36 protein-coding genes are annotated in these 43,044 nt (G+C 74.1%); 30 read left to right on the top strand and 6 right to left on the bottom strand.

The window, feature by feature from the left end:
- Both SH587_RS22980 and SH587_RS22975 read left to right on the top strand, forming a co-directional pair.
- Window positions 1-1,617: neutral/alkaline non-lysosomal ceramidase N-terminal domain-containing protein (locus SH587_RS22980; RefSeq protein ID WP_320672998.1), on the top strand; the 1,617-nt coding region annotated here is incomplete at its 5' end.
- Window positions 1,614-3,041 carry an SMP-30/gluconolactonase/LRE family protein gene (locus tag SH587_RS22975; RefSeq protein ID WP_320672997.1) on the top strand — a complete coding sequence of 476 codons (1,428 nt, stop codon included), beginning with the start codon at window positions 1,614-1,616 and terminating at the stop codon, window positions 3,039-3,041. The genes SH587_RS22980 and SH587_RS22975, both read left to right, overlap by 4 nt.
- A 73-nt stretch (window positions 3,042-3,114) precedes the next feature.
- On the opposite strand, the gene SH587_RS22970 is transcribed toward SH587_RS22975, so the two are convergent.
- The 3 genes from SH587_RS22970 to SH587_RS22960 form a co-directional block, all read right to left on the bottom strand.
- Window positions 3,115-4,524: a dihydrolipoyl dehydrogenase family protein gene (locus tag SH587_RS22970; RefSeq protein WP_320672996.1), complete on the bottom strand. Its 1,410-nt coding sequence runs from the start codon at window positions 4,522-4,524 to the stop codon at window positions 3,115-3,117.
- 139 nt (window positions 4,525-4,663) lie between these two features.
- Complete coding sequence (locus SH587_RS22965) at window positions 4,664-5,782, bottom strand: hypothetical protein (RefSeq protein WP_320672995.1); 1,119 nt, start codon at window positions 5,780-5,782, stop codon at window positions 4,664-4,666.
- A 102-nt stretch (window positions 5,783-5,884) separates the two neighbouring features.
- The gene (locus tag SH587_RS22960) at window positions 5,885-7,006 is read right to left on the bottom strand and encodes a hypothetical protein (protein ID WP_320672994.1); all 1,122 of its coding nucleotides are present in this window, start codon (window positions 7,004-7,006) and stop codon (window positions 5,885-5,887) included.
- Window positions 7,007-7,267: 261 nt separating this feature from the next.
- On the opposite strand from SH587_RS22960, the gene SH587_RS22955 reads away from it, so the two are divergent.
- Together SH587_RS22955 and SH587_RS22950 are read left to right on the top strand one after the other, a co-directional pair.
- Window positions 7,268-8,440, top strand: a complete 1,173-nt coding sequence (locus SH587_RS22955; protein WP_320672993.1) for a sensor histidine kinase — start codon at window positions 7,268-7,270, stop codon at window positions 8,438-8,440.
- Window positions 8,437-9,045 carry a response regulator transcription factor gene (locus SH587_RS22950; protein ID WP_320672992.1) on the top strand — a complete coding sequence of 203 codons (609 nt, stop codon included), beginning with the start codon at window positions 8,437-8,439 and terminating at the stop codon, window positions 9,043-9,045. Before SH587_RS22955 ends, SH587_RS22950 begins: the two co-directional genes overlap by 4 nt.
- On the opposite strand, the gene SH587_RS22945 is transcribed toward SH587_RS22950, so the two are convergent.
- A complete protein-coding gene (locus SH587_RS22945) occupies window positions 9,042-9,767 on the bottom strand; it encodes a 4'-phosphopantetheinyl transferase family protein (protein WP_320672991.1) in 726 nt (241 codons plus the stop codon). The genes SH587_RS22950 and SH587_RS22945 overlap by 4 nt on opposite strands.
- 214 nt (window positions 9,768-9,981) lie before the next feature.
- Here SH587_RS22945 and SH587_RS22940 point away from each other — a divergent pair, with 214 nt between their 5' ends.
- The 24 genes from SH587_RS22940 to SH587_RS22825 all read left to right on the top strand — a co-directional run bounded on the left by SH587_RS22940 (window position 9,982) and on the right by SH587_RS22825 (window position 39,727).
- Window positions 9,982-10,872, top strand: a complete 891-nt coding sequence (locus tag SH587_RS22940; RefSeq protein ID WP_320672990.1) for an ACP S-malonyltransferase — start codon at window positions 9,982-9,984, stop codon at window positions 10,870-10,872.
- Complete coding sequence (locus tag SH587_RS22935; RefSeq protein ID WP_320672989.1) at window positions 10,865-11,902, top strand: 3-oxoacyl-ACP synthase III family protein; 1,038 nt, start codon at window positions 10,865-10,867, stop codon at window positions 11,900-11,902. The genes SH587_RS22940 and SH587_RS22935 overlap by 8 nt, the downstream gene beginning before the upstream one ends.
- 107 nt (window positions 11,903-12,009) lie before the next feature.
- Window positions 12,010-12,717, top strand: a complete 708-nt coding sequence (gene fabG / locus SH587_RS22930) for a 3-oxoacyl-ACP reductase FabG (RefSeq protein WP_320672988.1) — start codon at window positions 12,010-12,012, stop codon at window positions 12,715-12,717.
- Between the two features lie 155 nt (window positions 12,718-12,872).
- Window positions 12,873-13,121, top strand: coding sequence for a phosphopantetheine-binding protein (locus SH587_RS22925; RefSeq protein WP_007578610.1), 249 nt, complete (start codon window positions 12,873-12,875; stop codon window positions 13,119-13,121).
- Window positions 13,118-14,320, top strand: coding sequence for a beta-ketoacyl-[acyl-carrier-protein] synthase family protein (locus SH587_RS22920; protein WP_320672987.1), 1,203 nt, complete (start codon window positions 13,118-13,120; stop codon window positions 14,318-14,320). Before SH587_RS22925 ends, SH587_RS22920 begins: the two co-directional genes overlap by 4 nt.
- A gap of 2 nt (window positions 14,321-14,322) precedes the next feature.
- Window positions 14,323-15,828, top strand: coding sequence for an acyl-CoA carboxylase subunit beta (locus tag SH587_RS22915; protein ID WP_320672986.1), 1,506 nt, complete (start codon window positions 14,323-14,325; stop codon window positions 15,826-15,828).
- Between the two features lie 67 nt (window positions 15,829-15,895).
- Window positions 15,896-16,729, top strand: coding sequence for an enoyl-ACP reductase FabI (gene fabI / locus SH587_RS22910; protein WP_320672985.1), 834 nt, complete (start codon window positions 15,896-15,898; stop codon window positions 16,727-16,729).
- 30 nt (window positions 16,730-16,759) lie between these two features.
- Complete coding sequence (locus SH587_RS22905; protein WP_320672984.1) at window positions 16,760-17,620, top strand: SOS response-associated peptidase; 861 nt, start codon at window positions 16,760-16,762, stop codon at window positions 17,618-17,620.
- Window positions 17,613-19,178, top strand: a complete 1,566-nt coding sequence (locus tag SH587_RS22900) for an adenylate/guanylate cyclase domain-containing protein (protein ID WP_320672983.1) — start codon at window positions 17,613-17,615, stop codon at window positions 19,176-19,178. Before SH587_RS22905 ends, SH587_RS22900 begins: the two co-directional genes overlap by 8 nt.
- 589 nt (window positions 19,179-19,767) lie before the next feature.
- Entirely contained in the window at window positions 19,768-21,357 is a 1,590-nt protein-coding gene (locus SH587_RS22895; RefSeq protein WP_320672982.1) for an adenylate/guanylate cyclase domain-containing protein, read from the top strand.
- Window positions 21,354-22,943 carry an adenylate/guanylate cyclase domain-containing protein gene (locus SH587_RS22890; protein ID WP_320672981.1) on the top strand — a complete coding sequence of 530 codons (1,590 nt, stop codon included), beginning with the start codon at window positions 21,354-21,356 and terminating at the stop codon, window positions 22,941-22,943. Before SH587_RS22895 ends, SH587_RS22890 begins: the two co-directional genes overlap by 4 nt.
- A gap of 128 nt (window positions 22,944-23,071) precedes the next feature.
- A complete protein-coding gene (locus SH587_RS22885) occupies window positions 23,072-24,676 on the top strand; it encodes a circularly permuted type 2 ATP-grasp protein (protein ID WP_320672980.1) in 1,605 nt (534 codons plus the stop codon).
- On the top strand, window positions 24,676-25,638 hold the full coding sequence (locus SH587_RS22880) for an alpha-E domain-containing protein (RefSeq protein WP_320672979.1): 963 nt from the start codon (window positions 24,676-24,678) through the stop codon (window positions 25,636-25,638). The genes SH587_RS22885 and SH587_RS22880 overlap by 1 nt, the downstream gene beginning before the upstream one ends.
- A 16-nt stretch (window positions 25,639-25,654) precedes the next feature.
- Window positions 25,655-26,530: a transglutaminase family protein gene (locus tag SH587_RS22875; RefSeq protein WP_320672978.1), complete on the top strand. Its 876-nt coding sequence runs from the start codon at window positions 25,655-25,657 to the stop codon at window positions 26,528-26,530.
- A 144-nt stretch (window positions 26,531-26,674) separates the two neighbouring features.
- Window positions 26,675-26,839, top strand: a complete 165-nt coding sequence (rpmG, locus tag SH587_RS22870) for a 50S ribosomal protein L33 (RefSeq protein ID WP_081488611.1) — start codon at window positions 26,675-26,677, stop codon at window positions 26,837-26,839.
- A gap of 33 nt (window positions 26,840-26,872) precedes the next feature.
- Window positions 26,873-27,166, top strand: coding sequence for a preprotein translocase subunit SecE (gene secE / locus SH587_RS22865; RefSeq protein ID WP_320672977.1), 294 nt, complete (start codon window positions 26,873-26,875; stop codon window positions 27,164-27,166).
- Between the two features lie 43 nt (window positions 27,167-27,209).
- On the top strand, window positions 27,210-27,734 hold the full coding sequence (gene nusG / locus SH587_RS22860; RefSeq protein WP_320672976.1) for a transcription termination/antitermination protein NusG: 525 nt from the start codon (window positions 27,210-27,212) through the stop codon (window positions 27,732-27,734).
- A gap of 1 nt (window position 27,735) precedes the next feature.
- On the top strand, window positions 27,736-28,161 hold the full coding sequence (rplK, locus tag SH587_RS22855) for a 50S ribosomal protein L11 (protein WP_320672975.1): 426 nt from the start codon (window positions 27,736-27,738) through the stop codon (window positions 28,159-28,161).
- Window positions 28,161-28,889: a 50S ribosomal protein L1 gene (gene rplA / locus SH587_RS22850; RefSeq protein ID WP_320672974.1), complete on the top strand. Its 729-nt coding sequence runs from the start codon at window positions 28,161-28,163 to the stop codon at window positions 28,887-28,889. The genes rplK and rplA overlap by 1 nt, the downstream gene beginning before the upstream one ends.
- An 83-nt stretch (window positions 28,890-28,972) precedes the next feature.
- Window positions 28,973-29,686 (top strand): 50S ribosomal protein L10, encoded by a 714-nt coding sequence (gene rplJ, locus SH587_RS22845; protein ID WP_320672973.1) that lies wholly within the window; start codon window positions 28,973-28,975, stop codon window positions 29,684-29,686.
- Between the two features lie 51 nt (window positions 29,687-29,737).
- Entirely contained in the window at window positions 29,738-30,118 is a 381-nt protein-coding gene (gene rplL, locus SH587_RS22840) for a 50S ribosomal protein L7/L12 (RefSeq protein WP_320672972.1), read from the top strand.
- A 366-nt stretch (window positions 30,119-30,484) separates the two neighbouring features.
- Complete coding sequence (gene rpoB, locus SH587_RS22835) at window positions 30,485-34,117, top strand: DNA-directed RNA polymerase subunit beta (RefSeq protein ID WP_320672971.1); 3,633 nt, start codon at window positions 30,485-30,487, stop codon at window positions 34,115-34,117.
- A 72-nt stretch (window positions 34,118-34,189) separates the two neighbouring features.
- A complete protein-coding gene (gene rpoC / locus SH587_RS22830) occupies window positions 34,190-38,452 on the top strand; it encodes a DNA-directed RNA polymerase subunit beta' (RefSeq protein WP_320672970.1) in 4,263 nt (1,420 codons plus the stop codon).
- Window positions 38,453-38,848: 396 nt separating this feature from the next.
- Entirely contained in the window at window positions 38,849-39,727 is an 879-nt protein-coding gene (locus SH587_RS22825) for a DMT family transporter (protein ID WP_320672969.1), read from the top strand.
- A gap of 28 nt (window positions 39,728-39,755) precedes the next feature.
- Here SH587_RS22825 and SH587_RS22820 read toward each other — a convergent pair whose 3' ends face one another.
- Window positions 39,756-40,529, bottom strand: coding sequence for an alpha/beta fold hydrolase (locus SH587_RS22820; RefSeq protein ID WP_320672968.1), 774 nt, complete (start codon window positions 40,527-40,529; stop codon window positions 39,756-39,758).
- Between the two features lie 128 nt (window positions 40,530-40,657).
- Between SH587_RS22820 and rpsL the strand changes: the two genes are divergently transcribed.
- Together rpsL and rpsG are read left to right on the top strand one after the other, a co-directional pair.
- Entirely contained in the window at window positions 40,658-41,056 is a 399-nt protein-coding gene (rpsL, locus tag SH587_RS22815) for a 30S ribosomal protein S12 (RefSeq protein ID WP_320672967.1), read from the top strand.
- Between the two features lie 3 nt (window positions 41,057-41,059).
- Window positions 41,060-41,530, top strand: coding sequence for a 30S ribosomal protein S7 (gene rpsG / locus SH587_RS22810; RefSeq protein ID WP_320672966.1), 471 nt, complete (start codon window positions 41,060-41,062; stop codon window positions 41,528-41,530).
- Window positions 41,531-41,761: 231 nt separating this feature from the next.
- Here rpsG and SH587_RS22805 read toward each other — a convergent pair whose 3' ends face one another.
- Complete coding sequence (locus SH587_RS22805; protein WP_320672965.1) at window positions 41,762-42,943, bottom strand: FAD-dependent monooxygenase; 1,182 nt, start codon at window positions 42,941-42,943, stop codon at window positions 41,762-41,764.
- Window positions 42,944-43,044 lie beyond the last annotated feature (101 nt).

Genomic DNA, 43,044 nt, shown 5'->3' with positions numbered 1-43,044 from the left:
GCCGTCGCCGAGCGCCGCGCCCGCGCCGCCCGCCGGACCGCCGCCAAGCGCCGCCGCAGCGCCCGCGCCTGGGCCGGCCGGCCCTGCGCCCGCGACGGCCGCCAGCCGCTCGGCGCCTGGACGAGCTTCGCCAACCACGGCACGGTCGTGAAGTCGGAGTACGGGCTCTACAGCGCCGACCACGGCGGCGTCGCCGCCCAGCAGCTGGAGGCGCGGATCCGCGCCGCCGCCGGCGTCCCCGCCGACCAGACCGTGATCGCCGTCTACGGCAGCGCCGACCAGGGCGACCAGTCGGCCGGGCTCGACCACAGCGGGCCGGCCGGCGCCGACTTCGTCGGTCGCGCCGAGGGCGACGCGATGTTCCGCGCCTGGCAGCAGGCGGGGGCGGGGCTCTCGCCGACGCCCGAGCTGACCACCCGCTGGACCCGCTTCTGCTTCTGCGGCCGGGCCACCAGCGACGGCGGCCGGGTGGCGACCAAGCCGGTCATCGGGCTGCCCTTCCTGACCGGTTCCGAGGAGGGACGCGGGCCGCTCTACGACGCGCTCGGCGTGCCCTTCGAGGGCGTCCGCGCGCCGTCGTTCGACGGCGTCCAGGGCAACAAGGTCGGGGTCCCGATCGGCGAGTGGTCGAGCGCCTGGCCGATGGCGCTGGTGCGGGTCGGCGACGGCGCGATCGTGACCGTCCCCGGCGAGCCCACCGTCGGCGTCGGCGAGCTGCTGAAGGACGCGGTCCTGACCACCACCCGCCCGGCCGGCGTCCGCCGCGCGGTCGTCGCCGGGCTGGTCAACGACTACTTCAACTACGTCACGACCCCGGCCGAGTACGACCTCCAGCAGTACGAGGGCGGCTCGACCGTCTTCGGCCGCCACCAGGGGATCTTCCTCAAGGACCGCGCGACCGAGCTCGGCCAGGCGCTGGCCGGGCGGCCGGTGACGCTGGAGCAGGTGGCCTACGACGCCTCGAACGGGGTCCGGCCGAACGGCCCGGCCTACGCGGCGGGCGCGGCCAGCGGGCGGATCGTCGCCCAGCCGTCCGCGATCCGCCGGCTCGGCCACGCGACGCTGGAGTGGGAGGGCGGCCCGCGCGGCGCCGACCTGCCCGTCGACCGCGCGTTCCTGACCGCCGAGCGCCAGGACGGCGACCGCTGGATCGCGGTCGACAACGACCTCGGCAGCTCGTTCGCCTGGACCGTCGACGACGGCGGCCGCTACCGGGCCACCTGGGAGCCGCCGGTCAACGCGGTCACCGGCCGCTACCGGCTGGTGGTCAGCGCGGCCCGCTACCGGCTGGTCTCGGCGCCGTTCGCGGTCTCGGTCAGCGACGCGCTCGAGGCCCGGCCGCACGCGGCGCCGGCGGGCAAGGTCGCCGTCCAGGTCGGCTTCCCCGTCGCGCGGGTCAACGTCGACCTGACGGCGCGGCCGTCGATCCTGAGCGGCGGCAGCGTCCGCTTCCGGGTCGGCGGGCGCGACGTCGAGGCCCCGATCGGCCGCGACGGCGTGGCCGCGGTGACGGTCCCGGCCGGCGGCCGCGCGACGATCCCGGCGGGCGCGATCCGCGACGCCGACGGCAACGTCAACGGCCGCGAGGCCGGCTTCAACGAGGGAGCGACCCGATGACCCGTCCGATCCGCCCCGGCCGGCGGGCGGCCGCCGTCGCCGGGGCCTGCGCCGCCCTCGCCGCCGGGGCCGGCCCGGCCGCGGCCGCCGCTCCCGGGACGACCAGCGTCTTCGCGCCGATCCCGGCCCCCGGCTTCCCGGCCCACGCCTACGTCCATCCCGACGGCCGCGTCTACGAGGGCACCTACGTCAACCACGGCGCCGCCGGCGTCCCCTCGAAGGTCTTCGAGTTCTCGTCCGCGGGCGGCGCGCCGACCCGCAGCTGGACGATGACCGGGCAGGAGACGGGCGAGGGCGAGCACGGCGTCCAGGTGGCCACCAGCGACGCCCAGGGACGGCTGCTGCTGCTCGACCGGCGGCCGGCGCGGGCGCTGCTGCTGGACCGCGCCAGTGGCCGCACCAGCGAGTACGCCCGCTTCCCCGACCTGCGGCCCTGCGGCACGGTGGCGCTGGGCGAGGACTGCGAGCCGGGCGGCGACGAGCGGCCGATGCCGAACTACGCCGCCTGGCTGCCGGACGGCTCGCTGCTGGTCACCGACTACCTGCAGGACGTGATCTGGCGGGTGCCGCCCGGCGGCGGCACGCCGCACGTCTGGCTCGGCGTCGGCGCCCGCTCGTCCGAGGAGTACGGCTACGCCGGGATCGTGCTCTCCGCCGACCGCCGCACCGTCTACGTCACCCAGGCGTCGAACTTCGGCAGCACCGCGGCGCCCGACCCGACCCAGGGCAAGCTCTACGCGATCCCGCTGCTGCCCGACCTCGAGCCGGGCACCCTGCGGACGGTCTGGACCTCGACCGGGATCCTCGATCTGCCCGACGGCTTCGCGATCTCGCGCGCCGGCAACTTCTACGTCGCGCTGGTCGGGCTGACCGCGCAGGTGGTGAAGCTGGGGCCGCAGGGCCAGGAGCTGGCCCGCTTCGGGGCCCCGATCCTCGGCCTCAACGACTCGCCGATCGCCTTCGACTCGCCCTCGAACGCGCGCTTCCTCGGCACCCGGATCCTGGTCGCCAACCAGAGCGCGATCTTCGGCAACGCCGGCAACCAGGCGATCCTCGCCGTGGAGACGGGGGAGAGCGGCCAGCCGGAGTTCGTCCCCGCCGGCGCCGGCAGCCGCCCGGCGCCGCCGGCCCCGCCCGCGCCCCCGGCGCCCGCCGCCGTGCCGCGGCTGCGGGTGACCGCCAGCCCCGCCGCCCTCCGCGCCGGCCGCCGCAGCGTCGTCCGGCTGCGGGTGACGGCGGTCGTCGACGGCGCCCGCCGCGGCGTCGCGCGGGCGACCGTCCGGATCCAGGGCCGGCGGCTGCGCAGCGACCGCCACGGCCGGCTGCGGCTGACCCTGGCGCCGCGTCGCGCCGGGCGGATCCGGATCGTCGTCACGGCCCCCGCTCACCGCAGCGGCCGGGCCGTCCTCCACGTCCGCGGCTGACAGCTCTCCCGGCGAGCCGCGACGGCCGCCCCGCCCGCTCTGCTGACACACCGGAGCGGGCGGGGACGGCAGCTCAGCCGGGACGCCGCTCCGTCAGCCGCAGCCAGACCTCGGTGCGGGTCGGGAAGGCCGGCACCGCCTGGTCGAGCACGGTCAGCGGCACCCGCCCGGCGACCGCGACCGTGGCCGCGTGCAGCTGCTCGGCGACGCCGGCGCCGACGAAGGTCGCACCGACCAGGATCCCCGCCGCTCGGTCGACCACGAAGCGGGTGGTGCCGCCGGCGCCCTTGCCGACGAAGCTGGCACCGGCGTTGCCGTCGGAGGGGACGTCGATCGCCTCGGCGTCGATCCCCGCCTCGCGCGCCGAGTCGAGGGTGTGGCCGACCGCCGCCACCTGCGGCTCGGTGAAGGTCACCCGCGGGCTGCGGAGGCCGTCCGGCTCGTGCTCGCCGAGCGCGGCCGCCTCGTCGCCGAGGATCCGGGCGCTGACGATCCGCGCCTGGCGCTTGCCCTGGTGGGTCAGCAGCGCGCGGCCGTTGAGGTCGCCGACGGCGTAGAGCCAGTCGCGGCCGCCGACCCGCAGCGCCTGGTCGGCGGCGACGAAGCCGTGGTCGTCGGGCGCCACGCCGACCCGCTCCAGCCCGAGGCCGTCGCTGTTCGGCCGCCGCCCGGCCGCGACCAGCAGCTCGTCGCCGGTGACCGCCTCGCCGCCCTCCAGGGTCACCGTGACCCCGTCGGCGTCGCGCGAGGCCGACGCGATCCGGACCCCGACCCGCACGTCGACGCCGTGGGCGCGGAGCCCGTCGGCGACCTGGGCCGCGGCGTACGGCTCCTCCTTGGCCAGCAGCCGCGGGCCGCCCTCGAGCAGCGTCACCTTCGCGCCCAGCGACGACCAGGCCAGCGCCAGCTCGGCGCCGATCGGCCCGCCGCCGATCACGACCAGCGTCCCGGGGACGGTCTCGGCCGTGGTCGCCTCGCGGTTGGTCCAGCCGCAGGCGTCGGCCAGGCCCGGCACCGGCGGGATCGAGGGGGCGCTGCCGGTAGCCAGGATCACGGCCCGGCGGGCGACGATCCGCTCGACCGGCCGCTCGTCGTCGGCGTCGTCCAGGATCTCGACGATCCGCTCGCCGGCCAGCCGCCCGTGGCCGCGGATCAGCCGCACGTCGCGCTCCTCCAGCCACGGCAGCTGGGCGCTGTCGTCGAGCTCGTGGATCACCTCGTCGCGGCGGTCGAGCACCACCTGCGGGTCGATCGTGCCGCTGAGCAGCTCGCGGACGCCGGGCACGCGGCCGACCTCGTCGAGCAGCTCGATCGGGCGGACGAGCGCCTTCGACGGCATGCAGCCGTAGTACGAGCACTCGCCGCCGACCAGCCGCGGCTCGACCAGGACCACGTCGAGCCCGGCCTCGCCCAGCTGCCCGGCGGCGACCTCGCCGGCCGGACCGGCGCCCAGCACCACCACGTCGGCGTCGCTCTCGTGCACGGGTTGCTCCTCTGCGGTCGGGGGCGCCGGGCGCGGGGCCCGGCGGGACGGCGACCGGCCGCCCGCGCCCATCCTTGCGCGTCGGCCGCCGCGGGGCGAGGGGACGGGCGATCGGCCCGTCCCGCCCGTCGCTCGCGGGCTACTTCAGGCCGCGGAACGTGGTCCAGGTCCGGCGCGAGCCGCCGGTCGCGGTCTGCAGCCCCGACTTCCACATCTCGCCGGCCGAGGTGGGGTCGCGCAGCTGGTACCAGAGGAAGCTCCGGACCTTCTGCTTCTTGGCGATCGTCCAGGCCCGCTTCAGGTAGGTCGACGCCTTCGAGGTCGACAGCTTGTCGCTGCCGGCGGTCTTGTACGCGAACTCGGTCAGGAAGATCCGCCCGGCCGCCTTCGACGAGATCCGCTTGCTCTTGGCGGCCTTCTTCAGGTCGGCCTTGGCGTAGCCGAGGTTGGCCTGGGTCCAGTCGTCGCGGTCCTTACGCTTCTTGCGCGGGTCGGCCTTGAAGTCGTAGGTGTGGAGCGAGACGCCGTCGGCCTTGACCTTGTAGGTCGAGGTCTTGCCCTTCGGCTTCCAGTTCGAGCGCAGGCCGAGCACCTCGCGGACGAACGTGCCGGCGTCGGTCGACTGGCCGTAGGGGTAGTTCCTCGACTTCGCGCGGTCGTACGGCAGCAGCTCGCCGAACAGCACCTGGGCCTTCGGGTCGACGGCCTTGATCTGCTCGTAGGCGGTGTTGTGGATCTTGCGGTAGACGGTGCCGGCGCCGCGCTTGGGGATGTGGCGGAACCAGTTCGGCTCGTTCAGCGGCGCGTAGTAGCGCGTCAGCGGCAGGTCCTTCAGGCCCTCGGCCAGTGCCCGGATGTAGCTGCGGTAGGCGCTGACGCTGATCTTCGAGGCCGCGGTCGGGCCCTTCTTGCGCCGCGGGTTGAACGACTCGTCGCCGGAGACGTTCGGCGAGACCTCGATCGCGGTGACGCCGCTGCCGCTGGCCGCCGCCTGCTGGGCGAAGGCGCGGATCGCGGCGATCTGGGCGCCGTCCGGCACGCTCGCCTGGCCGTCCCAGCGGGTGTTGAAGCGGACCAGGCGGACCTTCGCCTCCTTCGCCGCGCTCAGGAAGGCCGGCGTCAGGCCCGGCTCGTTGACGGTCATCTGCTGGTCCTGGAGGCCCTTGAGGACCGCGGCGGAGGCCGGGCTCGCGGGGGTCAGGGCCAGGGCGGCCGCAGCGGTGCTCGCCACGGCGGCCGTGGTGCGGATACGGGTCATGTGCTCCTCGTCTGGTGGGGGACGGACGTGGAAGAGGACCCCCGGGCCGGGCCCGGGGGTTCTCCAACTACGACACGCGAGGAGCGCGAAGGGTGCGGTCGGCTACCGCAGGCCCTTGAAGGTGGTCCAGGTCGAGCGGACGCCGCCGTCGCGGGTCTGGAGGCCCGACTGCCACAGCTCCTCGGTCGAGACGGGGTCGCGCAGCTGGTACCAGAGGAAGCTCCGGACCTTCTGCTTCTTCGCGACCGTCCAGGCCTTCTTCAGGTAGCTGTTGGCCTTCGAGGTCGAGAGCTTGTCGCTGCCCGAGGTCTTGTAGGCGAACTCGGTCAGGTAGATCCGGCCGGCGGCGGTCGACGACAGCCGCTTGGTCTTCGCCACCTTCTTCAGGTCGGCCTTCGCCCAGTCGAGGTTGGCGTGGACCCAGGCGTCGCGGCCGCGGGTCTTGGTCTTGCGGCTCGGGTCGGCCTTGAAGTCGTAGGTGTGGAGCGAGACGCCGTCCGCCTTGACGGTGTAGCTGGCGGTCCGGCCCTTGCCCTTCCAGCTCGACGTCAGGCCGAGCGCCTCGCGCACGAACGCGCCCGGGTCGGCCGACTGGCCGTGGGGGTAGCTCTTCGACTTCGGCCGCGCGTACGGCAGCAGCTCGCCGAAGAGGACCTTGGCGCCGGGGTCGGTCGCCTTGATCTCCTCGTAGGCGATGTTGTGCAGCCGCCGGTAGAGGATCGCGCCGCCCCGCTGCGGGATGTGGCGGTACCAGTTGGGCTCGTTGATCGCCGAGTAGAAGCGGGCGACGGGGACGTCCTTCAGCGCCGTCGCCAGCGCCCGGATGTAGGCCCGGTAGGCGGTCTCCGAGATCTTCTCCGAGGCCTTCGGGCCCTTGCCCTTGCCCTTCGGGTTGAAGGAGGCGTCGCCGGAGATGTTCGGCGCGACCTCGATCGCCCCGATCCCGGCGGCGGCCGCCTTGGCCGCGAACGCCTTGATCGCGGCCACCTGGCCCGCGTCCGGCACGCTCGACTGGCCGTCCCAGCGGGTGTTGAAGCGGACGAGGCCGACCTTGGCCTCCTGCGCGGCGGTCAGGAAGGCCGGCGTCAGCGCCGGCTGGTTGACCGTCATCTCCTGGTCCTGCAGGCCCTTCGTCACCGCCGCCGAGGCGGGCAGGGCGGGCGCCAGCAGGGCGGCCGACGCGGCAGTGGTGGCCAGGGCGAGCGCGGCTCGGTTGCGAGTCATGTGGTCCTCGTCTGGTCGGATGGGGATCCGGATCCGGGCGCGGCGGCACGACGGCCGGCGGACCGGACCCGCGGTGTGGCGCACGGCGGTCTCGGCACGGATCGCCGGGGCCCCGTGGGGCCTCCGGGCGCGACGGTCAGCCACTGTAGCGACCGCTCCCCGCCGCCGGTGCAGGTTCCCTGCCGCCCCGATCCCGCCGTCCGTCCGGGCCGCGACCGCGGTCGCTGGTGGGGGTGCGGCGGCGCGAGCTAGCCTGGGTGGATGGCCCCCGATCCCTCAGCCGAGGCCCACGCGTCGGCCGCCGTCGTCGCCGCCGACGCGCTCGGCGTCTTCGTCCGCGCGATGTCGGGGCTGGAGCAGGCGACGCCCGACAGCGCCACCTTCTGGGACCGGATGTGCGAGGCGGTCTGCGGCACCGTCCAGGTCGACCGCGCCGTGCTGCTGCTCTACGACGAGGGCCGCCGGCGGGTGCGGCCGGTCGGCGCCCACCGCTTCGACGGCGACCGGATCCGGCCCGAGGGGGTGGGGATCGAGGACGCGCCGCTGTCGCGGGTCGCGCTCGAGCAGGACCGGGTGATCGACACCCTCGACGACAACGCCCGCGAGGCCGGCGTCTCGCCCGACCTGGCGAACCTGCCCGAGGGCGACCTGGCCTACGTCCCGATCATCGCCGGCGGCTTCTGGTACGGCGTGATGGTGGTCGAGCACAACAACGGCGAGCCGCTGCCGAGCGCCGACCGCGACGCGCTCTGGATCGCGGGAAAGGTGGTGGCGTTCGCCGCCGAGGCCCGCCGCGCGACCCGCGCCCAGGAGCACGCGCGGCAGCTGAGCGCGCGGCTGCTGCTGGCCCGCCAGGTCCACGAGCAGGTGATCCAGCGGCTGTTCGGCGTCGGTCTGGTGCTGGCGTCGGCCGAGCCGCTGGAGGGCGAGGGCCGCGAGCGCGCGCGGATGGAGGTCGAGGCCGCCCAGGCCGACCTGCGGCAGATGCTCCACGGGCCCGAGCTGCACGTGGCGCCGCCGACCGCGCTGCGGCTGTGGGAGGAGATCGAGCGGCTGCGCCGGGCCCACGACTCGATCGAGCTGGTGTCCGACCTGGAGGGCGGGGTCGCGGTGCCGCTGGCCTTCGAGTCGCTGGCCCAGTCGGTGCTGGGGGAGGCGGTCCGCAACGCGCTCAAGCACGGCCGGCCGACGGTCCTCCACGTGTCGCTGCGGCGCCGCGGCGAGGACGCGATCGCGCTCACGGTCGACAGCGACGGGGCCGAGAACGGCGAGGCCGGGCGGCCGAGCGGCGGCGGTCTGGGGCTGCGGCTGGCGGCCGTCGAGGCGCTCCAGGCGGGCGGTCTGCTGGAGTTCGGGGCGCGGGGAGAGAACGGTTGGCGGGTGCGGCTGCTGCTGCCCGTCGAGGAGCACGAGGTCGAGGAGGACCACGAGTGACGCGCGAGGTGGGACGGACGACGGTGCTGCTGGTGGACGACCACGACGTCGTCCACTGGGGTCTGCGGTCGCTGCTCTCCAGCCAGTCGTGGGTGGCGCGCTGCCTCAGCGCCCGCAACGGCCAGGAGGCGGTCGAGCTGGCCCGTCGCTATTCACCGCACGTGGCGCTCGTCGACCTGTTCCTCGGGACCGAGTCGGGGGCCGAGCTGTGCGAGCGGCTGCGCGAGGCCGAGCCGCGGACCCGGGTGCTGCTGCTCTCCGGCGCCGGCCGGATCTCCGCCGCCGCGGCCAAGGCGGCCGGGGCCTCGGGCTTCGTCCCCAAGGACTGGCCGGCGGCCGACGTCTGCCGGGCGGTGCTGGCGGTCGCCTCGGGCCGGACGGTCTTCGACGGCGCCGCGGCCCCCGCGACCCCGGCCGGGCTGAGCCCCCGCGAGCGCGAGATCCTGGAGCTGATCGCGACCGGCGCCACCAACCCCGAGATCGCCCGCACCCTCCACCTCTCGCCGCACACGGTCAAGGAGCACACCAGCTCGCTCTACCGCAAGCTCGAGGTCCGCAACCGCGCCGAGGCGGTCCAGGCGGCCAACCGGCTGGGGCTGAGCTAGCCCCGCGAAGGGGCGTCGACCCACCGCCGCACCACCACCGCCGGCGGACCGCCGGCGACGGCCAGCGCGCCGACGTGGCCGGCGCCGAGGGCCAGGTCGATCACCGTCCAGTCCGCCTCCGCGGCCAGCCGCTCCGGCCGCGGCTGGGGGCGCAGCCCGGTCGGCGACGCCGCGAACCCGAGCTCGTCGAGCGGCACCCGCACGCCGCAGCCGACGCCCTTCAGGTAGGCCTCCTTGCGGGTCCAGCCCTGGAGGAACGCCGCCCGCCGGGCCCGCTCGTCGGGCAGCCCCTCGAGCGCCCGCCGCTCGGCCGCCGTCAGGGTCCCGGTCAGCACCCGCCGGCGGGCGTCGAGGGCCTCGACGTCGACTCCGACCGCGCGCCGCTCCCCGCTCAGCGCCACCGCCAGCAGCCCGCCGGCGTGGCTCAGGTTGAAGCGCAGCGCCAGCTGCTCCTCGTCGGCCAGCCGCGGCTTGCCCTCGGGATCGGTCGTCAGCGCCAGCGACCCCGGCGGCCGGTCGAGCGCCGCGCCCAGCAGCGCCCGCAGCACGGTCCGCGTCCGCCGGTAGCGGTGCGCCGCCCGCGCCGCCGTCAGGCCCTCCGCGTGCCGCCGCTCCTCGTCGCTGAGGCTCGCCGCCGCGCCGTCGTCGACCGCCACGTCGAGCGCGGCCAGCCAGACGACGACCGTCGCGGCGGGGGGAACGGAGGCGTCGAGGGCGGGCATCGGGGTCGCGGCGGAGGCTCGCAGAGACGGCCGGGCGGCACCACGCGCGGGCCGCCGGTGGACATCCTGTCTGACGGAACGCCGGCCCCGTCGGGCACGTTCGTCCCGCTGATCCGGGGCTTACGGCGGGCCCCCGCGGATCGCCCCCCGGTGAGGGGGTGGCGGCCCCCGGCGGATGGCCGTCCCGCTCCGCGGCATGGCAGGCTGTCTGGTCGTGAGCGTCCCGACGGCCATCCTCCTCCCTGGGCAGGGCACCCCGATGGAGGGGGCCGGCGACGAGGTCGCGCGCCTCCGCCCGGACCTGCACGCCGCGGTGATCGAGGCGGTCGGCGAGGACCCGTTCCCGCGCACCGGCGAGAGCACCCGCTTCGCCCAGCCGGCGATCGTCGCCTCGTCGCTGGCCCGCCACTCGGCCCTCGACCTGCCCCGTCCCGACGCCTACTTCGGCCACTCGCTGGGCGAGATCGTCGCCCTCGCCCTCGGCGGGGCGATCGACGAGCTGGCCGCGCTGCGGCTGGCCGCCGCCCGCGGCGCCGCGATGGCCGACGCCGACCCCGAGCGGCTGGGCTCGATGGCCGCCGTCCGCAAGGGCGGGATCGACGAGGCCCGCGCGCTGGCCGAGGCCCACGAGCTCGTGATCGCCTGCGACAACGCACCCGGCCAGGTGATCATCGCCGGCCGGATCAGCGACCTCGACGCCGCCGCCGAGACCGCGAAGGCGAACGGCAACCGCGTCCGCCGGCTCGACGTCGCCGGCGCCTTCCACTCGCCGCTGATGGTGCCGGCCACCGCCGGGCTCCAGGCCGCGATCGACCAGGTCGAGTTCCGGGCGCCGCACACCGCCGTCTGGTCGGCCGTCACCGCCGCCCCGGCGACCGATCCGGCCCGGCACCTGATCGACGGCCTCACCAACCCGGTCCTCTTCCGCCCCGGGCTGCTCGCCCTCCACGAGGCCGGGATCCGCCGCTTCGTCGACGTCGGCCCCGGCGACGTGGTCGCCGGGCTCGCCCGCCGCACCTTCCCCGAGGCCGAGTTCGACGGCGACGCCGCCGTCGCGGTCGAGGTTCCCCAGCTCGCGACCGAGGGCGAGGCCGCCCGTGCCTGAGACCAGCCCCTCAGCCGCCCGTCCGCGGCGGATCGCCCCGCTCGGGATCGGCTCCGCGCTGCCCGAGGCGGTCGTCACCTCGGCCGAGATCGAGCAGCGGCTGGGCCTGGCCCCCGACTGGCTCGTCTCGCGGACCCACATCAAGCAGCGCCACATCCTCGGCGAGGGCGAGCGGATCACGGACTTCGCGCTCCGGGCCAGCGAGCGGGCCCTGGCCGACGCCGGGATCGACGGCGGCGAGGTCGACCTGGTGATCGCCGCCTGCCTGATCAGCGACGACATCGCGCCCTCGATGGCGGCCGTCGTCTCGTCGCGGATCGGCGACGGCCACGCGGCGAGCTTCGACATCTCGACCGGCTGCAGCGGCTTCGTCGCCGCGGTCACCACCGCCACCGCGATGATCGAGTCGGGCCGCTTCCGGACCGTGCTGGTGGTCGCCGCCGAGGCGATGAGCCGGCTGACCAACCGCAGCGACAAGGCGACCGCGGGCCTGCTCGGCGACGGCGCCGGGGCGATCGTCCTGCGGGGGATGGACGACGACGGCGTCGGCCGCGTCGGCCCGTCGGTGATGGGCTCCGACGGCGCCAGCGGCGGCACCGTCCGGATCGCCACCGAGCACCCCTCGGTCTTCGACGACGGCGAGTTCGGCGAGGGCATCCCCTACGCGTTGCAGATGAACGGCTTCGACACCTACAAGGTCGCCGTCCAGCACTTCGAGCAGACCGTCCGCGAGACCGCCGCCGCCGACGGCGTCGCGCTGGAGGATCTCGACCTGATCGTCCTCCACCAGGCCAACGGGCGGATCCTCGAGGCGGTCCGCAAGCGCTTCGGCCTGCCCGAGGAGCGGATGGCCAGCTCGGTCGCCAACCACGGCAACACCTCGGCCGCCTCGATCGCGCTGGCGCTGGCCGACGCCCGCGCCGAGGGCCGCGTCGTCCCCGGCACCCGGCTGCTGCTGGCCGGCTTCGGCAGCGGCCTGGCCTGGGCCGGCATCACCATGACCTGGGAGGGCAGCGCGAACGGCCGCTGAGCCGTCGCGCTGACCCCGACACCCCCGACCACGACCCCGACGAGGCGATCGCGATAGCTGCCAAGCCGTTCACCTGGCCCCCCGCCAAGCCCGAGGACGGCTGCGCCGTGGTCACCGGCGCGTCCGGGGCGATCGGCTCGGCGACCGCCCGCGCGCTGGCCGCGGACGGCTGGCCGGTGGTGGTCCACTACGGCGGCAACGCCGAGAAGGCCGCGGCGGTCGTCGCCGCGATCGAGGCCGACGGCGGCCGCGCGACCGCGATCGCCGCCGATCTGGCCGATCCGGCCGCGCCCGAGCAGCTGCTGACCGCCGCCGCCGAGCAGCTCGGCCCGGTCCGGGTGCTGGTCAACAACGCCGGCATCACCCGCGACAACCTCGCGCTCCAGATCAGCGACGAGGACTGGCAGCAGGTGATCGACGTCGACCTCAGCGCCGCCTTCCGGCTGGTGCGGGCGGCCCTCAGCCCGATGATCCGCGGCCGCTGGGGCCGGATCGTCAACGTCTCCTCGATCATCGCGCTGAAGAACAACCCCGGCCAGGCGAACTACGCCGCGGCGAAGGCGGGCCTGCTCGGCCTGACCCGCTCGGTCGCCTCCGAGGTCGCCCGCCGCAACGTCACGGTCAACGCCGTCGCTCCCGGCTTCATCGAGAGCGAGATGACCGACGGCCTGCTGGAGGACCTGGTCGGCCACATCCCGACCCGCCGCGCCGGCCAGCCGCAGGAGGTCGCCGCCGCGATCCGCTTCCTGGCCTCGCCCGAGGCCTCCTACGTGACCGGCTCGACGCTGGTCGTCGACGGAGGGCTCGGCGCCTGACCCGACCCCCCGGACGGCGGTACGCCGAGGCCCCGACCCCCCGGATGGCGGTACTCCACGACGGCCGCCGTGCCGGGCCCCCGGGCGCCCGTGTACCCCTTGCAGCACCCGAACTTCTCGAAGCACCCGCAACCAGACCGCAGGAGAACCACAACGTGTCCACCGTCACCCGTGAGGACGTCGAGGCGCTCGTCCTCAGCTCGCTCGAGGAGCTCGGGGCCGAGGCCGACGCCCTGAGCCCGACCGCCACCTTCGAGGACCTCGACGTCGATTCGCTCGATCTCGCCGAGCTGTCGCAGATCGTCGAGGAGAAGTACGCCGTGAAGCTGCAGGGCGAGGACGTCGCCAAGCTGCGCACGGTCGAGGACGCCGTCAACCTGATCGTCGAGCGCGCCGCCCAGTGACCGCGGCTGCGATCACCGGGATCGGCGCCGTCACCCCGCTCGGGGTCGGCGCCGACGCGCTGTACACCGGCTGGACCGGTGGTCGCAGCGGCATCGTCGACGGGCAGGGCGCCTGCCTCGACTTCGAGCCGACCGACTTCCTCTCGCGCAAGGAGGCCCGCCGCGCCGACCGCTCCAGCCAGCTGCTGCTGGTCGCGGCCGACGAGGCGCTGGCCCAGGCCGGCTGGGGCGCGCCGGGCGACGAGCTGCCCTACGCCCCCGAGCGGATCGGCTCGATCATCGGCTCGGGGATCGGCGGGTTCATCACCCTGACCGAGAACCACAAGGCGATGCTCGAGGGGCTGCCGGTCTCGCCGCTGGCGATCCCGCTGCTGATGGCCAACGGGCCGACCGGCCAGGTGGCGCTCCGCCGCGGCCTGCTCGGGCCCAGCTGGGGCACCGTCAGCGCCTGCGCCGCCGGCGCCCACGCGATCGCCTCGGCGCTCCGCGAGCTGCGCGCCGGGACCGTCGACGCGGTCGTCACCGGCGGCACCGAGGCGGCCCTGGTCGACCTCGCCCGCGCCGGCTTCACCGCGATGACGGCGCTCTCGCCGACCGGCCAGTCGCGGCCCTTCCACGTCGACCGCGACGGCTTCGTGCTCTCCGAGGGCGGTGCCGCGCTGGTCCTGGAGGACCCGGAGAAGGCCAAGGCCCGCGGGGCCGAGATCCTGGGCTACGTGCTCGGGGCGGGCTCCTCGCAGGACGCCCACCACCTGAGCGCGCCGACCCCCGACGGCTCCGGCGCCTCGCGCGCGGTGACCCAGTCGCTGGCCGACGCCGGGATCGCCGCCACCGACGTCGACTACATCAACGCCCACGGCACCGGCACGCCGCTGAACGACCGGTCGGAGACCGGCGCGATGCACCTCGCCCTCGGCGAGCACGTCACGCGGATCCCGATCTCGAGCTTGAAGTCCGCGATCGGCCACACGCTCGGCGCCGCCGGCGCCGTCGAGGCCGTCGCGACCGTGCGCGCGCTCCGCGACCGCGTGGCGCCGCCGACGCTGAACCTCGACCAGCCGGATCCGGAGCTGGATCTGCTGCACGTCGTGGGGGAGCCGATGCCCCTGCGCGAGACGAACGGGCGGGCGCCGATCGCCCTCTCGACGTCGTTCGGGTTCGGCGGCCACAACGCCTGCATCGCCCTGGGGGGCAGCTGACCATGAGTGGACGGACCGGGATCCCCGCCATCTTCGCGCGTGACAGCGCGCCGCCGGCGGGCGCCGGCGAGCGCGTCGCGCCCGGTGCCGTCCTGACCCCGCGGGAGCGGCTCGAGGCGCTCTGCGACCCCGGCTCGCTGCGCGTGATCCGGACCGCGGTGCGCTCGCCCGCGCTGGGCGAGAAGGCCCGCGCCGGTGACGGCGTGGTCGCCGGCCTCGGCACCGTCGCCGGCCGCCCGATCGCCTGCTTCGCCGAGGACCAGACGCTGCTCGGCGGCAGCCTCGGCCAGCGCCACGCGGAGACGATCGTGCGGCTGCTGGAGATGGCCGAGGACGCCCGGATCCCGGTCGTCGGCTTCATCGCCTCGGCCGGCGCCCGGCTCCAGGAGGGGCTGGAGGCGCTGGCCGGCTACGGCCAGATCTTCGCCGCCCTGACCCGGCTCTCCGGCCAGGTCCCGCTGATCTCGGTGATCTGCGGCACCTGCGCGGGCGGTGGCGCCTACGCGCCGGCGCTGACCGACATCACGATCATGACCCGCGAGTCGGCGATGTTCCTGACCGGCCCCGGGGTCGTGCAGGAGGTCACCGGCGAGCGGATCAGCGCCGACGACCTCGGTGGCGCCGAGGTCCAGGAGCGCAACGGCGTCTGCCACATGGTCGCCGAGGACGACGGCGAGGCGGTCGGGATGGCCCGCGAGCTGCTCGGCTACCTGCCGCAGAGCTCCGACGACCACGCCCCGCGCGCCCGCCCGGTGCCGCCGCCGGCCTTCGACCCCTCGGCCTTCGTGCCCGACGAGCAGCGCAAGGCCTACGACGTCCGCGACGTCGCCGCGGCGATCGTCGACGGCGGCCGGCTGCTGGAGATCGCCCCCAAGTGGGCGCCGAGCGTGGTCTGCGCCTTCGCCCGGATCGACGGCCGCTCGGTCGGGATCGTCGCCAACCAGCCGAAGCAGATGGCCGGCACGCTCGACGCCGAGTCGGCCCAGAAGGCGTCGCGCTTCGTCCGCTGGTGCCACCTGTTCGGCGTCCCGCTCGCGGTCCTGGTCGACACGCCCGGCTTCCTGCCCGGCAGCGCCCAGGAGGGCGGCGCGGTGATCCGCCACGGCGCCAAGCTGGTCCACGCCTTCGCCGAGGCCGACGTGCCGAAGGTGACCGTCGTCCTGCGGAAGGCGTTCGGCGGCGCCCAGATCGCGATGAACAGCAAGGCGCTGGGCGCGACGATGGTGCTTGCCTGGCCGACCGCGCTGATCGGCGTGATGGGCGCGGAGCAGGCGGTCGGGATCACCGGCCGGCGCGAGATCGCCGCCGCCGACGACCCGGTCGCGAAGAAGGCCGAGCTGGCCGCGGAGTACGCCGCCGAGCACCTGACCGCCGAGGGCGCCGCCACGCTCGGCGTCGTCGACGAGGTGATCGACCCGGCCGCCACCCGCGACCGGCTGGTGTGGGCGTTCTCGGCGCTCGACCGCGCGCCGCGCCGCTCGCAGCGCGCCCGCAACATCCCGCTGTGAGCACCGGCCGCGCTACCGCGGCGGCCTCCGTCTCCGACCGTCCCGATCCCGACCCTCCGAGGACCGCGTGAACGCTCCCGTGCCCTCCGGCCTGCTGGCCGGCCACCGCCTGCTGATCACCGGCGTCATCACCCGCGACTCGATCGCCTGGCACGTCGCGGCCCGCGCCCAGGAGGCCGGGGCCGAGGTGCTGCTGACCGGCTTCGGCCGTCCGCGGCGGCTGACCGAGCGGGCGGCGAAGCAGCTGCCGACCCCGGTCGACGTGCTCGAGCTGGACGTCAACCGGCCGGAGGACCTGGCGGCGGTCGCGGCCGAGATCGACGCCCGCTGGGACGGGCGGCTCGACGGCGTGCTGCACGCGATCGCCTTCGCGCCCTCGGACGCGCTCGGCGGGAGCTTCCTGGAGACCCCGGCCGAGTCGGCCAAGACCGCCTTCGAGACCAGCGCCTTCTCGCTCAAGGCGCTGGCCGCCGCGCTGCTGCCGGCGCTGGCCAAGGCCGAGCACGGCGGCTCGGTCGTCGGGCTCGACTTCGACGGCCAGGTCGCCTGGCCGATCTACGACTGGATGGGCGTGGCGAAGGCGGCCCTCGAGGCCACCAGCCGCTACCTGGCGCGCTACGCCGGGCCCCAGGGCGTGCGCTCGAACCTGGTCTCGGCCGGCCCGCTGGAGACGATCGCCGCCCGCGGCATCCCGGGCTTCAACACCCTCGCCGACGGCTGGAACGCCGGCGCTCCGCTGGGCTGGGACACCGGCGACCCGACCCCGACCGCCGACGCGATCCTGTTCCTGCTCTCGCCGCTCGCGCGCGCGATCACCGGCGAGGTGATCCACGTCGACGGCGGCGTCCACTCGGCCGGGCCGGTCGGGGCGGGCCCGGCCCCGGGCGCCGACGAGTCCTGACCCGCGGCGGCGTGAAGTAGCGTCCCCGCCATGTGCGGGCGCTACACGATCGGGACCACCGACCCCAGCGCCTTCGACGTCCGCTTCGGGGGCGCGGTCGACATCGGCGCCCTCGGCCGCTACAACGTCGCGCCGACCGAGCCGGTCCCGGTCGTGCTCGGGCCGGCGGCTCGTGCCAGCCAGGCCGCGGAGGTCGAGCGGACGACGGTCAACGCCAGCTGGGGGCTGCTGCCGCCGTGGGCCCGCAGCCGCCGCGAGCGGCTGAAGCCGATCAACGCCCGCGCCGAGGAGCTGGCGAGCAAGAAGCTGTTCGCGCCGCTGCTGGAGGACCCGGCCCAGCGGGTGCTGGTGCTCGCCGACGGCTGGTACGAGTGGCTGCGGGCCGAGGACCCGAAGATGCGGACGCCCACCCGCCCCGACCGCGTCCCCTTCCACCACACCGTCGACGGCGGGGCGCCGGTCGCCTTCGCCGGCCTGCTGCGGACGGTCCGGGTCGACGCCGCGGAGCCCGGCCCGGCCGGCTTCGAGGCGCTGGAGCCGAGCGTCCGCGCCGGCGAGCCGCGGGACGGGCGGGTGGCGCTGCGGACGGTGACGGTGGTGACCTGCGCCGCCAACCGCGTCGCCGCGCGGCTCCACGACCGGATGCCGGCGGTGCTCGGCGGTCCCGAGGAGGAGGCGGCCTGGCTCGACCCGGCGGTCTCCGGCGCCGACGCGCTCGGGCTGCTGGTGCCGCTGGCCGACGAGCGGCTGACGATCGCCCCGGCCAGCCCGCTGGTCAACAAGGTCGACCCGGCCCACGACGGTCCGCACCTGCTCGACCCGCAGGTGACGGAGGCCCCGGGCGCGGCCGTCCAGCAGCGGCTCGACCTGCCGGGGTCCGGCGGTGGCTGAGGGCGGGCGCGGGGGCTGGGCCCACCGCTGCCTGCGGCGGCTGGCCACGATCGTCGGCGCCCCGCGGTTCCGGATCGAGGCGGCCCACGTGCTGCTGACCGCGGTCCTGCTGCTGGCCAACGCCGCCGCGGCCGGCGTCGCGCTGCTGCTGATCGCGTTCGTGATCCCCGGCTCGCCGAACGACGGCAGCGACGAGGGCGCGCTGAGCGCCAACCTGATCGTGCTGCTGGCGTTCGCGGTGGTGGTGCTGCCGGGGGTGCTGGCCTGGTCGCAGCGGACCACCTCGCGGACCCTCCGCTGGCTGCGCGAGGGCCGTCCGCCGACCGTCGAGGAGCAGGCGCGGCTGCTGCGCGGCCCGATGCGGGTGATGCGGACGATCTCGTTCAGCTGGGTGCTGGCGACGGTCCTCTTCACGCTCTTCAACAGCCAGTACTCGTGGCCGCTGGCGATCCGGGTCGGGCTGACCGTCTTCCTGACCGGCCAGACGATGGCCGCGTTCGGCTTCCTGGCCACCGAGCGGCTGCTGCGGCGGGCGGCGATCCACGCCCTCGAGCACGGCGGCGGGATCGACCGCGCGGTGCTGCCGGGGATCACCCGCCGCCAGCTGCTGGGCTGGAGCACGGCCACCGGCGGCCCGGTGCTGGGTGTGGTCTCGGTCGGGATCCTGGCCCTGGCCGGGGTCGACGGCACGACGCCGGACCGGCTGGGGCTGACGATGGTCGTCCTCGGCGGGCTGGTGCTGGTGGCCGGCCTGGTGATCGAGCTGATCGCAGCCCGCGCCGTTGCGGACCCGGTGCGCACCATCCGGCGCGCGGTCGACCGGGTCGGCCGCGGCGAGCTCGACGTGCGGATCCCGGTCTACGACGGCTCCGACATCGGCCGCCTGCAGGAGGGCTTCAACCGGATGGTGGCGGGGCTCCACGAGCGCGAGCGGCTGCGCGACCTCTTCGGGCGGCACGTGGGGGAGGACGTCGCCCGCGAGGCGCTCCAGCGCGAGGTCCGGCTGGGTGGCGAGACCCGCGACGTCTGTGCCCTGTTCGTCGACATCGTCGGCTCGACCGCGCTGGCCCTGGAGCACGAGCCGGACGAGGTGGTGGCGCTGCTCAACCGCTTCTTCGGCGTCGTGGTGGCCACGGTCGGCGCCCACGACGGCTGGGTCAACAAGTTCGAGGGCGACGCGGCCCTGGTCGTCTTCGGCGCCCCGGTCGACCAGCCCGATGCCCCGGACCGGGCCCTGCGCGCGGCCCGCGAGCTGGGCGAGCGGCTGGCCCGCGAGGTCCCGGAGCTGCGGGCCGGGATCGGCGTCAGCGGAGGACCGGCCGTCGCGGGCTACATCGGCACCGAGGAGCGCCTGGAGTACACCGTGATCGGCGACCCGATCAACGAGGCCGCCCGCCTGACCGAGGCGGCCAAGGAGACGCCCGCCCTGGTCGCGGCCGCCGGCCGGCTGGTGGCCCGGGCCGGCGACGACGAGCGCCGCCGCTGGACCGGCGTCGGAGAGCGGACCCTACGCGGCCGCGACGCGCCGACGGTGGTGATGGTCCCGGGGGAGGGGTAGGGACAAGCGGCCCGACCGCGCCCTTCGCGCGCCAGGCCGGTGCCTCGACCCGCGTGACGCGCGGGAGGCCGCTCAGCCGAGCGTTTCGCGCGGCAGCCCGGTGGCCCGGCCCGCCTGACGCGCGGGAGGCCACTCAGGAGAGCGTTTCGCGCGGCAGCCCGGTGGCCCGGCCCGCGTGACGCGTGGGAGGCCGCCCAACCGAGCGTTTCGCGCGCCAGCCCGGTGCCCCGACCCACCTGACGCGCGGCCGGCCGCCCCGCCGATCCCCGGCCCCGACCGTCGCCGCCGGCCGCTCCACCACCCAACGTCGCCGGCCGGGCCGCCGCCGCTGCGCTCCCCGCTCCCTCACCGCCGCGTCAGCACCAGGACCACGCCGGCCGGAGCCGCCCCGGCTCGGAACACCGACCGGTCCGGCGGCCCCCGACCCACCAGCGCGGGAGCACCTGCCCAGACGCGCGCCTCACCCACCAGACGCGCCCCCACCGGCGGCGCGCCCCCACCGACCAGCCACCCGCCCCACGACCCCACCCCCCACCAACCCCCCCCCGCCGCACAGAGGCCCCCCCGACCACGAGGTACGGTCTCCGCGATGCTCCGGCGCCGCTCGTTCCGCCCGCCGTGGGTCGGCGCGCCGGGCCTGGGTCCCCGGGCGCGGCTGGACGCGGCGCGCGGCCGCTCGGCGGACCCGCGGCAGGTGGTGCGCTCGACCCGGGTGCTGCTGGAGCTGGTGCTGATCGCCGCCAACGTCGGCGCGGCGCTGCTCAGCATCCTGCTGGTGGTCTTCGTCACCCCCGGCACCGGCGAGCTGCTGCGCGGCACCCGCCTGACCCAGAACCTGGCCGTCGCGGGGGCGCTGGTCGTGGTGATCGTGCCGGCGATGATCGTCTGGTCGCGGCGGGCGCTGCGGCGGGCGCTGCGCTCGATCGAGCCGGACGCGACCGCTGCCGATCGCGACCGGCTGGTGCGGGCGCCGCTGCGGATCCTGAAGGTCTTCTCGCTCCTGTGGGTGGCGGTGGCGGTGGTCCTCGGCGCCTACGACCTGCCCGCCTCGTCGCTGCTCGCCTTCTGGATCACCGCCACCGTGCTGATGGTCGGCGGCAGCGCGGCGGCCTTCAGCTACCTGGCCGCCGAGCGGCTGCTGCGGCCGGCGGTGCTGCTGGCGATGGAGGGCGGCGCCGTCGACCGCGCGCTGCTGCTGAGCGCCACCCGCCGCCAGCTGCTCGGCTGGGGGACCGCGACCGCCGGACCACTGGTCGGCGCGGTGGCGATCGGGCTCTTCACGCTGCTCGGGATCGGCGGTTCGTCGGGCGATCGGCTCGGTGTCTCGATGGTGGTGATCGGCGTCGGCGGGATCCTGGCCGGGGCGACGCTGCAGCTGCTCTCGGCCCGCGCCGTCGCCGACCCGGTGCGGACGGTCCGCGAGGCGGTCGACCGGGTCCGCGAGGGCGACCTCGACGTCCGGATCCCGGTCTACGACGTGGCCGAGATCGGGCGGCTCCAGGCCGGCTTCAACCGGATGGTGGCCGGGGTCCAGGAGCGCGAGCGGCTGCACGACCTCTTCGGCCGCCACGTCGGCGCCGACGTCGCCCGGGCGGCGCTGCGCGAGCAGATCCCGAGCGGCGGCGAGGAGCGCGAGATCTGCGCCCTCTTCGTCGACCTGGTCGGCTCGACCACGCTCTCGTCCGAGCGCCGCCCGGACGAGGTGGTGGCGCTGCTCAACCGCTTCTTCGCGATCGTGGTCGAGGTCGTCGGCACCCACGGCGGGTCGGTCAGCAAGTTCCAGGGCGACGCTGCCCTGGTCGTCTTCGGCCTCCCGACCGCCGCCGCCGACACCCCGGACGCGACCCTGCGGGCGGCGCGGGTGATGGCCGAGCGGCTGGCCGAGCGGCTGCCCGAGGTGCGGGCCGGGATCGGCGCCACCACCGGTCGCGTGATCGCTGGCTACCTCGGCACGGCCGAGCGGTTCGAGTACGCGGTCGTCGGCGACGCGATCGACGAGGCCCAGGCGCTGAGCGACGCGGCGAAGGGTCAGCCGCGGCTGGTGGCGGCCTCGCGCGGGCTGGTCGCGCGGGCGAGCGCGATCGAGCAGGAGCGCTGGCGCCCGGCCCCGCGACGACTGCCGCTGCCGCTACCCCGTCGTGCCCAGCCCGGCGACGCGATGGTCCCGGTGGCGCCATGACCGCCGCCGCCGAACCCCGACCGGGGCCGCGACCACCCCGCTGGCGCCCGTCGCTGTCCCCCCGCGAGGCGCTCGCCCTGCTCCGCGACCCGGCGCCCGAGGACCCCCGCCGGGCCGTCGACCGGGCCGGGCTGCTGATCGTGCTGGTGACGGCCCCGGCGAACGCGCTGGCGGTCCTGGTCGAGTGCCTGCTGCTGATCGTCGCGATCCCCGACGACCGCCACGCGACGCTCGAGCTGTGGCTCCAGAACGCGGTCCTGATCCTGGTCGTCTTCGCCGTCGCCGGCGGGGTGATGCTCTTCTACGCCCTGCGGCTGTGGCGGCGGTTCCGCTCGTGGGCGGGCGAGGGCGCGCTCGACGAGCAGGAGCGGGCGCTGGCCGTCCGCGTGCCGATCCTGACTATGCGGGTCTGGGCGATCGCCTGGATCGCGGCGGCGGTCCTCTTCGGGCTCTTCAACCTGCGCGAGTCGACCTACCTCGGGGCGCGGGCGCTGGTCGCCTCGCTGCTGGTCGGCCAGGCGATGGCCGCCTTCGCCTACCTGGTGGCCGAGCGGGCGATCCGGCCGGCGCTCGCCCACGTGCTCGGCAGCGCCGAGGTCGACGATCCGGCGCTGCCCGGGATCGCTCGCCGCCAGCTGCTGGGCTGGACCAGCACCGCCGGCAGCGCCTTCCTGGCGATCGCGCTGGTCGGGGTCGGGACGCTGGCCGGCGCCGGCCGCTTCGACGACGACCGGCTGGCGCTGACGCTGGTGCTGGTCGGGCTGGCCGGGCTCGGCTTCGGGTTCGTCGTCCAGTGGCTGGCGGTGCGGGCGGTCGCCGATCCGATCCGGGCGGTCCGCGACGGCCTCGACGGGCTCCGGGCCGGCCGCTTCGAGACCCGGATCGACGTCGACGACGGGGCCGAGATCGGCCGCCTCCAGGCGGGCTTCAACCGGATGGCGGCGGCGCTCGAGGAGCGCGAGCGGGTCCACGACCTCTTCGGCCGCCAGGTGGGGGAGGAGGTCGCGCGGGCGGCGCTCGACGACGACGTCCGGCTCGGCGGCGAGACCCGCGACGTCTGCGCGCTCTTCGTCGAGGCCCAGCCGGCGGCCTCGCGGGGACCGGCCCGGCGGCCGGACGAGGTGATCGGCGCGCTCAACCGCTTCTTCGCGGTCGTGGTCGAGACGGTCGCCGCCCACGACGGCTGGGTCAACAAGTTCCAGGGCGACGCGGCGCTGGTCGTCTTCGGCGCGCCGGCCGACCAGCCCGACGCCCCCGACCGGGCGCTGCGCGCGGCCCGCGAGCTGGGGCTGCGGCTGGCGGCCGAGCTGCCCGATCTGCCGGCCGCGGTCGGGGTCAGCGGCGGCGGCGCGGTCGCCGGCTACATCGGCACCGAGGAGCGGTTCGAGTACACGGTGATCGGCGACCCGATCAACGAGGCGGCGCGGCTGACCGAGGTCGCCGCCGGCCTGCCGGGACGGGTCGCCGCGGCGGGCCGGCTGGTGCGGCGGGCGGGGGCCGTCGAGCGCGCCCGCTGGCGGCTCGACCGGCGGATCCGGCTGCGCGGCCGGGGCGAGCGGACCGCGGTGATGGTCCCCCGCCGCTGACCGCCGGTCGCTGGCCGACGGCAGGTCGCGCGCCGCGCGGGTCTGCCACGAGGGCGGATCGCGGCGCCCGCCGCCTGTCCCGACGGCGTACGGGAGCGCCCCGCGGCCGAGCGATAGTGGTCGTGGCGATGCCCCCGACCCCGACCCCGACCCCTCCCTACCGCTCGCCCCGCGGGACCTACGACGAGGCGCTCGCGGCGGCCGGGCCGCGGCCCCACGCCGAGCGGCTGATGGACGCGGTCGGGTCGCTGGCGCCGGCCCAGCTGGCCGCGCTCGGCCGCCGCCGCGACCGCAGCTTCCTCCAGGCCGGGATCACCTTCGACGCGATCGGCCCCGACGGCCAGGCGGTCGACCGGCCGTTCCCGCTCGACCTGGTGCCGCGGATCATCCCCGCCGACGAGTGGTCGACGATCAAGCGCGGGCTGGCCCAGCGGCTGCGGGCGCTGAACCAGTTCATCGACGACGTCTACCACGGGCGCGAGATCGTCCGCGAGGGGATCGTCCCCTGGCGGCTGGTGGTCTCGCGCAGCCACTTCGCGCGCCCGGTCGTCGGCGTGCGGCCACCGGGCGGGGTCTACGCGCACGTCGCCGGGCTCGACCTGGTCCGCGACGGCGAGGGCGACTGGCGGGTGCTGGAGGACAACGTCCGGACGCCGTCGGGGATCTCGTACGTGCTCGCCAACCGCCAGGCGATGACCCGGCTGGCGCCACGGCTGTTCGGCGGCTACCGGGTGCGGCCGGTCGACCACTACCCGCAGGTGCTGCTGGCGGCGCTGCGGGCGGTCGCCCCGGCCGACGACGACGAGGCGACCGTGGTCGTCTGGACCCCGGGGCCGCTCAACCCGGCCTACTTCGAGCACGCCTTCCTCGCCCACCAGATGGGGGTCGAGCTGGTCCAGGCCTCCGACCTCGTCGTGCGCGGGGACGTCTGCTACATGCGGACCACCCGCGGCCTCGAGCGGGTCCACGCGATCTACCGGCGGCTCGACGACGACTTCTGCGACCCGCTCGACTTCCGCCCCGACTCGGTGATCGGGGTCCCGGGGCTGCTGCGGGCCTACCGCGCGGGCACGGTCGCGGTCGCCAACGCCTTCGGCACCGGGGTCGCCGACGACAAGGCGGTCTACCCCTACGTGCCGGACATGATCCGCTTCTACCTGGGGGAGGAGCCGATCCTGCGCAACGTCCCCACCTACCGGCTCGACGACCCCGAGGTGCTGGCCGACGTGCTCGGGCGGCTCGACGAGCTGGTGGTCAAGCCGACCGGCGAGTCGGGCGGCAAGGGGGTCGTGATCGGGCCCCACGCGACCGCCGAGGAGCTGGCCGCGACCCGGCGGGCGGTGCTGGCCGACCCCGCTGGCCACATCGCCCAGGACGTCGTCCGGCTGTCGACCGTCCCGACCGTCGAGGAGGACGGCACCCTCGGCCCGCGCCACGTCGATCTGCGACCGTTCGCCGTCTTCGGCGAGGCGATCCGGGTGATCCCCGGCGGCCTCACGCGGGTGGCGATGGACCCGGGCTCGATGGTGGTCAACAGCTCGCGCGGGGGCGGGTCGAAGGACACCTGGGTGCTGGAGGGCGACCGTCCCGACCGCCCCTCCGAGCCGGAGCACGCCGGCGTCCAGGGCGAGCGGCTGCTCCCGGCCCTGCCCGAGGTCCGCTGGGGCGGGGCGTGGACCGGCCAGGCCCAGCAGCAGCAACAGGCGCCCGCGGTCGGCCGGCGGGTGCGCTGATGCTGGCCCGGATCGGCCACGAGCTGTACTGGCTGGGGCGCTACGTGGCCCGCGCCGACCACACCGCCCGGATGCTCGAGGGCGTCTTCGCGGCCGATCTCCAGGGCCGCCCGGACGACCCGGTCGGCGTCCACCTCTCGTGGGGTCCGGTGATGGCGATCATGGGCGCCGACTGGGACGGCGGCCGGGTCGACGCCGACGAGGCGCTCCAGGGGCTGCTGCTCGACCCGACCCGCGACACCTCGGTGGTGGCCTGCGTCCGCCGCGCCCGCGCCAGCGCCCGCAACCTCCGCGACGTCGTCCCGCAGGACATGTGGGAGGCGATCAACACGCTCTCGCTGGAGCTGCTGGCGGTGACCCCGGACGGGCTGCTGCTCGATCCCTCGGCGGCGTTCCGGGTGGTGCGCGAGCGCTGCACGCTCTTCTGGGGCCTGATGGGGACGACGATGCTGCGCGACGAGGCCTCGGCCTTCCTCGCCGCCGGCGAGCGGCTGGAGGGCGCCAGCGTGCTGCTGCGGGTGCTGCGGGTGACGCTCCCGGCGCTGGCCGGGACCGCGCCCGACGGCGGCGAGATCGACGGCCAGGCCCACGCGCTGCTGCGGGCGGTCGGCGGCGAGCAGGCCTTCCGCCGCTCGCCGGCGGGCCCGCCCGACACCGCCCACGTGGCGCGCTTCCTGCTCTTCGAGCGCGACTACCCGAACTCGGTCGCCGCCCACGTCGCCGCCGTCCACGACGCGATCGACCGGGCCGACGTCGCCTCCCGTTCGAGCCCGCCGGTGCTGCGGCTGTCGCGGCTGACGGCCGACCTCGACTTCCACCGCCGCAGCCTCGAGGCCGCCGACCGGCGCCTGCTGCTGGAGCAGTGCGTCACCGTCCAGGAGGAGCTCGACGCGGTCGACCGCGACGTCTCCGACCGCTACTTCGCCGGCGCCCTGCGGCCGGTCGCCTTCAGCGTCTCCTGACCGCCCCCCCCCGCCTGTGCACTTCGCGATCGACTACGTCACCGAGTACCGCTACGACGGCGAGGTCGTGGACAACCTGAACGCGATCCGCGCGCGACCCGCGACGACCTCGCTCCAGCGCTGCGACGAGTTCCACGTCCGCACCGATCCCGAGACCCGGCTGCACCGCTACGTCGACTACTTCGGCACCGAGGTGGTCGAGTTCGGCATCGACCGGCCCCACGACCACCTGACGATCGACGTCCGCGCCCGGGTCACCACCAGCGAGCCGGATCCGCCGCCCGAGGCCCCGTGGGACGCGATCCGGGCCCCGGCCTACGACGTCGCCGGCGGCGAGTTCGTGCTGCCGGCCGCCGACGACCCGCCGCCCGAGCGGCTGGCGCCGCTGCTCGACCTGACCCGCGCGACCTCGCCGCTGGCCACCGTCCGGCTGGCCACCGAGCTGCTGCGCGACCGCTTCGCCTACGACCCGACGGCGACCTTCGTCGGCACCACCACGGCCGAGTTCCTCGACCGCGGGGCGGGGGTCTGCCAGGACTTCGCCCAGCTGGCGGTGCGGCTGCTGCGGGGCCACGGGATCGCCGCCCGCTACGTCTCGGGCTACCTCTGGGCCCGCGACCCGGACGGCGGCGAGGACTCGATCGAGGTCGCCACCCACGCCTGGATCGAGGCGCTGCTGCCCGGCCTCGGCGGCCGCGACGAGCCGGTCTGGGTCGGCAGCGACCCGACCAACGGCGTCCTCGCCGGCCCGACCCACGTCAAGATCGGCCACGGTCGCGGGTACCAGGACGTGCCGCCGATCCGCGGCGTCTACCGTGGTCAGGCCCGGGCCGAGCCCTCCGCGCGGGTGACGATGACCCGGCTCGATCCGCAGATCAGCCCGCGCGCCTGACGCGCGGGCGAGGCGGGAGGCCCGGGAACGGCCGATCCGCTACTCTCCCTCGCCGGACCTGCCCAAGGGTGGGTCCGTCTTGTCGGGTCGTTTCGACGGCCCGCCACGGAGAACTTGACCGCATCGACGTACGGGAGCCCGGGAATGGCCCGCGGAGATGTCCGCGTCGCAGTCACCCTCGCATGCGAGGAGTGCAAGCGCCGCAACTATCAGACGAAGAAGAACAAGCGCAACACGCCGGACCGGCTCACCATCAGCAAGTACTGCCGCTGGTGCCGGACGCATACCTCCCACAAGGAGACGCGGTAGCGGCTGACGCCGCCCGACGGGACGAACGCCGCCATGGCTGCCGAGGAACACGACGAAGAGCGCACGCGCCTGTCCGCGACCCCCAAGGGGGGCGGACAGCCCGCACCGGCCGGTGTACCGGCCGAGGCTCCCGCCACCCGCGGGGGGATCGCGCGCTTCCCGGGGTTCCTCCGTGCGTCGTGGGCCGAGCTGCAGCGCGTCCGCTGGCCGGACCGCACGCAGGTCGCCCAGGGCACCGGCGTGGTGGTCGTGTTCGTGATCCTCGCCGGGCTGTTCCTCGGCGGGGTCGACGCGCTCGCGTCCAAGATCGTCGACCTGATCATCTGATCCGCCCCGTCCCCCGGCCGCTGCGCACCCCCACTTCACGCTCATGTATCGCTGGTACGTCGTAAATACCTTCTCCGGCCACGAGGCCAAGGTGAAGCAGAAGCTCGAGCACCGACTGGTGTCGCTCGGGCAGCGGCGTGCCGTCCGCCAGATCGTGGTGCCGACCGAAACGGTCACCGAGGTCAAGGACAACCAGAAGGTCACGTCCGAGAAGCGGACGATGCCCGGGTACGTGCTCGTGCAGATGGACCTCAACGACGACTCGTGGCAGCTCGTGAAGGGCACTCCCGGCGTCACGGGGTTCGTGGGGGCCGGCGACGAGCCGATCCCGCTCACGCAGGAGGAGATCGACCGTCTCCTCAAGCGCGCGCAGCAGCCCACCAAGGCGCAGGCGCGCGCGCAGTTCACGGTCGGCGAGTCCGTCAAGGTCGTCGCCGGTCCGCTGTCCGACTTCTCGGGCGAGATCGCGGAGGTCTCCCCGGACGCGGGCAAGCTCAAGGTTCTTGTGTCCATCTTCGGCCGGGAGACCCCGGTCGAGGTGGGCTTCGATCAAGTGAAGAAGATCTGAGATGGCGAAGAAGGTCTTGACCCAGATCAAGCTGCAGGCCCTCGGCGGACAGGCCTCGCCGGCCCCGCCGGTCGGTCCCGCGCTCGGTCAGCACGGGCTCAACATCATGGAGTTCTGCAAGGCGTTCAACGCCCAGACGCAGCAGGACGCCGGCACCGTGATCCCGGTCGTCATCACGGTCTACGAGGACCGCTCGTTCACCTTCGTCACGAAGACGCCGCCGGCGGCCGTGCTGATCAAGCAGGCGCTGAACCTGAAGAGCGGCTCCGGCGAGCCGCACAAGACCAAGGTCGGCACGCTGTCGGCCGATCAGGTCCGGCAGATCGCCGAGAAGAAGCTGAACGACCTGAACGCGAACGACGTCGATGCGGCGATGAAGATCATCGCCGGCACCGCCCGCTCGATGGGCGTGGAGGTGGAGGCCTGATGAGCACCAAGCACGGCCGCAAGTTCGTCGCCGCCAAGGCGAAGGTCGACCGCACGCGCGAGTACCCCGCGTCCGAGGCGCTGGCGCTCGTCAAGCAGCTCTCCCGCGCCAGCTTCGACGAGTCGGTCGAGGTCCACATCCGCACCGGCCTCAACGTCCGCCACGCGGACGAGCAGCTGCGCGGCACCATCGCGCTGCCGCACGGCCTCGGCAAGTCGGTCACGATCGCCGTCTTCGCCGCCGGCCCGAAGGCCGAGGAGGCCACGGCCGCGGGCGCCGACATCGTCGGCACCGACGACCTGGCCAAGAAGATCGAGGAGGGCTTCAACGACTTCGACGTCGTGATCGCCACCCCCGATCAGATGCCGCTGGTCGGTCGCCTCGGCCGGATCCTCGGCCCGTCGGGCAAGATGCCGAACCCGAAGGTCGGCACCGTCACGATGGACGTCGCCAAGGCCGTCGAGGAGTCGAAGGCCGGCAAGGTCGAGTACCGCACCGACCGCACGGCGATCGTCCACCTGACGATCGGCAAGACGTCCTTCCCCGCCGAGCAGCTGGTCGACAACCTCGCCGCTGTCCTCGACGAGGTCAACCGTGCCCGGCCGTCCGCGGCCAAGGGCCGCTACATCCGCTCGGTGACCGTGGCTTCGACCATGGGCCCCGGCGTGAAGATCGACCAGTCGCGGGTCAGCGACAGCGCCGAGGAGCGGGTGCCCGCCGCCGCCTAGGCTGCGTCACACACGTTCCCTGCGCCCCCGAAGACCCTCGGCTGGCCGTCGCCCGACGGCTGGAAGCCCGAGACAGGAGGCCCATGAACCGCGAAGAGAAGACAGCGGCGATCGCCGAGATCGCCGACCACATCAAGGAGTCCGAGGCGGTCCTCGTCGTCGACTACCGCGGACTCTCGGTCACCCAGGCCGGCGAGCTGCGGTCGCAGCTGCGTGACGTCGACGCGAGCCTGACGGTCGCGAAGAACACGCTGACCGGGCGCGCCATCAGCGAGGTCGGCGAGACCGCCGAGCCGCTGCGCGACTTCCTGACCGGCCCGACCGCCCTGACCTACGTCAAGGGCGACGTCGCCGCGGCCGCGAAGGCCCTCACCACCTTCGCCAAGGACAACGGGGACCTGCCGGCCTTCAAGGGCGGCGTCCTCGACGGCAAGCAGCTCGACGTCGACGAGATCAAGGCGATCGCCAAGCTCCCGTCGCGCGACGTCCTGTACGGCCAGCTGGTCGGCGTCGTCGCCGCCCCGCTGACCGGTCTGGCGCGCGGCCTGGGCGGCCTGCTCGGTGGCCTCGCCATCGCGCTCGGCCAGGTCCAGGAGAAGAAGGCGTCGGGCGAGATCCCGGCGGGCGATGCGCCCGCCGCGGCGGCGCCCGCGGCCGAGGAGGCGCCGGCGGCCGACGAGGCTCCCGCCGCCGAGGAGACCGCTGCGGAGGCTCCGGCCGCCGACGGCGAGAGCGCGGAGGCCGAGGCCCCCGCGGAAGAGACTGCAGCAGCAGACGAGTCGGGTGCGTCGGCGTAGTTCCGCCGCAACCCGCTAGACCCACCCGAATCGCACACAGGAGAACGAAGCATGGCTACCACGCAGGAGTGGATCGACGAGCTGAAGAGCATCTCGGTGCTCGAGCTGGCTGAGCGCATCAAGGCGCTCGAGGAGGAGTTCGGCGTGTCGGCGACCGCCGTCGCCGCGGCCGCCCCGGCCGCCGGTGGTGGCGGTGGCGAGGCTGCCGCCGCCGAGGAGCAGAGCTCCTTCGACGTGATCCTCGAGTCCGCCGGCGACAAGAAGATCGGCGTCATCAAGGTCGTCCGCGCCGCGACCGGCCTGGGCCTGAAGGAGGCCAAGGCCGTGGTCGACGAGGCGCCCGGCGCCGTCAAGGAGGGCGTCGACAAGGACGAGGCCGAGAAGCTGAAGGCCGAGCTCGAGGAGGCTGGCGCCACCGTCACGCTCAAGTAGCGCGACGGCAGCGTCCGCTGCCCGACCTCCGGCGCCGCCGTTCGCGGCGGCGCCGCACGCCGACAGGGCGGTCCTCGCGGAGGGCCGCCCTGTTCGCGTTCCGGGGGCCTCGACCGCCGCCGAGCGGGTCCGCAAGCACGCCCCCGCTCGCGCAGCTACAATCGACCTCGTCGACCGATAGTCGCAGCCGTCCTCCTGTACGGATCCCGCGCCACATACGCGGGTCCGCGGACGGGGTCCGTGAGCGTCGACCGCCCTCGCGCGGGGGTCTACTCCTCCGTGTGCTAGTTTTGACGTTCGCGCTCGTCTGCCCGCCGAGCGCGAATCCTCGCCCAGACATCCCGACCCTCCGAGGAGTCGCCCGCCTTGTCCACGGTCAACGCCCTGCGCACGCGTCGCACGTTCGCGCGTCTCGATCAGGTCCTCGACGTCCCCAACCTCATCGACATCCAGCGTCGGTCCTTCGACTGGCTCGTGGATCCGGAGAAGGGGGGCCTCCGCGAGACGATCGACGACATCTCGCCGATCGAGGACTACACCGGCAACCTGGCCGTCGAGTTCGGCGAGCTGGAGTTCGGCGAGGAGACGCACTCGCTGGCCGAGTGCCGGGAGAAGGGCCAGACCTACTCGCGGCCGCTGTCGGTCGAGGTCGCCTTCGTCAACCGCGAGACGGGCGAGATCCGCGAGCAGTCCGTCTTCATGGGCGACTTCCCGTGGATGACCGAGCGGGGCACCTTCATCGTCAACGGCACCGAGCGCGTCGTCGTGACGCAGCTGGTCCGTTCGCCGGGCGCCTACCTGATGGAGCCGAAGGACCGCGAGAAGCAGGTCTTCGTCGCCAACCTGATGCCGGCGCGCGGCTCGTGGCTCGAGCTCGAGATCGACAAGAAGGGCAAGGTCTTCGTCCGCATCGACCGCAAGCGCAAGCTGCCGGTCACCGTCCTGCTGCGGGCGATGGAGTACAACCCCGAGCTCGACGCCGACCACGAGGAGACCGACGCCGACGTCGACGCCCTCGACCAGACGATCCTCGATCGCTTCAACGGCTCGGCCTACATCCGCAACACGCTGCTCACCGACACCGAGCAGACCCGGACCAAGAAGGGCGCGCTCGTCGAGCTCTTCAAGAAGCAGCGCCCTGGCGAGCCGCCGACCGTCGACGCCGCCTACGCGCTGCTGCAGACGCTCTTCTTCGATCCGAAGCGCTACGACCTGACGCGCGTCGGCCGCTACAAGCTCAACTCGCGGCTGCACCTCGACATCGACCTCGAGACGCGCCACCTGACGCCCGAGGACATCTACCAGCTGATCCGCGAGCTGGTCGCCCTCCCGCGCGAGCTCGGCATCCCGGAGGACGAGGACGTCGAGATCAAGGACTACGCGGCCGAGGCCGCGGCGATGCCGCGCGAGCCCGTCGCCGACCTGCTCGACGAGTACGAGCACTTCGGCAACCGCCGCCTGCGGACCGTCGGCGAGCTGATCCAGGACGCCTTCCGCGTCGGCCTCTACCGGATGGAGCGCGTCGTCCGCGAGCGCCTCACCACCGAGGACGAGGACACGATCACCCCGCAGTCGATCGTCAACATCCGCCCGGTCTCCGCGGCGCTGAAGGAGTTCTTCGGCTCCTCGCAGCTGTCGCAGTTCATGGACCAGAACAACTCGCTGGCCGGCCTCACGCACCGCCGCCGCCTGTCGGCGCTCGGCGCCGGCGGCCTGACCCGCGAGCGCGCGCCGATCGAGGTTCGCGACGTCCACCCGACCCACTACGGCCGGATGTGCCCGATCGAGACCCCGGAGGGCCCGAACATCGGCCTGATGGGCTGCCTCTCGACCTTCGCGCAGGTCTCCGAGCACGGCTTCGTCACCACGCCCTACCGGGTCATCAAGGACGGCAAGGTCACCGGCGAGATCGTCCACCTGGACGCCACGCAGGAGGAGACCAACCTCGCCGCCCAGGCCGACGCGCCGGTCGGCGAGGACGGCACGCTGCTGGAGGACGAGGTCCTCTGCCGCACCCAGGCCGGCAAGTACGTCGTGGTGCCGAAGGCCGAAGTCACGCTGATGGACGTCTCGCCGCAGCAGATCTGGTCGGTCGGCACGGCGATGATCCCGTTCCTCGAGCACGACGACGCCAACCGCGCGCTGATGGGCGCGAACATGCAGCGGCAGGCCGTGCCGCTGCTGAAGACCGACGCCCCGCGGATCGGCACCGGGATGGAGGCCCGTGCCGCCCAGGACTCGGGCGACGTCGTCGTGGCCCGCCACGACGGCACCGTCAGCTACGTCGACGGCAACCGGATCGTCGTCGAGCACGGCGAGGGCAAGGACGAGCACCACCTCGAGAAGTTCGAGCGCTCGAACCAGGGCACCCTGATCCACCAGCGCCCGCTGGTGAAGCGCGGCCAGCCGGTGCTCGCCGGCCAGGTCCTCGCCGACGGCTCCTCGACCTCGATGGGCGAGATGGCGCTGGGCAAGAACCTGATGGTCGCCTTCATGTCCTGGGAGGGCTACAACTTCGAGGACGCGATCATCCTCAGCCGTCGCCTCGTCAGCGACGACGAGCTGACCTCGATCCACATCGAGGAGTACGAGATCGACGCGCGCCAGACGAAGCTCGGCGACGAGGAGATCACCCGCGACATCCCGAACCGCGCCGAGGAGTCGCTGCGCAACCTCGACGACCGCGGGATCGTCCGGATCGGGGCCGAGGTCGGCTCCGGCGACCTGCTGGTCGGCAAGGTCACGCCGAAGGGCGAGACCGAGCTGACCGCCGAGGAGAAGCTGATCCGCGCGATCTTCAAGGAGAAGGCGCGCGAGGTCCGCGACACCTCGCTCAAGGTCCCGCACGGCGAGGGCGGCGTCGTGATCGACGTCAAGACCTTCCACAAGGACGACGGCGACGACCTGCCGCCCGGCGTCAACGAGCTGGTCCGGGTCTTCGTCGCCAAGAAGCGCAAGATCTCCGAGGGCGACAAGCTCGCCGGTCGCCACGGCAACAAGGGCGTCATCTCGAAGATCGTCGACATCGAGGACATGCCGTTCCTGGAGGACGGCACCCCGGTCGACGTGATCCTCAACCCGCTGGGCGTGCCGTCGCGCATGAACGTCGGCCAGGTGCTGGAGATCCACCTCGGGTGGGCCGCGGCGCAGGGCTGGTACCCCGACGGGACCGAGGCCTGGGAGCAGCGCGAGGGCAACAAGGGCGGCGGCGTCTACGTCTCGACCCCGGTCTTCGACGGCGCGACGGTCGCGCAGGTCGACGAGGCCCTGGTCAAGTGGCAGGACAACCACACCGCCAACGGCGGCGCGATCAACATGGACGTCGACAAGTCGCGTCCGGTCGGCACCCAGGCCAGCGGCAAGTTCACGCTCTACAACGGCCGCACCGGTGAGCCGTTCGACGAGCAGGTGACCGTCGGCTACATGTACATCCTGAAGCTGCACCACCTGGTCGACGACAAGATCCACGCTCGCGCGACCGGCCCGTACTCGCTCGTCACCCAGCAGCCGCTGGGCGGCAAGGCGCAGTTCGGCGGCCAGCGGTTCGGCGAGATGGAGGTCTGGGCGCTCGAGGCCTACGGCGCCGCCTACACGCTGCAGGAGATGCTCACCATCAAGTCCGACGACACCGTCGGGCGCGTGAAGGCCTACGAGGCGATCGTCAAGGGCGAGAACATCGCCGAGCCGAGCGTCCCCGAGTCCTTCAAGGTGCTCCTGAAGGAGATGCAGGCGCTGTCGCTCGACGTCCGCGAGATCCACGACGAGGGCGTCGCCTCGGCGGCCGACGACGAGGACGAGCTGCTGCGCGCGGCGGAGGAGCTGGGCATCGACCTGGGCGGCGTCCGCGCCGACCTCGGTGACGAGCCGGCCGCCGACGAGGACGTGGCCGGCGACGACGGCGACGCCGACGGCGAGCCGTCCGCGGAGGCCGAGCCCTCCGACGAGGGCGATCTGCAGGACGAGGCCGGGGTCGCCCCGGTCGAGGAGGACGAGGCGTAGGACGGAGGCGGCGCCCCGCGCGCCGCCGCTCCCGACGCCCCGCCAAGCACACGATTGGGAATCCCACACACCGTGCACGACATCAACACGTTCGACGCCATCGAGATCGGCCTCGCCTCCTCCAAGCAGATCCGTTCCTGGAGCTCCGGCGAGGTCCTCAAGCCCGAGACGATCAACTACCGCACGCTCCGCCCCGAGCGGGACGGCCTCTTCTGCGAGCGCATCTTCGGTCCGACCAAGGACTGGGAGTGCTACTGCGGCAAGTACAAGCGCGTCCGCTACAAGGGCATCATCTGCGAGAAGTGCGGGGTCGAGGTCACCCGCTCGAAGGTCCGCCGCGAGCGGATGGGCCACATCGACCTGGCGGCCCCGGTCAGCCACATCTGGTTCTTCAAGGGCGTGCCCAGCCGGATCGGCTACCTGCTGGACATGGCGCCGAAGGAGCTGGAGAAGATCCTCTACTTCGCCGCGTCGATCATCACCTGGGTCGACCAGGAGGCGCGCTGGCGCGACCTGCCGGAGCTCGAGGCGCAGGTCCAGGAGGACCTCGACCAGGCCGCCGCGATGGAGAAGGACGAGCTCGAGGGCCTGCAGCGGTCGCTCGACGCCCGCCTGCAGTACCTCCAGGACGGCTCGCAGGACGCCTTCACCGACGACGACTACCTGTGGGCGGAGTCGCTCGACATCGTCGTCGGCAAGCTGACCGACGACGAGCGCAAGAAGCACACCAACGACACCAAGAAGCAGCTGACGTCGGAGATCGACGATCTCCGCGCGCACTACGAGGAGTCGCGGGCGCGCCTGCGCGAGGTCTGGAAGCTCTTCGCCAACAAGGAGGAGCCGTCCGACGACCCGCCCGCCGAGGGCGAGGACTGGCCGCTGAAGGCGTTCACCGACAAGGCGATCGAGAAGGACGACTTCGTCCCCAAGACCGTCATCGCCGACGAGACCTTCTTCCGCGAGCTGAAGATGCGGTTCGGCTCGCCGTACGGCTACGGCGAGTACTTCGGCGGCGGCATGGGCGCGGAGAACATCCGCGAGCTGATGCTGCTGAAGCCCGAGTACGACCGCGAGGCCCCGCGCCGCGATCCGGACACGGAGCGCCTGGCCGGCGTCGACCTCGACGTCCGCGACCAGCCGGGCATCTGCCTCAAGCACGAGCGCGAGGACCTCGAGGACCTGGTCAAGAACGGCAAGGGCCAGAAGCAGCAGCGCGCCGTCAAGCGCCTGAAGGTCCTGTCGGCGTTCTACGACCCGGACAACGCGCCCTTCTACTCGCGGGTCAACAAGCCCGAGATGATGGTCCTGGACGCCGTCCCGGTGATCCCGCCGGACCTGCGCCCGATGGTCCAGCTGGACGGTGGCCGCTTCGCGACCTCCGACCTCAACGACCTCTACCGCCGCGTCATCAACCGCAACAACCGCCTCAAGCGCCTGCTCGATCTCGGTGCCCCCGAGATCATCGTGAACAACGAGAAGCGGATGCTGCAGGAGTCGGTCGACGCGCTGTTCGACAACGGCCGTCGCGGTCGCCCGGTGACGGGCCCCGGCAACCGTCCGCTGAAGTCCCTGAGCGACATGCTCAAGGGCAAGCAGGGCCGGTTCCGCCAGAACCTGCTCGGCAAGCGCGTCGACTACTCCGGCCGCTCGGTGATCGTGTCCGGTCCGTCGCTGCGGCTGCACCAGTGCGGTCTGCCGAAGCTGATGGCGCTGGAGCTGTTCAAGCCGTTCATCATGGCCCAGCTGGTCGAGCGCAAGGACGCGCAGAACATCAAGGCCGCCAAGCGCCTCGTCGACGAGTCGCGCGAGGAGGTCTGGGACGTCCTCGAGCAGGTCATCCAGGAGCACCCGGTGCTGCTGAACCGCGCGCCGACGCTCCACCGCCTGGGCATCCAGGCGTTCGAGCCGAAGCTCGTCGAGGGCAAGGCGATCCAGGTCCACCCGCTCGTCTGCTCGGCCTTCAACGCCGACTTCGACGGCGACCAGATGGCCGTCCACGTGCCGCTGTCCGCCGAGGCCCAGGCCGAGGCGCGGCTGCTGATGCTGTCGTCGAACAACATCCTCTCGCCGGCCAACGGCGCCCCGCTCGCGACCCCGTCCCAGGACATGGTCATCGGCGGCTACTACGTCACGCTCGGGCCGGAGCCCGAGGTGCTGGCGGAGAAGCACCGGGCGCTCTACGCGGGCGAGTGGCCGGCCGACGAGCCGAAGCCGCGCGTCTTCCGGACCGCCGCCGAAGCGGCCCTGGCCGACCAGCACGGCGCGGCCAAGCTGCACGACATCGTCGAGTTCCGGGCCCCGGGCCGCGAGCCGGTCCTGACCACGCTCGGGCGCGTCATCTACAACGAGCGGATCGAGCGCTCGCTGCAGGAGACGCTCGGCGAGGACTTCGATCCGGCGTCCTACGTCTTCATCAACCAGTCGATGAGGAAGAAGGACACCCAGCGGTTCATCGACCAGCTGGTCCAGATCTACGGCCCCTCGACGATCTCGCTGGTGCTCGACGCGTTCAAGGACCTCGGGTTCGAGTTCGCGACCCGCGCCGGCGTCACGATCTCGAAGAACGACGTCGTCATCCCGCCGAAGAAGGGCGAGATCCTCAAGCGCTACGAGGGCGAGGTCGCCGACATCGAGGAGCAGTACGAGGACGGCCTGATCACCGAGCAGGAGCGTCACGAGCTCGTCGTCAACAAGTGGAACGAGGCGACGGAGGTCGTCGCCAACGCCATGGAGGAGCACTTCGACTCCCGGAACCCCATCTACATGATGGCCAACTCCGGGGCTCGTGGATCGCTCAAGCAGATCCGCCAGCTGGCCGGCATGCGCGGCCTGATGTCGAACCCGAAGGGCGAGATCATCGAGCGGCCGATCAAGGCCAACTTCATGGAGGGGCTCGACGTCCTCGAGTACTTCATCTCGACCCACGGCGCCCGCAAGGGCCTGGCCGACACCGCGCTCCGCACCGCCGACTCGGGCTACCTGACCCGGCGCCTGGTGGACGTCTCGCAGGACGTGATCATCCGCGAGCCGGACTGCGGCGCGACGGAGGGCATCAAGCTGCCGGTCTTCACCGAGACCGGTGACCTGAACCCGAACCTGGCCGGCCGGATCGCCGTCGAGGACATCGTCGTCGCCGGCGAGACCGTGATCGCCGCGGGCGAGGAGATCGACAACGTCCGCGTCGAGCAGCTGACGCAGCTGGACGAGACGGAGCGGCCGACGATCCACGTCCGCTCGGTCGGCAAGTGCCTGGCCCTGACCGGGATCTGCCAGGCCTGCTACGGCCGCTCGATGGCGACCGGCCAGATCGCCGAGATCGGCGACGCGGTCGGGATCGTCGCCGCGCAGTCGATCGGCGAGCCGGGCACCCAGCTGACCATGCGCACGTTCCACACCGGCGGCGTCGCCGGCGCGGACATCACGCACGGTCTGCCGCGTGTCGTCGAGCTGTTCGAGGCGCGCAAGCCGAAGGGCCTGGCGAAGATCGCCGAGCACGACGGCACGGTCGCGATCGAGAGCACCGACAAGGCGCTGACGGTCGTGATCACCGACGCCGCCGGCGACGAGCACCGCTACACGTTCCCCCGCCGCACCCGCCTCTTCGTCGAGGAGGGCCAGAAGGTCAAGGTCGGCGAGCAGCTCAACGAGGGCTCGCTGTACCCGCACGAGCTGCTGGCGCTGCAGGGCCGGACCGCGACCGAGCAGTACCTGGTCAAGGAGGTCCAGGCGGTCTACAAGTCGCAGGGCGTCGACATCAACGACAAGCACATCGAGCTGATCGTGCGTCAGATGCTGAAGCGGATCCGGGTCGAGCAGAAGGGCGACACGGACTTCCTCCCGGGGCAGTTCGTGGACCGCAACGAGTTCTTCCGGGTCAACGAGCAGATCGAGGCCGACGGCGGTGAGACGGCGACCTTCGAGGAGGTCATCCTCGGCATCACCAAGGCGTCGCTCAACACCGACTCGTTCCTCTCGGCGGCCTCCTTCCAGGAGACGACGAAGGTGCTCACCGACGCGGCGCTGGAGGGCAAGCGGGACGACCTGCTGGGCCTGAAGGAGAACGTCATCATCGGCAAGCTGATCCCGGCGGCGACGGGTCTCCGTCACTACCGCCGGATCGAGATCGAGCCGACCGAGCCGCTGCCGCACGCGGGCGACGTGGCCCTGCTCGAGGGCGACGAGCTGCTCGGCGACCTCGACCTCGACGCCGGCCAGCCCTACGGCGACGAGCTGAGCCAGGACCTGCGGGACCTGGAGCAGCTGGGCGGCGCCTCGGGCGACCTGGCCGACGAGCTGATCGAGCTCGACGTCCCGCGCGAGGACCCGCGCGGCTGACCCTCGGCGATCCGGCCGGCCGGCGCCTGCGCGCCGGTCCGCCGACCGCCCGACGAACCACGACGCCCCGGCCCGACGGCCGGGGCGTCCGTCGTTCGGCGGCAGTCGAACGGGTGGCCGCTCGTCCAGCCGCCGGTCGGCCGCCGAGGTTCGACGACCGACGATCGACCGCTCCTCGCCCGTTGGCGACGGGGCATCCGCGGCCCCGCCGGCGGCCAACGTCCGTCCAATCCCGGCGGTCCGTCGTACAGGATCAACCGCCGAACGGACGAACTTACGGAGAGATGGGTAACTCCTTTAGGCGGGGCCTGTACCTTCTGGCGACTCTCCGGTCGGATCCGCGGACCTCCGTCGTCCCACGACGTGGCGGATGCGCCCGGTGACCTCCCCTCCCTGATGCTGCAACTCGGAATCCTCCTCGCCCTGCTGAGCGCGCTCGCCGCGAACCTCGGCTTCCTCTACAAGCACCGCGGGGCCAACGAGGCGCCCGTGGTCGATGCCCGGCATCCGATCCGGACCGGCCTGGCGCTCTGGAAGTCGCGCTGGTTCGCGGCCGGCATGCTCGTCGGCGCCGTCGGCTGGGCGCTGCACACCGCGGCGATCGCGATCGCCCCGATGTCGGTCGTCCAGGTCGTGCTGGCGGGCGGGATCGTCCTGGTGGCGGTGCTCGCCGACCGGGTCTTCGGGATCTCGGTCGGCCGCCGCCAGTGGGCGGGCCTGATCCTGACCGGCGTCGGGCTGGCGCTGCTGGTGGTCGCGATGCCGGCCGTCAACGACGCCCACGCCACCTTCCGGGTCGCGGCCCTGGCGGCCTTCGAGGGCGGTCTGCTGGCCCTCGGCGTGCTGCTGATCGCCGGCGGCCACCACGAGCGCGGCGCCCACCTGCGGGGGCCGCTGCTCGGCGCCGCCGCCGGCGTCCTCTTCGGCGTCTGCAACGTCGCGGTCAAGGCCACCACCGGCGTCCTGGCCGCCGGCGGGACGATCCTCACCCCGTGGGTGCTGGTGGCGATCTCCGCCTCGGTGCTCGCCTACTACATCTCCGCCCGCTCGCTCCAGGAGGGCGGCGCGGTCGAGGTGATCGCGATCACCGCCACCGGCGCCAACGTCGTCGGGATCCTCGGCGGGCTGGTCGTCTTCGGCGATCCGATCGCCACCAACACGGTCGGGATCGTGCTCCAGACCGTGGCCTTCGCGATGGTCGTCCTGGCCGCCGCCCTGCTGCCCGCGCCGCGGGCGGCGTCGATCGCGCCGGCCCCGGCCGGCGCCGCGGCCTAGCGCCGCGGCCGGCCGGGCCCCTCGTCGTTCAGGCGGCGGCGGTCCCGGCCAGGATCGCGTCGGCCACCCGCTCCGGGTCGTCCCAGAGCGGCACGTGGCCGCAGCCGGGCAGCGGCGCCAGGCGGGCGAAGGGCAGCCGCTCGATCGCCCGCGGGCCCTGGCGCGGCAGCAGCAGCGCGTCGCGCTGGCCCCAGGCGATCGTCAGCGGCGTCGAGGTCGCGCCGCCGCGGATCTCGGCCCCGAAGGTGGCCCGCATCACCGGCAGCGTCCCGGGACTGTGCGCCAGCCCGCGGACCAGGCCGGCCAGCTCCTCGCCGGGGACCGCCCACGGCTTGGCGAACATCTGCGCGCCGAGCGCGGCCCGCAGCGGCTTCGGGCTGGCCAGCCGGTCGGCCTGGCCGGCGATCGCCTTGCAGGCGGCGTGGGTGGCGCGGACCGAGGCCTTGGCGAACGCCGCCTCCGGCCGCGAGGCGAACCCGACCGGGTTGATCGCGACCGCCGACGAGACGGCGTCGCGGCTGGCCAGCTCGACGGCGATCCCGCCGCCGACCGAGATCCCGGCCACGGCTGGCTTGACCAGGCCGGCGTCGGCCAGGAACTCCTGGATCGCGTCGGTCAGGCGGCTCAGGGTCGGTGACCCGGGCAGGGTCCGGCTGTCGCCGAACCCGGGCAGGTCGAGCGCGTAGACCTCGCGCTCGGCGGACAGGCGGGGCAGGACCGGACGCCATGCGTTGCGGTCGCCCCCGAGGAAGTGCAGCAGGACCAGCGGTGCGCCCTCACCGGAACGATCGTGAGCCAGCATGGCGCGACCCTACCGGCTGTCGGGGGCCCGTCCGACCGCCGTGGCATGCTCTCCGGCGAGCGGCGCCCCGGAAGCGACGTCGGACCGCAGCGCCCCGCGGCGCCGGCCTTGCTAGCATCGCCCGTCGCATGCCCACGACCAGCCAGCTCGTTCGGAAGGGCCGCAAGGCCAAGGCGAAGAAGCTCTCCACCCCCGGCCTCAAGTCGGGCAAGGGGCGCAAGAAGAAGGTCGCCGCGCCTCAGCGCCGCGGCGTCTGCACGCGTGTCTACACGACGACGCCGAAGAAGCCGAACTCCGCGCTGCGCAAGGTCGCCCGCGTCCGGATCAGCTCCGGCATCGAGGTCACGGCCTACATCCCCGGCGAGGGCCACAACCTGCAGGAGCACTCCGTGGTGCTCGTGCGCGGTGGCCGCGTGAAGGATCTGCCGGGCGTGCGCTACAAGGTCGTGCGCGGGTCGCACGATGCCGCCGGCGTCAACGACCGCAAGCAGGCTCGCTCGCGGTACGGCGTCAAGAAGGGGAAGTAGGCCATGGCTCGTCGCGCCAGCGCCCAGACCCGCACGCTCGAGCCGGACGCCGTCCATCGCTCGCGGCTGGTCCATCAGCTCATCAACAAGGTCCTGCTCGACGGGAAGAAGTCGACCGCCGAGGGCATCGTCTACGACGCGCTCGCGATCCTCGCCGAGAAGACCGGCGGCGACACGGTCGAGCAGCTCGAGATCTCGATCAAGGCCCTGACGCCGCAGCTCGAGGTCCGCTCCCGCCGCGTCGGCGGTGCGACCTACCAGGTCCCGGTCGAGGTCCCCGCGGACCGCGCCCGCACCCTGGCGCTCCGCTGGCTGGTCGACGCCGCGCGCAGCCGCCGCGAGCGCTCGATGGCCTCGCGCCTGGCGAACGAGCTGCTCGACGCCCAGAAGCAGCAGGGCGGCGCCTACAAGAAGAAGGACGACATCTTCCGCATGGCGCAGGCGAACAAGGCGTTCGCGCACTACCGCTGGTAGCGCGGGCGGCGCCTGGCGTCCGCGGACGCTTCGGATCTCGCCACCGGGTTCGCTCGGCAGGACTGGCGTCCAGCTCTCGCTTCCCGGCGGCGACCTCCTCGGTCCACGAACACCAGGCATCCACCCGCAGCGGTTCTTTCGACGGCCACCCATCGGGTGGCCGTTCTGCGTTCTGGGGCCGGCGGTCCGTCCCGCCCGCGGTGACGTTCTTCCCGCTCGGCGACCGGAAGGTCACCGGGGGGCGGCGCTGAGGACCCGGGCCGCGTGCCGCTCGAAGGCGGCGCGGCTGGCGACCGGGCGCAGCTGGGCGAGCATCATCGCGTCGGGCGAGACGCGGGCGCCGATCCGGAACGGGACGCCGATCGGGGCGGGGGAGTGGAGCGCCCGTCCGAGCAGCGAGGAGACCACCACGATCCGGCGCACGCGCGGGCGTCGCAGCCGCTCGAAGCGGGCGAATGCCACCGTCGGGTCGCCGCCGGCCGCCAGCAGGCCGCCGAGCAGCACGCCGTCCTCGATCGCCTGGGCGCCGCCCTGGCCCAGGTGCGGGCGGGTCGGGTGCGCGGCGTCGCCGATCGCCACCACCCGTCCCCGCGACCAGCGGCGCGGCATCCGGCGGTCCTCGATCGGGTGCCACAGCAGCTCGTGCTCCGGGGTCGCCGCGATCAGGGCCAGCAGCTCCGGATCCCAGTCGGCGAAGCGGTGGGCCAGATGGGCGTGGGGGTCCGGCGGGCGACGGGCGTCGGGGCCGGCCCGCTCGGTGGTGAACCAGTACGTCTCGCGCGGGCCGACCGGCATCAGGCCCGCCTCGCGCGCCGGGCCCCAGAACTGGCAGGGATCCTCGCCGGTCGCCAGCGGGGCGATCCCGCGCCAGCCCAGGTAGCCCGCCGGCCGCGGTCGCAGCCGCGGGTCGAGCGCCCGCGCCACCGGCGAGGCGATCCCGTCGGCGCCGACCAACACCGACGCCTCCAGCCGCTCGCCGCCGTCGAGCCGCAGGACGACCCGGTCGGCGAGGGGTTCGAATCCCTCGACCGCGCGCCCGGCCCGGACGACGCCCGCGTCGAGGCCACCGGCGAGCGCCTCGAGCAGCGCCGTCCGCCGGATCCCGACCAGCTCCTCGCCGAGCGCCTCCCGCAGCCGCTCCCGCCCCGGCCGCTGCAGCCAGCGCCCGTCCGGCGTCCGCGTCCCGGCCGGGACCGCCCGCCGGCCCGCCGTCCGGACCGCGTCGCCGAGCCCGATCCGGTCGAGCGCCGCCAGCGCGTTCGGCCAGATCGACAGCCCCGAGCCGCCGGCCGGCACCGTCGCCGGCCGTCGCTCCAGCACCACCACCGGTCGGCCCGCCCGCTGCAGCGCGGCCGCCAGCGTCAACCCCGCGATCCCGGCGCCGGCGATCGCCACCGGCCGCTCGTCGCTCACCGCCGCGGCTCCGGCCCGCCGTCGCGCCCGCCGTCGCCCTCGGGTCCGGTCCAGGCCTCGCCGGCCCAGTCGGCCGCGGCCCAGCCGCCGGCGTCGGCCGC

The organism is Patulibacter defluvii (genome assembly GCF_034096925.1).
Lineage (GTDB): Bacteria > Actinomycetota > Thermoleophilia > Solirubrobacterales > Solirubrobacteraceae > Patulibacter > Patulibacter defluvii.
Note: the sequence above shows the minus strand (reverse complement) of the source record. Positions and strands in the feature narration are given on the sequence as shown.

What these genes read in the sequence shown, in the direction of transcription:
- SH587_RS22975 (WP_320672997.1), top strand. Translation starts at nt 1,614, where the DNA reads ATGACCCGTCCGATCCGCCCCGGCCGGCGGGCGGCCGCCGTCGCCGGG.
- SH587_RS22965 (WP_320672995.1), bottom strand. Translation starts at nt 5,782, where the DNA reads ATGACCCGTATCCGCACCACGGCCGCCGTGGCGAGCACCGCTGCGGCC.
- SH587_RS22960 (WP_320672994.1), bottom strand. Translation starts at nt 7,006, where the DNA reads ATGACTCGCAACCGAGCCGCGCTCGCCCTGGCCACCACTGCCGCGTCG.
- SH587_RS22955 (WP_320672993.1), top strand. Translation starts at nt 7,268, where the DNA reads ATGGCCCCCGATCCCTCAGCCGAGGCCCACGCGTCGGCCGCCGTCGTC.
- SH587_RS22945 (WP_320672991.1), bottom strand. Translation starts at nt 9,767, where the DNA reads ATGCCCGCCCTCGACGCCTCCGTTCCCCCCGCCGCGACGGTCGTCGTC.
- SH587_RS22915 (WP_320672986.1), top strand. Translation starts at nt 14,323, where the DNA reads ATGAGTGGACGGACCGGGATCCCCGCCATCTTCGCGCGTGACAGCGCG.
- SH587_RS22905 (WP_320672984.1), top strand. Translation starts at nt 16,760, where the DNA reads ATGTGCGGGCGCTACACGATCGGGACCACCGACCCCAGCGCCTTCGAC.
- SH587_RS22895 (WP_320672982.1), top strand. Translation starts at nt 19,768, where the DNA reads ATGCTCCGGCGCCGCTCGTTCCGCCCGCCGTGGGTCGGCGCGCCGGGC.
- SH587_RS22890 (WP_320672981.1), top strand. Translation starts at nt 21,354, where the DNA reads ATGACCGCCGCCGCCGAACCCCGACCGGGGCCGCGACCACCCCGCTGG.
- SH587_RS22885 (WP_320672980.1), top strand. Translation starts at nt 23,072, where the DNA reads ATGCCCCCGACCCCGACCCCGACCCCTCCCTACCGCTCGCCCCGCGGG.
- SH587_RS22880 (WP_320672979.1), top strand. Translation starts at nt 24,676, where the DNA reads ATGCTGGCCCGGATCGGCCACGAGCTGTACTGGCTGGGGCGCTACGTG.
- rpmG (WP_081488611.1), top strand. Translation starts at nt 26,675, where the DNA reads ATGGCCCGCGGAGATGTCCGCGTCGCAGTCACCCTCGCATGCGAGGAG.
- secE (WP_320672977.1), top strand. Translation starts at nt 26,873, where the DNA reads ATGGCTGCCGAGGAACACGACGAAGAGCGCACGCGCCTGTCCGCGACC.
- nusG (WP_320672976.1), top strand. Translation starts at nt 27,210, where the DNA reads ATGTATCGCTGGTACGTCGTAAATACCTTCTCCGGCCACGAGGCCAAG.
- rplK (WP_320672975.1), top strand. Translation starts at nt 27,736, where the DNA reads ATGGCGAAGAAGGTCTTGACCCAGATCAAGCTGCAGGCCCTCGGCGGA.
- rplA (WP_320672974.1), top strand. Translation starts at nt 28,161, where the DNA reads ATGAGCACCAAGCACGGCCGCAAGTTCGTCGCCGCCAAGGCGAAGGTC.
- rplJ (WP_320672973.1), top strand. Translation starts at nt 28,973, where the DNA reads ATGAACCGCGAAGAGAAGACAGCGGCGATCGCCGAGATCGCCGACCAC.
- rplL (WP_320672972.1), top strand. Translation starts at nt 29,738, where the DNA reads ATGGCTACCACGCAGGAGTGGATCGACGAGCTGAAGAGCATCTCGGTG.
- SH587_RS22825 (WP_320672969.1), top strand. Translation starts at nt 38,849, where the DNA reads ATGCTGCAACTCGGAATCCTCCTCGCCCTGCTGAGCGCGCTCGCCGCG.
- SH587_RS22820 (WP_320672968.1), bottom strand. Translation starts at nt 40,529, where the DNA reads ATGCTGGCTCACGATCGTTCCGGTGAGGGCGCACCGCTGGTCCTGCTG.
- rpsL (WP_320672967.1), top strand. Translation starts at nt 40,658, where the DNA reads ATGCCCACGACCAGCCAGCTCGTTCGGAAGGGCCGCAAGGCCAAGGCG.
- rpsG (WP_320672966.1), top strand. Translation starts at nt 41,060, where the DNA reads ATGGCTCGTCGCGCCAGCGCCCAGACCCGCACGCTCGAGCCGGACGCC.